The sequence below is a fragment of the Kastovskya adunca genome (genome assembly GCF_059505785.1).
In genome coordinates this window covers 57,672-102,829 of the sequence record NZ_JCACLG010000008.1, presented here as the reverse complement: position 1 = coordinate 102,829, position 45,158 = coordinate 57,672, and the positions used below count along the sequence as shown (strand labels likewise).

Annotated in this window: 49 protein-coding genes and 1 pseudogene (1 of these 50 only partly in view); 21 read left to right on the top strand and 29 right to left on the bottom strand. The window is 47.4% G+C overall.

Going from position 1 to position 45,158, the window contains the following annotated elements:
- Window positions 1–1,324 (top strand): tyrosine-protein kinase family protein (locus tag AC5JR3_RS02395; protein WP_495842680.1); only part of this gene is annotated, 1,324 nt, incomplete at its 5' end.
- A gap of 64 nt (window positions 1,325–1,388) precedes the next feature.
- Here the strand turns inward: AC5JR3_RS02395 and AC5JR3_RS02390 are convergent.
- The 12 genes from AC5JR3_RS02390 to leuB form a co-directional block, all read right to left on the bottom strand.
- Window positions 1,389–2,150, bottom strand: coding sequence for a rhomboid family intramembrane serine protease (locus tag AC5JR3_RS02390; RefSeq protein WP_495842678.1), 762 nt, complete (start codon window positions 2,148–2,150; stop codon window positions 1,389–1,391).
- A 149-nt stretch (window positions 2,151–2,299) separates the two neighbouring features.
- Window positions 2,300–3,001 (bottom strand): rhomboid family intramembrane serine protease, encoded by a 702-nt coding sequence (locus AC5JR3_RS02385; protein ID WP_495842676.1) that lies wholly within the window; start codon window positions 2,999–3,001, stop codon window positions 2,300–2,302.
- Between the two features lie 315 nt (window positions 3,002–3,316).
- A complete protein-coding gene (gene petE, locus AC5JR3_RS02380; RefSeq protein ID WP_495842674.1) occupies window positions 3,317–3,733 on the bottom strand; it encodes a plastocyanin in 417 nt (138 codons plus the stop codon).
- 146 nt (window positions 3,734–3,879) lie between these two features.
- The gene (gene psbV2, locus AC5JR3_RS02375; RefSeq protein WP_495842672.1) at window positions 3,880–4,416 is read right to left on the bottom strand and encodes a photosystem II cytochrome PsbV2; all 537 of its coding nucleotides are present in this window, start codon (window positions 4,414–4,416) and stop codon (window positions 3,880–3,882) included.
- A gap of 162 nt (window positions 4,417–4,578) precedes the next feature.
- Entirely contained in the window at window positions 4,579–5,070 is a 492-nt protein-coding gene (gene psbV / locus AC5JR3_RS02370) for a photosystem II cytochrome c-550 (RefSeq protein ID WP_495842670.1), read from the bottom strand.
- Window positions 5,071–5,121: 51 nt separating this feature from the next.
- Window positions 5,122–5,289: a hypothetical protein gene (locus AC5JR3_RS02365; RefSeq protein WP_495842668.1), complete on the bottom strand. Its 168-nt coding sequence runs from the start codon at window positions 5,287–5,289 to the stop codon at window positions 5,122–5,124.
- Window positions 5,286–5,471 (bottom strand): translation initiation factor IF-2, encoded by a 186-nt coding sequence (locus tag AC5JR3_RS02360; protein WP_495842666.1) that lies wholly within the window; start codon window positions 5,469–5,471, stop codon window positions 5,286–5,288. The genes AC5JR3_RS02365 and AC5JR3_RS02360 overlap by 4 nt, the downstream gene beginning before the upstream one ends.
- 97 nt (window positions 5,472–5,568) lie before the next feature.
- A complete protein-coding gene (accD, locus tag AC5JR3_RS02355; protein ID WP_495842664.1) occupies window positions 5,569–6,492 on the bottom strand; it encodes an acetyl-CoA carboxylase, carboxyltransferase subunit beta in 924 nt (307 codons plus the stop codon).
- A 16-nt stretch (window positions 6,493–6,508) separates the two neighbouring features.
- Window positions 6,509–6,739 (bottom strand): putative signal transducing protein, encoded by a 231-nt coding sequence (locus tag AC5JR3_RS02350; protein WP_495842662.1) that lies wholly within the window; start codon window positions 6,737–6,739, stop codon window positions 6,509–6,511.
- A 115-nt stretch (window positions 6,740–6,854) separates the two neighbouring features.
- Window positions 6,855–7,676: a prepilin peptidase gene (locus AC5JR3_RS02345; RefSeq protein ID WP_495842660.1), complete on the bottom strand. Its 822-nt coding sequence runs from the start codon at window positions 7,674–7,676 to the stop codon at window positions 6,855–6,857.
- 265 nt (window positions 7,677–7,941) lie between these two features.
- Window positions 7,942–8,205 carry a hypothetical protein gene (locus AC5JR3_RS02340; protein ID WP_495842658.1) on the bottom strand — a complete coding sequence of 88 codons (264 nt, stop codon included), beginning with the start codon at window positions 8,203–8,205 and terminating at the stop codon, window positions 7,942–7,944.
- Between the two features lie 73 nt (window positions 8,206–8,278).
- The gene (leuB, locus tag AC5JR3_RS02335; RefSeq protein WP_495842656.1) at window positions 8,279–9,367 is read right to left on the bottom strand and encodes a 3-isopropylmalate dehydrogenase; all 1,089 of its coding nucleotides are present in this window, start codon (window positions 9,365–9,367) and stop codon (window positions 8,279–8,281) included.
- Window positions 9,368–9,786: 419 nt separating this feature from the next.
- On the opposite strand from leuB, the gene AC5JR3_RS02330 reads away from it, so the two are divergent.
- Window positions 9,787–10,737 (top strand): ABC transporter ATP-binding protein, encoded by a 951-nt coding sequence (locus tag AC5JR3_RS02330; RefSeq protein WP_495842654.1) that lies wholly within the window; start codon window positions 9,787–9,789, stop codon window positions 10,735–10,737.
- A gap of 153 nt (window positions 10,738–10,890) precedes the next feature.
- A complete protein-coding gene (locus tag AC5JR3_RS02325; protein WP_495842651.1) occupies window positions 10,891–12,600 on the top strand; it encodes an ABC transporter permease in 1,710 nt (569 codons plus the stop codon).
- Window positions 12,601–12,651: 51 nt separating this feature from the next.
- Here the strand turns inward: AC5JR3_RS02325 and AC5JR3_RS02320 are convergent, their stop codons facing one another.
- The 4 genes from AC5JR3_RS02320 to AC5JR3_RS02305 all read right to left on the bottom strand — a co-directional run bounded on the left by AC5JR3_RS02320 (window position 12,652) and on the right by AC5JR3_RS02305 (window position 15,790).
- On the bottom strand, window positions 12,652–12,984 hold the full coding sequence (locus AC5JR3_RS02320; RefSeq protein ID WP_495842648.1) for a 2Fe-2S iron-sulfur cluster-binding protein: 333 nt from the start codon (window positions 12,982–12,984) through the stop codon (window positions 12,652–12,654).
- Between the two features lie 12 nt (window positions 12,985–12,996).
- On the bottom strand, window positions 12,997–13,104 hold the full coding sequence (locus tag AC5JR3_RS02315) for a calcium-binding protein (protein WP_495842646.1): 108 nt from the start codon (window positions 13,102–13,104) through the stop codon (window positions 12,997–12,999).
- A 29-nt stretch (window positions 13,105–13,133) separates the two neighbouring features.
- On the bottom strand, window positions 13,134–14,645 hold the full coding sequence (locus AC5JR3_RS02310) for a hydroxysqualene dehydroxylase (protein ID WP_495842644.1): 1,512 nt from the start codon (window positions 14,643–14,645) through the stop codon (window positions 13,134–13,136).
- Between the two features lie 161 nt (window positions 14,646–14,806).
- Entirely contained in the window at window positions 14,807–15,790 is a 984-nt protein-coding gene (locus AC5JR3_RS02305; RefSeq protein ID WP_495842642.1) for a DUF6263 family protein, read from the bottom strand.
- A 282-nt stretch (window positions 15,791–16,072) separates the two neighbouring features.
- Between AC5JR3_RS02305 and asnS the strand changes: the two genes are divergently transcribed.
- From asnS to crtW, 5 genes are all read left to right on the top strand, one after another.
- The gene (asnS, locus tag AC5JR3_RS02300) at window positions 16,073–17,464 is read left to right on the top strand and encodes an asparagine--tRNA ligase (RefSeq protein ID WP_495842640.1); all 1,392 of its coding nucleotides are present in this window, start codon (window positions 16,073–16,075) and stop codon (window positions 17,462–17,464) included.
- Window positions 17,465–17,759: 295 nt separating this feature from the next.
- The gene (locus AC5JR3_RS02295; protein WP_495842638.1) at window positions 17,760–18,191 is read left to right on the top strand and encodes a DUF1824 family protein; all 432 of its coding nucleotides are present in this window, start codon (window positions 17,760–17,762) and stop codon (window positions 18,189–18,191) included.
- Window positions 18,192–18,250: 59 nt separating this feature from the next.
- Complete coding sequence (locus AC5JR3_RS02290) at window positions 18,251–18,667, top strand: secondary thiamine-phosphate synthase enzyme YjbQ (RefSeq protein ID WP_495842636.1); 417 nt, start codon at window positions 18,251–18,253, stop codon at window positions 18,665–18,667.
- A 414-nt stretch (window positions 18,668–19,081) separates the two neighbouring features.
- Complete coding sequence (locus AC5JR3_RS02285) at window positions 19,082–19,324, top strand: high light inducible protein (protein WP_495842635.1); 243 nt, start codon at window positions 19,082–19,084, stop codon at window positions 19,322–19,324.
- A 360-nt stretch (window positions 19,325–19,684) separates the two neighbouring features.
- Complete coding sequence (crtW, locus tag AC5JR3_RS02280) at window positions 19,685–20,458, top strand: beta-carotene ketolase CrtW (protein ID WP_495842633.1); 774 nt, start codon at window positions 19,685–19,687, stop codon at window positions 20,456–20,458.
- Window positions 20,459–20,515: 57 nt separating this feature from the next.
- Here the strand turns inward: crtW and AC5JR3_RS02275 are convergent, their stop codons facing one another.
- The gene (locus tag AC5JR3_RS02275; protein WP_495842631.1) at window positions 20,516–21,100 is read right to left on the bottom strand and encodes a DUF1802 family protein; all 585 of its coding nucleotides are present in this window, start codon (window positions 21,098–21,100) and stop codon (window positions 20,516–20,518) included.
- 177 nt (window positions 21,101–21,277) lie between these two features.
- Here AC5JR3_RS02275 and AC5JR3_RS02270 point away from each other — a divergent pair, with 177 nt between their 5' ends.
- Both AC5JR3_RS02270 and rpsU read left to right on the top strand, forming a co-directional pair.
- Complete coding sequence (locus tag AC5JR3_RS02270; protein WP_495842629.1) at window positions 21,278–22,246, top strand: aldo/keto reductase; 969 nt, start codon at window positions 21,278–21,280, stop codon at window positions 22,244–22,246.
- A 257-nt stretch (window positions 22,247–22,503) separates the two neighbouring features.
- Window positions 22,504–22,680 (top strand): 30S ribosomal protein S21, encoded by a 177-nt coding sequence (gene rpsU / locus AC5JR3_RS02265; RefSeq protein WP_495842626.1) that lies wholly within the window; start codon window positions 22,504–22,506, stop codon window positions 22,678–22,680.
- Between the two features lie 237 nt (window positions 22,681–22,917).
- On the opposite strand, the pseudogene AC5JR3_RS02260 reads toward rpsU, so the two are convergent.
- Window positions 22,918–23,049, bottom strand: a pseudogene (locus tag AC5JR3_RS02260) (ATP-binding protein); the annotation flags it as partial.
- 163 nt (window positions 23,050–23,212) lie between these two features.
- Between AC5JR3_RS02260 and AC5JR3_RS02255 the strand changes: the two are divergent.
- Window positions 23,213–23,776, top strand: coding sequence for an SMI1/KNR4 family protein (locus tag AC5JR3_RS02255; protein ID WP_495842624.1), 564 nt, complete (start codon window positions 23,213–23,215; stop codon window positions 23,774–23,776).
- Between the two features lie 64 nt (window positions 23,777–23,840).
- On the opposite strand, the gene AC5JR3_RS02250 is transcribed toward AC5JR3_RS02255, so the two are convergent.
- Window positions 23,841–25,385, bottom strand: coding sequence for a PAS domain-containing sensor histidine kinase (locus AC5JR3_RS02250; RefSeq protein WP_495842622.1), 1,545 nt, complete (start codon window positions 25,383–25,385; stop codon window positions 23,841–23,843).
- Between the two features lie 377 nt (window positions 25,386–25,762).
- Between AC5JR3_RS02250 and AC5JR3_RS02245 the strand changes: the two genes are divergently transcribed.
- The 3 genes from AC5JR3_RS02245 to AC5JR3_RS02235 all read left to right on the top strand — a co-directional run bounded on the left by AC5JR3_RS02245 (window position 25,763) and on the right by AC5JR3_RS02235 (window position 30,332).
- Complete coding sequence (locus AC5JR3_RS02245) at window positions 25,763–26,485, top strand: AMIN domain-containing protein (protein WP_495842619.1); 723 nt, start codon at window positions 25,763–25,765, stop codon at window positions 26,483–26,485.
- Window positions 26,486–26,664: 179 nt separating this feature from the next.
- Entirely contained in the window at window positions 26,665–28,125 is a 1,461-nt protein-coding gene (locus AC5JR3_RS02240) for an adenylate/guanylate cyclase domain-containing protein (protein WP_495842617.1), read from the top strand.
- A gap of 512 nt (window positions 28,126–28,637) precedes the next feature.
- Entirely contained in the window at window positions 28,638–30,332 is a 1,695-nt protein-coding gene (locus AC5JR3_RS02235) for a NupC/NupG family nucleoside CNT transporter (protein WP_495842615.1), read from the top strand.
- A 74-nt stretch (window positions 30,333–30,406) separates the two neighbouring features.
- Here the strand turns inward: AC5JR3_RS02235 and AC5JR3_RS02230 are convergent, their stop codons facing one another.
- Window positions 30,407–30,916: a DinB family protein gene (locus AC5JR3_RS02230; RefSeq protein WP_495842613.1), complete on the bottom strand. Its 510-nt coding sequence runs from the start codon at window positions 30,914–30,916 to the stop codon at window positions 30,407–30,409.
- A gap of 29 nt (window positions 30,917–30,945) precedes the next feature.
- Entirely contained in the window at window positions 30,946–31,221 is a 276-nt protein-coding gene (pedR, locus tag AC5JR3_RS02225) for a photosynthetic electron transport-dependent transcriptional regulator PedR (protein WP_495842611.1), read from the bottom strand.
- Between the two features lie 305 nt (window positions 31,222–31,526).
- Here pedR and AC5JR3_RS02220 point away from each other — a divergent pair, with 305 nt between their 5' ends.
- Complete coding sequence (locus tag AC5JR3_RS02220; protein ID WP_495842609.1) at window positions 31,527–32,504, top strand: carbohydrate kinase family protein; 978 nt, start codon at window positions 31,527–31,529, stop codon at window positions 32,502–32,504.
- 2 nt (window positions 32,505–32,506) lie between these two features.
- Entirely contained in the window at window positions 32,507–33,886 is a 1,380-nt protein-coding gene (locus AC5JR3_RS02215; RefSeq protein ID WP_495842607.1) for a class I SAM-dependent methyltransferase, read from the top strand.
- 93 nt (window positions 33,887–33,979) lie between these two features.
- On the opposite strand, the gene AC5JR3_RS02210 is transcribed toward AC5JR3_RS02215, so the two are convergent.
- Window positions 33,980–35,161, bottom strand: a complete 1,182-nt coding sequence (locus tag AC5JR3_RS02210; protein ID WP_495842605.1) for a GUN4 domain-containing protein — start codon at window positions 35,159–35,161, stop codon at window positions 33,980–33,982.
- Between the two features lie 492 nt (window positions 35,162–35,653).
- On the opposite strand from AC5JR3_RS02210, the gene AC5JR3_RS02205 reads away from it, so the two are divergent.
- Complete coding sequence (locus tag AC5JR3_RS02205; RefSeq protein WP_495842603.1) at window positions 35,654–36,046, top strand: VanZ family protein; 393 nt, start codon at window positions 35,654–35,656, stop codon at window positions 36,044–36,046.
- Window positions 36,047–36,234: 188 nt separating this feature from the next.
- Window positions 36,235–36,366, top strand: coding sequence for a hypothetical protein (locus AC5JR3_RS02200; RefSeq protein WP_495842602.1), 132 nt, complete (start codon window positions 36,235–36,237; stop codon window positions 36,364–36,366).
- 115 nt (window positions 36,367–36,481) lie between these two features.
- Here AC5JR3_RS02200 and hpsU read toward each other — a convergent pair whose 3' ends face one another.
- From hpsU to AC5JR3_RS02180, 4 genes are all read right to left on the bottom strand, one after another.
- Entirely contained in the window at window positions 36,482–37,147 is a 666-nt protein-coding gene (gene hpsU, locus AC5JR3_RS02195; RefSeq protein ID WP_495842600.1) for a hormogonium polysaccharide biosynthesis acetyltransferase HpsU, read from the bottom strand.
- A 6-nt stretch (window positions 37,148–37,153) separates the two neighbouring features.
- Window positions 37,154–38,104, bottom strand: coding sequence for a glycosyltransferase family 2 protein (locus AC5JR3_RS02190; RefSeq protein ID WP_495842598.1), 951 nt, complete (start codon window positions 38,102–38,104; stop codon window positions 37,154–37,156).
- Between the two features lie 138 nt (window positions 38,105–38,242).
- Window positions 38,243–39,190, bottom strand: coding sequence for a glycosyltransferase family 2 protein (locus tag AC5JR3_RS02185; RefSeq protein WP_495842595.1), 948 nt, complete (start codon window positions 39,188–39,190; stop codon window positions 38,243–38,245).
- 71 nt (window positions 39,191–39,261) lie between these two features.
- A complete protein-coding gene (locus AC5JR3_RS02180; RefSeq protein ID WP_495842593.1) occupies window positions 39,262–39,978 on the bottom strand; it encodes a hypothetical protein in 717 nt (238 codons plus the stop codon).
- 234 nt (window positions 39,979–40,212) lie between these two features.
- Between AC5JR3_RS02180 and cobU the strand changes: the two genes are divergently transcribed.
- Window positions 40,213–40,776 carry a bifunctional adenosylcobinamide kinase/adenosylcobinamide-phosphate guanylyltransferase gene (cobU, locus tag AC5JR3_RS02175; protein WP_495842683.1) on the top strand — a complete coding sequence of 188 codons (564 nt, stop codon included), beginning with the start codon at window positions 40,213–40,215 and terminating at the stop codon, window positions 40,774–40,776.
- Window positions 40,777–40,835: 59 nt separating this feature from the next.
- The gene (locus AC5JR3_RS02170; protein WP_495842590.1) at window positions 40,836–41,255 is read left to right on the top strand and encodes a hypothetical protein; all 420 of its coding nucleotides are present in this window, start codon (window positions 40,836–40,838) and stop codon (window positions 41,253–41,255) included.
- A gap of 73 nt (window positions 41,256–41,328) precedes the next feature.
- Here AC5JR3_RS02170 and AC5JR3_RS02165 read toward each other — a convergent pair whose 3' ends face one another.
- The 3 genes from AC5JR3_RS02165 to AC5JR3_RS02155 form a co-directional block, all read right to left on the bottom strand.
- The gene (locus tag AC5JR3_RS02165; RefSeq protein ID WP_495842588.1) at window positions 41,329–41,889 is read right to left on the bottom strand and encodes a pentapeptide repeat-containing protein; all 561 of its coding nucleotides are present in this window, start codon (window positions 41,887–41,889) and stop codon (window positions 41,329–41,331) included.
- A 655-nt stretch (window positions 41,890–42,544) separates the two neighbouring features.
- Window positions 42,545–43,564 carry an SGNH/GDSL hydrolase family protein gene (locus AC5JR3_RS02160; RefSeq protein WP_495842586.1) on the bottom strand — a complete coding sequence of 340 codons (1,020 nt, stop codon included), beginning with the start codon at window positions 43,562–43,564 and terminating at the stop codon, window positions 42,545–42,547.
- A 286-nt stretch (window positions 43,565–43,850) separates the two neighbouring features.
- On the bottom strand, window positions 43,851–44,660 hold the full coding sequence (locus AC5JR3_RS02155) for a creatininase family protein (RefSeq protein ID WP_495842682.1): 810 nt from the start codon (window positions 44,658–44,660) through the stop codon (window positions 43,851–43,853).
- A gap of 54 nt (window positions 44,661–44,714) precedes the next feature.
- Here AC5JR3_RS02155 and AC5JR3_RS02150 point away from each other — a divergent pair, with 54 nt between their 5' ends.
- Window positions 44,715–45,158, top strand: partial view of a Uma2 family endonuclease gene (locus AC5JR3_RS02150; RefSeq protein WP_495842584.1) — the 5' portion only. It continues 252 nt past the right edge of the window; only the first 444 of its 696 coding nucleotides appear in the window; the start codon lies at window positions 44,715–44,717; its stop codon lies beyond the right edge, outside the window.

Genomic DNA, 45,158 nt, shown 5'->3' with positions numbered 1-45,158 from the left:
ATTAAGGCAACGAGCCGCAGAGGTGATCGGTGGTGCTGGGGTAGCCGCTCCCCTCCCCACCAGTCAAGTGCGGCGGGATAGCAACCTTGACCCAGCACGACAGCAGCTTGCCAATACACTGGTGAATTTGCAAACCCAACAGGAAACACTGCAACAGCAATTAGTTTCCACCATTAGAGATGAGCAGGAACTGCGACAGGCTTACACGCAAGTCCCCAATAAGCAGCTAGAGCAAGCCCGACGACAGCAGCAGGTACTGCTCAAACAAGAGCTGTTCAACAAAATGCAAGCGGCATTGGCAGATGCTCAAGCGGCGGAAGCTGAAACAGTAAGTAGTCTTAACATCGCTCAAGGGCCGCAAGTGCAGGTTGATGGTAGTACCGCGACGAGTGCACCAGCCACTATCGGTGTGGGGATATTTGTCGGATTGCTTGTGGCGGGCGGTTTGATTTTCGTCTTAGCGTCGTTGGATAATACCTACTACACGCCAGAAGAAGTACGGGCAGCCTTGGTGCAACGAGAAGTGCCGCTCTTGGGTGAGTTGCCCTACATTGTGCTATTTACTCCGACACACAGCAACATCCCGGTTTTGTTGAGGTCAGATTCTCCCTATCAGGAATTTTATGAGCGCTTCCGCAGCAATCTCCGGCGAGCGGAAAATAAAGCCTTGAAGGTGGTGTTGTTGACCAGTACCGTCGCTGAGGAAGGGAAGTCGTTGAGTGCGTATAATTTGGCGATCGCTTCTGCCCAAGCCGGAAAGCGGACGCTGTTAGTGGAAGCGGATTTGCGATCGGCATCCCTTGCCAAATCCCTGGGAGTTTCCCCCGATCCCGCTGCAGCGGTAGAACCGCTACGCTACTACAACTCCAAGAGCGAGTGCATCCGCTTAGTTCCTGATATCGAAAACTTATACATTGTCCCCAGTCCCGGCCCTCAGCGACAAGCCGCTGCAATTATTGAGTCTAGCGAACTCCAACAACTGCTCGAAGATGTTCGCGGTCGGTTTGACTTAGTTGTCGTCGATACTCCTGCTCTCTCCCGTTGCAACGACGCCTTGTTACTGCAACCGTTTACCGATGGCATTGTGCTGGTAACGCGACCAGGCTACACCCAAGAAACAATGCTGGCTGAGGCAGTGGACGAGCTGGTAGACGCTGAACTGCCCATGATTGGAGCCATTATCAACGGCGTTGACAAGCCCGTTGCCCTTCCCAATGTGGTAGAGGAAGAGGAAGAAGACACCTTGCTAGAGGAAGAAGACGAGGATTTCTCAGAAGACCTTCCCGAGCCGGGAAATGTCCCAACTGGAGCCTCACGCTTTTAGTTTGGTGCTGGTCAGTAGTTGAGAACTACCGACTAGCAACTGCTAAATACTTGCCCGCGATCGCTTAATAAGATTTAGACGATTCATAAGCTTCGGCAGGGGCGGGTTCCGTGGTGTAGGCGGGGGGCTTAGAGTCAGGGGAGAATAACCCCAGTAAAGGCCCTAGGATCGCTCCGAAGATAAAGCCGCCAGCGTGCGCCCAGTAGGCAACGCCGCCACTCTCCATGCCGACATTGGCGGGAGCTTCTAACATTGCCAAACCATTTAAGGCTTGTTGCAAAAACCAAAAACCGAGGAAAAAGACAGCCGGAACTTTAAAAGTGGGGAAAAAGAAACCTAATGGAACTAAAGTAACCACCTTGGCATTGGGAAACTTGAGAATATAGGCTCCCATAACGCCAGCGATCGCGCCACTCGCTCCCAAAGAAGGAATTCCCGACTGCGCTGAGAAAAACCACTGGGTCAACGCTGCCAAAGCACCGCACGCCAAGTAAAACAACAAAAACTTAATGCTGCCGAGTTCTTCTTCAATGTTGTTGCCAAAAATCCAGAGAAACCACATGTTAAAAGCCACATGGGCAAATCCAGCATGAAGAAACTGGGACGTAAACAGCGTTAGTACTTCTGGGACTGGCTGGTTGACGGCAATGCCATGAAAACTTGTAGTCAGTTCCCCAGGAACGACAGCAAATAGATGAAAAAAACCATCTAATGCTGGGGCAGGCAAGGATAACTCGTAGAAAAAAATTAAAATATTCGCAATTATCAGCGAATAAGTAACATAGGGAGTGATTTTGACAGGATTTAGATCGCGTAAAGGAACCACAGGTATTTTTTCCTATTTATTTAAAAGCTGGAAAAAACATAACGTAGTTGGCAGCTAAGAACCAGCCAACTAAGGATAGATTTCAAAGAATTATGAAGGAGGTTATTGGTTCTCTCCTGCGCTGCTGCTCCCGGTGCTCCCCATCAGTGCTAAGAACGCGGTGACGAATCCGAAAACAACCCTAGGAGCGGGCCTAAGATTGCGCCGAAAACAAAGCCCCCAGCATGAGCCCAGTAGGCAATTCCACCTGTTTCCACAGTGCTTTGAGCGTTGAGACTAACAACGCCATACAATGCCTGCATCACAAACCAAAAACCGAGGAAGAAAAAGGCGGGGATTCGAGGAAAGGTGATGAAGGGGCCGAGAAAAACCATTGTTCGGATGCGAGCCTGGGGAAATTTAAGAATATAAGCCCCCATCACGCCAGCGATCGCGCCACTGGCACCCAGGGAGGGAATGCCCGATCCCATCGAGAAAAACCACTGGGTTAGAGCCGCCAGTACGCCGCAAGCAATGTAAAAGATTAAGTACTTGATGTGACCAAGTTGCTCTTCGATGTTGTTGCCAAAAATCCAGAGAAATAGCATATTTCCCAGAATATGGGCAATGCCACCATGCAGGAACTGTGAACTCACCAACGTCAGCGCTTCCGGCACAAGGCGATCGCCAGCCTCACCTGCTAAGGCAGCGCTTAGCTCTCTGGGAACAAGGGCATAAGTCTGGAAAAACTGTTGCAGCTCAGAGGAAGACAGAGCGAGCTGATACAAAAAAATAAAGATATTTGCCCCAATCAAGGCATAGGTGACAAACGGAGTGATCCGTGTTGGAGTTTCATCGTGAATAGGAAACACAGTTAACTTTTTATCCTAAAGACTGGAAAAAACATAACTTAACTTGTCACTAATTGTCTGTTCCAAGCTACTTCAGTTAAAAACTTTATTGAGAATCTGCTGAAATAAAACCCCTCTAGCAAGCATAGAGGGGTTCATGTCCTGGCAAAAACACAATCGGTTGTTTTGGCTTAAACTGCTTTTGCTTCAAGGGCAAAGCTGTTTACAACCTTCTCATTTGCCAGAGGATTTGTCTGGAGAGGGCTAAAAGAAAAGCCATAGTTTAGGGGCGCTTTACCTGTAGTCACTCTTTAAACTTCAGTAGAAGTTAACGGTCTACTCAACAACGAGTTTACCGACCATACCAGCGCCACGGTGAGGTTGGCAGTAGTAGGAATAGGTTCCTGCGGGGGCATCTTCTGGGATGGTAACTTCAGCGGACTCTCCGGGAGAGAAGAGTAACTTGTCTTTGGACAGTTCTTTGGCTAGGGTTGCACTTTTGTTGGGGATACCAGTGGCATCAAAGACAGCGTTGTGAGGAGCCAGTTTGTTCATTTCCCAGCGCACGGTGTCACCAGGACTAACCGTGATACTTTCTGGGACAAACTTTAACTGTCCAGAGTCGGAGCCCATTTTCACTACGTGGGAATCTGCGGCGGCAGGGGTTGCTGACAAGGCAAAGCTGACAACAACCAGCAAGAGTGTGGACAAAATCACGCCCAGTTTCTTGCGAATTGCGGCTGCAATCTTCATTTTTATCTCCTGAAATTTTCGTTTAACTTACTTAACACAAATTTGGCAAAGCTTCAATTCTAGCAGAGAGAAGCTAAGAGTTTATACTTGCCGAGCGTCTTTTGACAGGTAAAAGCGTTCTGACCATATATTGACTCTAGCTAATCTTAAAACTTTTCTGTACCCCACCCTGGTGCCTCTTGGGCAGCGCGGAGGACAAAAGCCGCTAGTTTTTCGACCTGCTTCCGTGGCATCCAACTTTCTGGCACTTCACGGCACCAAAACGTTTCTGAGCTGCCATCGTAGGTCATAGGTTCCCGCAGGAAGGCGACCAAACTGTTAACATTGTCGCGCGGTGGCGTTGCTCCCGCCAAGGTATCTAAAGATAGGGATACCGATGGATCGGGTAAGGTCGCGCCTCCAACATGACAATTAAGGCAGTGTGTTTCAAACAGTTCTTTGCCGATGGTCAAATCTTCGGGAGAAAACTGTGCTGTATGCCCTTGACCATCGACATCAAGGGCGATTGGTTCTGTAACCTTTAAGTAGCGTCTGACGTAGGTATCTATTCCCGCCTGTGCCGGAGCGCTGAGGATGGAGATACCTAGCAAAGCCACTAAAACAGCAATAAGACCTCGGACTGAGAACAGTTGACGCGCCCAAGACTGGGTAACTTGAATGATATAGCGTAAGCAGGTCAGCATGTTCATCTTTAGTAAACAGGGGCAGAAGGCGATTCCCTTCTCAATAGCTTTCGGTGCGCTTATTAGCCAAAAGAGGCTGATGGAGAGCGAGTAAGAGGCTACAAAAGTTCTCCCTACCTTTGCTACCGCCTCACCCTCTCTCCCGATCACTTGCGAGGCAAATTAGTTGTAAACTTTGCCCCCACCCCACATTCTGCCGATAATCTTCGGCTGAAGAAGAATATGACCAGCGATCGCTTCTAGGTCATCTTCAGTGAGGTTTCTCATCTCAGCGAAAATATCTGCACTCTTGGTGCTGGGGTGCAGCTCCGAGATATCGATTTCTCCGTCATAGGTGGTGGGGTTGTTCATGTAATCAACCAACCCGGCGATATTGTCCCGTGGTGGTGTCGCACCAGCAAGAACGTTTGTATCTAGACCGATGTTTGGGTCAGTTTTCGTTCTACCTCCCGCATGGCACTTAGAGCAGGTGTCGTTAAAGAGGCGTTTACCCTTCTGCACTTGTTCGAGACTCAAGACAGTGGTGTCACCAGCTTCATTCGCTGGCAATGTACGAGTCTGAACATCTAGTTCAACGGCTGTCGCGTTCCCAACAGCAATTTGAAAGGCAAAAAATGCACTTGCTACAACAAGCAAGATCAATCGCTTAAGCATAGTTCTCCTTGAAAATTTTGCTCATTCGTTTCGGACGAGTCAACACAGCACTTACTCAGTCTCCGCCTGTCCTACCGTCTTGAGAAGATTGCCCAAAACAACTCTTTTTGGGTTCAAAAGCACAGCTTCGTACCCTAAAGCCAAAGCATTAACCGCAGGATATTTTCCCCAGGTATTGCTCCAGCCGAGTAAGTCAAAAGTAATCTTCTCTAACTTCACTCGCCAGAACCCTGTCTTATGGACAAAATTGTAGAAATGATTGCCTTAGCATCCTCCAAGGCAAGACGAGTTTCAGGGGACTTGTAGGCAATTCCCAGTCGATCGCACAGATTACAGACCTCTTGGGCTGTGAGGTCGTATTCTGCGGCAATTTCTGCAATGGATAAGTCTGCAAACCCCATAGTTATTAGTGATGGCGGCTAAAGATTGAGTCGCTCTACTATGAATATGATGCCACTGAGCGTCACATGTAAGTCACGTCAGTCTCTTGAGTGGGGATCAATCGCTTCCCCTAATGCTGAATGTAACAGCTTCGGGGATAGACATCATCAAAGGTGTAGCTAGTACAGGCTGGTGTAGGCGAATTAGTTGGGCGAGGGTTTTCTTTAACTGAGTCCGGGGGACAATGGCATCCACAAAACCGTGCTGCAAGAGATATTCCGAGGTTTGAAAATCGTCGGGTAATTTTTCCCGCAAGGTTTGCTCAATCACTCGCCGTCCCGCAAAGCCGATGGTGGCTTTCGGTTCTGCCAGGATGATATCTCCCAACATGGCAAAACTGGCGGTGACTCCTCCCGTTGTGGGATGAGTGAGTAGGGGAATGTAAAGTAGTTTTGCTTCGCGATGGCGATCTAGTGCTCCAGAAATTTTTGCCATCTGCATCAAACTCAACATTCCTTCTTGCATCCTTGCCCCACCGGACGCACAGACAACGATCGCTGGAATGCGTCGCTGGGTGGCTTGTTCGATCAATCGCGTGATTTTTTCACCGACTACCGAACCCATACTGCCACCCATAAAGCGGAAATCCATTACCCCTAGGGCGACGGACTCGCCATCTAGCTTCCCGATACCTGTTTGGACGGCATCGACAAGATGTGTCTTTTCCTGGGTTTCTCGCAAGCGATCGCTATATTGTTTGCGATCGCGAAACTTTAACGGATCGCTGGGGCGCAAGTTCTCGTCTAGTGGCATCCAGGTATTGGCATCGATCAATTGCTCGATACGCTCATCACTGTATACCCGCATGTGATGATTACACTCCAGGCAAACCATTTGATTTGCTTTGAGGTCTTTGGTGTAAGCCAAAACAGCACACTCTGGGCACTTTATCCACAAACCATCCGCAATCTCACGTTCTTGCCGTTGTTGATTAATCGGTTCGGATTTCCGTCGATTTGCAAACCAATCAAATAGAGACATGAAAGCTATAAATTCCTTAATTATTTTCCGATGCCCCGAATTGCTCCTCCTCCGGTGAACTTAAGAGAAGCAAAGCCGTCCACTGATCTTGCGAGAGAACTTGCAGAGCAGCCGGACTCCCTGCACCAAAATAAGACGCAATCCCAATGTCGAGAACCCGCGCTGGGATTTGATGAGCAGCAAGCAGTTGCTGCATCAACTCAGCTTCCCAACGCACGTTAGTGGTTTTTATTGTTATCCAAGACACAGGTCAATCTTATCAAGACGGTAGGATTAAGACGCAAGAAACTCAAAAATTGTGCTTATAAAAAGCGTTAAGTTTTAAATTATCATTATTGAGAGAACTTGCTACGTTTTTCGTTTTAGAGTAGAGGAAAAAACAGCCCTAGATAAGCGCTAAGAATTGCCTCTCCCCAAAAAATTGTTAATGCTGCACCAAGGGCGAGAAACGGGCCAAAAGGCATCCTTTGGCGTCGGGTTATCCAGCCGCAGGCGATCGCGCCGCCTCCCGCAAAGGCTCCCACCGCACAAGCGAGAAACCCGGCTAAAAGCAGATACTTCCAGCCCAACCACGCCCCCATCATCGCCGCTAGTTTCGCATCGCCTCCCCCCATTGCCTCCTGCTGGAAGACCACTGAACCCACATTGGCAATAAAATCAAATAACCAAATTCCTAACACTGCTCCAAAAATACCAATCATCAAACGCTCCGGCATGGCGGTAATTTGAGCAGACTCAAACCAACCATTCGCCACTTGCCACCCTAGCCCCGCCACTAATCCCGACTGCGTCAGGGAATTGGGAAGCGTCATGGTATCAAGATCGATCAGCGACAAGACTAACAGCCAACTGACAAACGCCCAATACCCTACTACTTGTACGCTAGAACTAGATGTCCAGAAAACTAGTATAAACAAAAATCCCGTCGCCGCTTCTACCAGAGGATAACGCGCAGAAATCCGGCTTTTGCAATGACGACAACGCCCCCGCAGCCACAGCCACCCTAAAACGGGGACATTCTCACGCTTTCCTAAGGAGTGCAAGCAATGAGGGCAGCGAGAAGGGGGCCAAAGAATTGATAAATTTGCAGGCAAGCGGTAGACTACCACGTTCAGGAAGCTACCAATTGCAGCACCCAAGGCAAAAACAAACAAAGCTGTTACAACAGCAATCAGAGCTTCCATGTTTGCTATCGGTCACTATTTGGTAAGGGTACGGGAGCAGGCTTCGACGTAAGACTTCGGCGTGAGCGCGGTTCCTGAGCGGCTCGAGTGAGCCTTCGCCGAACTCCTGCCGAAGGGCAGTCGAACGCTCAGCCGAACGGGAGATAAGAGGATGGGGAGCACCGGGAGCAAGGGAGAACCTCTTACCCTTCACCCTTCATACTTCACCCTTCACCCTTCACCCTTCATACTTCACCCTTCACCCTTCATACTTCATACTTCACCCTTAATAAATCTCTGCCTCAAGCTGACTGAAGGGTACAAAGCACTCATCCGGTAACAAAATCGGTTTGGTTGAAAAAATCAGTTTTCCGCGATGGGTAAATCGGTGAATGGCGACCCCCGTTGGGCGATCCATACGATTGGGGTGGACTTCATAGTAAGTGTGATAGATGTGTCGAGCTGCTCTTAATATTGAGGGGTCTAGCAAAACTGGTAGATCCATCCGCTCTGTATAGTTTTCTGTTCGTTGCTGTGATGTATATACCACCCGCTACCCCCAAAGTTTTCAGCTCGACTGTAATCTAGAGCGTGTCATTGCAGCAAGAGGGAATTATAGAGGACTAGGTTGACTGGAGTGCATCAATGAGAGCCTCTCCCATCGCCCGACAGCCCAACTGAGTCATTCCTGCTGACATGATGTCACCGGTACGCTTACCCTGGTCTAGTACTTGCAGCACAGCTTGCTCAATGCGGTCAGCAGCCGTTTTTTGATTCAAGCCATAGCGCAGCATCATCGCTGCACTTAGGACTTGTGCCAAGGGATTTGCCTTGTCTTGTCCGGCAATATCTGGTGCGGAACCGTGGACAGGTTCAAAAACTCCTGGTTTTGATTCACCGAGACTGGCAGAGGGCAACATACCAATGCTGCCTGTCAGCATAGCGGCTGCATCCGAGAGAATATCACCAAATAGATTCCCTGTGACGATCGTGTCAAATTGTTTTGGCGATCGCACCAGTTGCATGGCGGCATTATCCACATATAAGTGGGAAAGTTCCACATCGGGATAATTGGACGCCAACTGTGTCATGCGATCGCGCCACAATTGGGACACCTCTAATACATTGGACTTATCCACAGAACAGAGTTTTCCACCGCGTTTTTGGGCAGTTTCAAAGGCGACTTTGCCAATGCGGTCGATCTCCGCTTCGCTGTAAGCCATTGTGTTGACAGCTCGCTTCTCTCCCGTTTCCGTGGCAAAAATTCCTCTGGGTTCGCCGAAATAAAGACCCCCAGTGAGTTCGCGCACCACCATAATATCGACCCCTTCCACTACGTCTCGTTTTAAGGAGGAAGCGTCAATTAGTTGGGGCAAGATTATCGCTGGACGCAAGTTTGCAAACAGTTTCAATCCGGCTCTCAGTCCCAGCAGTCCGGTTTCTGGGCGTAAATTCCGGGGGAGAGAATCCCACTTGTACCCGCCAATAGCGGCAAGCAAGACGGCATCGCTATTGCGACACATTTCCAGCGTTTGGGCTGGCAGGGGTTCGCCTGTGGCGTCAATTGCCGCCCCACCAATCAGGGCTTCTTGAAACTCAAACTCGATATCTAGTTGCTGTCCAACAACCTTCAGCACCTCTACCGCTACCGCCATAATTTCAGGGCCAATGCCATCGCCAGGTAGTAGGGTGATGCGGTGATGCTGTGTCATAAGAAATTTTGTTGAGATAGTTACTAAATGAATTAGGAAATCCTTGTAGAGTAAACATCATACAAGAGCAACTGTATCGATGGGGTTCTTGATTTGTTTAGATTTTTGTTGCCTAAATCGCCCCTTCGATGCTCAAACTCAAGAACGAGTGCCCTTGGAAGCTGAGAGAAAATTGAAGAAATTGTTAGCCGAATCAAGGCGCGACGACCGCAGAAGAAAGCTTATAGGTAGTGACAGTTTGCAGTCTCTAATTTTTTGAGTATCAAAGCTTGAGAGCGATTTTGGTTTGTATTCCGACAAGAGCGCGATCGCGTCTTTGTTTCAATTTCAGTAATGTTACTGACACTTTTTGTAGAGACAGGCTAGGCTGACAGGTAATTTTTAACTGACGTTGCCGTCAGGACTCGCTCTTAGTGGTTATGGCAAAAGAACTAGCGATTGATACTCGCGCACTGACGAAACAGTACGACCGCCACATTGCCGTTCATGAGGTGGATTTACAAGTCGAGGCGGGGGAAGTTTACGGGTTGATTGGGCCTAATGGTGCTGGAAAAACCTCCCTAATTCGGATGCTAGCGGCGGCAGAGGAGCCAACGACAGGCGAAATTTATATTAATGGCGATCGCCTCCTGCGCGATCAAAGCAACCCCGCCCTCAAACAGCGCCTTGGCTACCTACCGGACGACTATCCCCTCTATGAGGACTTAACCGTCTGGGACTATCTCGACTACTTTGGGCGTCTCTATAACCTGCGTCAGGTAAAGCGTCGCCAGCGCTTGCAGGAGGTACTGGAACTGGTACAACTCACCCACAAGCGCAAGAGTCTCATTGCCACCCTTTCGCGGGGGATGAAACAACGCCTCAGCCTTGCCCGCACGATTATTCACGAGCCGATTTTATTGCTACTGGATGAACCCGTTTCCGGACTCGATCCAATCGCGCGGATGCAGTTTCGACAAATTATCAAAGTTTTGCAGGAAGCGGGAATGACGATTTTGATTTCGTCTCACGTCCTAAGCGATCTTGCCGAACTCTGCACCTCTGTCGGCATCATGGAACTGGGTTATCTTGTCGAAAGTGCCTCCTTAAGCGCACTTTACCAGCGTCTTTCTCGCCAGCAAATCTTTCTCGCTACCCTGGGTTCCTTGGAAGACTTGCAAGCCCAATTGAAAAATTATCCCCTCGTTGAAGATTGGGAAGTTATGCCTAAAACCGGGCATCTGCGCGTTCACTTTTCTGGAGGTCAAGAAGACTGTGCCCAACTGTTGCGATCGCTCATTGCGGCAGGGATTCCCCTGACCGAATTTCACTGCGCCCCTGAAGATTTGGAAACTATCTTCCTTAAGCTGGGTCATCAACAAGCATCCTGAATCATTTCACTGCTAGCCAGGTTCTTATCAACAAATTCAAAGCAGTTTAATCGTTTTAGATCTCTAATTTTCTTTAGTTAGAGAACGCAAATAACTGCTGGTAATGAAAACCTTGTCCGCTCCAAAATTTCTCTTATAAGGAGATTAATTTGTATGGCATTTGACATATTTACCCAGTTAGGAGAGTGGAACCCTCAACTAGTTCGAGAACTAAAAGGGCGTCTTAAACCCCAGAATGTTTTGATTGCCACAGTCATTTCTTTAGGCAGTCAGTTACTAATTCTACTGTTATTCGCCAGTGAGCTACCAGGGGGGTATCGTCTGGAACCATCTCCAACAGGGGATTATAGCCACTACTGCACTGGTGAATCTCGCACTTGTCTCACCGATAGTTTCGGGAACTACTTGGTTAATTGGTCGCTATGGTGGACAGAGGTATTTATTTGTCTCAGCATTGCAGGTATTTTCACCTTATTGGCAGTCGGCACCTATATGCTGATTAGCGACCTCTCGAAGGAAAAATTTAGCGGCACACTAAACTTCATTCGTCTCACTCCCCAGTCTGCTCAAAGCATTTTATTGGGTAAGGTGCTTGGCGTCCCCAGCCTTCTTTATTTAATTGGTTTTCTAGCGCTACCTTTGCATTTGTTTTCAGGATTCTCTGCTGGGATTCCACTGGTCTCAATTTTGGGCTTTTACGCTGTCTTAGCGGCTAGCTGCTTGTTTTTCTATATTCTGTCCCAAGTCTTTGGGTTACTTAGCAATTCTTCGGGTGGGATTCACGCTTTGCTGGGTAGTGCTTTAGTACTTCTATTTTTGGCGATCATCAGTATCATCACTCAAAGCGGAGGGCATTTAGTCAGTAACTACCCCCTAAACAACATCACTCTATTGGCTGGGCCCTTAGTTGTTCTGCCCTACTTAAAAGATAGAAGCACGATCTCTGGGGCGTTTGATGTTTTCATTCGAGGCTTAGACTCGTTGCAGGTGTTTGGCGTACCCGTCGGTACCAGTGGGGTGAAGGTGACTGGTTTAGTACTGCTGAATTATGGTCTATGGACTTACTGGCTATGGCAAGGGCTTAAACGTCGTTTCCATACTCCCAGTGCTACATTACTCAGCAAGCAACAAAGTTACTGTCTAACCGCTACCTTTAATCTGGTACTGCTGGCATTTGCTTGGGAATCCAACAACCACGAGGAGTACTTCAGAATCGGAAATTTGTTCGGTCATTTGTCGATTTTGGTTATCTGCAACCTGCTGCTGTTTTTGTTTTTTATCGCGGCGCTGAGTCCCCATCGACAAGCGATGCAAGATTGGGCAAGGTATCGGCATCGACAGGAATTTTCCCGCAAGCGCAGCCTGATGCAAGATTTGATTAGGGGAGAAAAAAGTCCAGCAATAGTCGCAATTGGGATAAATATAGCGATCGCCTCTGCCATCTTACTTCCCTGGATACAGCTAAGGTTCAATGGTGAGGACAAAATAGCCGCCGTTTTGGGAGTACTACTCACGATGAGTCTGATTTTGGTCTATGCCAGCATCGCTCAACTTACGTTATTCATAAAGCACCCGAAACGAGCGGGATTTGCAGCGACAGCCGTCGTTGCGGCGATTGTCTTACCGCCCTTAGCTTTTGGTTATTTCTCACTGTTTCCAGGAAATACCCCTAGTGTTTGGTTATTCTCTGCGATTCCTTGGATTGCTATTGAAAACACCACCGGGACAGCCGTTATCCTAACCCTCGTCGGTCAATCGCTGATTTGGGCACTGCTCAACCTTCAGTTAACACGACAGTTACGACAGGCAGGTCAGTCTACCACCAAAGCCTTGATGAGTTCTGCCAAAGCATCAGTTTCATAAACCTTGTAGGGGCGGGTTTAGCAAATACCTCTTGTCCAAAACCCGCCCTCCTCAGTTAGCATCCTTCTTAAAGTAAAGAGAAGAATTGTACAAAACCTGCTCTTGATGAGTCTCCAGAGTGCAATCAGACAAGGGATAAGCGACACAGGTGATTGTATAACCAGCCGCAATTTCTGAGGGTTGCAGAAATTTTTGCTCGCTTTGATCCACTTCACCACTCACCAGTTTTGCGACACAGGACGAACAGGTACCTTCACGGCATCCTGCGGGTAAACGAATCCCCGCCTCTTCCGCCATGTCGAGGATGTATTGATCGTCGGGTACCGAAATGGTGCGGTCGAGATTCATTGCCGGATTGAGCAACCGAACTTGATAAACTGCCATAGGATTGTCCCTTCACAATTCATATCCTCTATTAACCCAATAGTGCCAATCGGCAACCGCCTCTTGGGTTTCGCTATCGGCTTCAACTCCCTCAATTTCCGACAGCCGCACAGAAAACACATTTTCTAGATTACCCTAAAGATTTAGTTCTAAGGTAACCAAAATTTAGGTAAAAACGATTCACTTATACCGCGTACTGTTTGATTAACCGTCCGGGCAATTTGGATATGCGGTTCGTCAGGTTCGACGGGAATAATGTTAGCTTTATTTCCAATTCCAAAACTTTTAATTACTAAATTTGCGGCTTCCAAACCCGTCACATAAGCCTTTTCCTGCGACCAAGAACCGTGGCGGGTAATAACCCAATCGCCACTCATAAATAGATTATGGATATTCGTTTTTGCTGACAAAAGATACTGATAGCTACCCGGAGCAAAGTGCGTCACACCTTGAGAGACTCGGATAATACTGCTGTCAATAACTTTTGCATCCCGAAATTCTGGCACGCAAACCGCTAAATCCCGTTGTACCTTCTCTACAATTTCCTCATCACTCATCGACAGCAACTGGTTGGCGTGGTAAAAGTCGGCTTCAATGACGGTACCAGGTTCATCTTTGTATTCATCTTGTAGGGCGTTGAGGTCAAAAAATGTCCAACCTGTTGTAGAGTCAAAACCAAAGCAAGCATTAGAAGGCAAAGGTACATTGATTTTGCGATCGCACCATAGCTTGGTTGCTAAGACATCAATTGCCCCTAAATTTTGCAAGTCCCGGAATTGCTGATACTTCTTCAGGGTAGAACTACCGGAGACAATCTTTTTCATGCCGCTGACGCTGACGGCAAAAATGACAGCATCGGCTTCAAAGACTTCATCGCCGCAGACAACACCTTTGGTTTTCCCTATCTCGTCAAGGAGAACATCATTAACCCGCTGATTGATGAGTACCTTACCGCCAGCTTTTTCAATCTGCTGCACCCAAGGTTTAAAGATCGTCTCTCCCACGGTTCCCCGGCACCAGACAACATCAAAGTTGGGTTGGTGAGCCAAAATGAAGTAATACAGCATTCCCAGAGCGGCGGCGGCGGAACATTGCTCTCCGGGGGCAAATAATCCCACCAACAGCATCGGTTCAAAGGAATCTTTATAAAGTCGGGCAGAGACACCAAACTGCTTGAACAGTTCCCGTGCTGTTACTTTGTCGTAACGTCGCCATGCTTCATCGGAATTATCAAAATCAGCAATAGCGTAGAGGAGAGGAAGGGCAGAAAGTCTGTCGATTAGTGGTAAGCGTTTGAAGCGAGTGTAGAGAAAGGTTCCCAGTGGTGTAGGGAGTTGGGGTTCGTCTTGAAATATGGGGGATTCAACTTCTAATCCGGCGGGAGAATACTGAGCAGAGCGGGTGAAGGGAGTGAAGGGCTGCAGTCCCAGTTCTCGAACGAGGGAAAAGATATTGCTGTAGGGATACCAGAAGCCATGAATCCCACCTTCTACGGAACGTCCTTCGGTGGTTTTCCACCCGGCGACTAAGCCACCGGGATAGGGGCCAGCTTCTAGGAGGGTAACGTCATAGCCCTGTTGTGCGAGGTGGTAGGTTGCGCCTAATCCCGCCCATCCTGCACCAACAACAACTACCCGTTTTTGTTGTGCTGTTTCTGTCATCTGAGTACCTCGTGACGTGCTTGTTTAAGACGGTTTAGCGGTTAAATAAAACCAATTCAGTTGTAAGGTAGGCATTGCCTAGAAGGAAGTTTTTGTAAGGATTTCCAGTTTGATCGCGGGCGTTGCCCACCCTACGTTTAAGAGGTAGCGCTATCCTGCTACTAGGGTTGAGATTCGAGATTTATCTGCATTGTGAGATTGGTTTCTATCGGTGTTGTTTTGCCTTGGCTCATCTCAACATCCATCGCCGTGTTGGAGCGGATAGAGATTGACGATCGCATCGGCATTGCTTCGTCTAGCTGCATCACCACCTGTCCCTGTCCTTGAGAATCCAAGGATTTCAAATTCAACTTGGCTGTGGTTGGTAGTCCTGGGATGCTTAAGTTCTGAGATGCTGCTTCTTGTTCAATGTTGGCGTTGAGGGTGGCAACATTATCTTGCAGGCTCACCAACTCATAAACCGTGTTCTGATTCAAGTTCATGCCACTGAAAGTTGGGGAAGAAGACACGCGCCACTTAGCACCGATGCCAACCGCTTCTTCAGGAACAGGTGAAGACAGTTGCTCCAGCGAGCTGAAGACTTGCTCCAGTAGTTGTTTGCTCCTGGGGTCAAGGTCTTCCGGTAAGTCAACATTAGTGGATTTGACTTGTCCTCGATTATCAATGACATAAGAACCCTTGATCCCAACCATCTTTTGGAGTGTTGAACGCACAGCGTTAACGACTTCTGGCGAAGCGCTGGAATCGGCAACAACATCACCGTCTGTGTAAGAGAAATCAAAGTGAATATCGCCGTTGGGATCGACTTGAGTGACAACGGTTTCCATCGTCATCCTGCTAGCCGGGATTTTGAACGAGGGTATGGGTTGTCCCGCGATCGCGGTAACCATATCTAGATTGGTTGTAATCGTCAGCGTTTGCTTGGCGTTGACTACGGGGCTAAAACGTAGCTCCTGCCTGGGTTCAGCCCCCGCATCTAGAAGTTGTAGTTGCGATCGCGTGGCGGGAGCAGCTTGCGTAGACTCGACAACAGGCGACGGATTATTGACCGCAGGGGTATCAGCATTGGCTGGAGAGAATGCCAGCTTCAGCCCACTTCCAGCAGCAAGCAAGCAAAGAGAACTAATCAGTAATTTTTTCTTCATGGCGTGACTCTAGAAGGAGGGAGCAAAAGACGAAGTACGGCGCTTCCATTCTAACTTTTGTGGTTTTGGCGACTGGAGAGGGTGAAGCGAGCGATCGCCAATTGGGCGCTTTATCCTTGGTTAAGAAGATTAGCGAACTTGTCCTTGTAGCCTACTGAACGGGCAATGAACCGACAGCCGAATGGGTACCTCCATTTCTGTACAGGAGAACGATTACACTGAAGAAGGTTAATGCCAATTGATTTAAGAGCGCATTTGCATTATTTAGTGGCTGTCTGAAACATGGTGACTCGACGGATTGCAGAAATATTGAGAGATGGTCAACCTGAGGAGTCGTTGACCATTCAAGGTTGGGTACGCACGAAGCGGGAGTTGAAAGGCTTTGCCTTTATGGAAGTCAACGATGGCTCCTCTATGGGTAATCTGCAAGTGGTACTCAACTCTGAGGTGCCAGGGTATGAAGATATCCTCAAGCAGATCAATACCGGGGCGTCTGTGGAAGCGTCGGGTGTCCTAGTCGCGTCTCAGGGAAAAGGACAGCGGATTGAGCTACAAGCGTCTGCGGTCAAGGTTTACGGCGCATCTGACCCAGAAACCTATCCCCTGCAAAAGAAACGTCACTCCTTTGAGTTTTTGCGGACAATCGGGCATTTACGACCGCGTACCAATACCCTCGGCGCTGTATTCCGCGTGCGGAATGCTTGCTCCTACGCGATTCATCAGTTCTTCCAAGAGCGGGGTTTCTTGTGGATTCACACCCCTGTGATTACCGCTAGCGACTGCGAGGGAGCGGGGGAAATGTTTGCCGTCACTAGCTTTAACTTAAAGGACGTTCCTCGCCTAGATACGCAAGATATTGATTACGCTCAAGACTTTTTTGGACGCCCTGCTTACCTAACGGTGAGCGGACAGTTGGAAGCTGAAGTGATGGCAATGGCGTTTAGTAACGTCTACACTTTTGGCCCTACTTTCCGGGCGGAAAACTCCAACACCTCGCGCCACTTGGCAGAGTTTTGGATGGTGGAACCGGAAATGGCGTTTTGTGACTTGAAGGGCAATATGGACTTGGCGGAGGAGTTCTTAAAGTACGTCTTTAAGACAGTCCTAGAACGTTGTCCGGAAGATATGGAATTCTTCAACCAGCGCATTAATGACACGGTGTTGGCAACGGCGGAGAATATTATTAACAGCGAGTTTGAGCGGATTACCTATACAGACGCGATCGCCCTTTTAGAAAAAGCTAACAAAAAGTTTGAGTTTCCCTGTAACTGGGGCGTAGATTTGCAGTCGGAACACGAACGCTACTTAGCAGAAGAACTGTTTAAAAAACCCGTCATCGTCACCGACTACCCAGTGGGAATCAAGGCGTTTTACATGCGCCTCAGCGACGATGAAAAGACGGTGCGGGCAATGGATGTCCTCGCTCCCAATATTGGGGAAATCATCGGGGGTTCTCAACGGGAAGAACGTTTGGATGTTTTGGAACGGCGGATTAAAACTCAAGGGCTAAACCCAGAGGATTACTGGTGGTATCTGGATTTGCGCCGCTACGGTACGGTTGAACATGCGGGATTCGGCTTGGGGTTTGAACGCTTGGTGCAATTCATGACGGGGATGACAAATATCCGTGATGTCATTCCCTTCCCTCGGACACCGTTGAGTGCTGAGTTTTAAAAAGGCTATCTGAGTCATTCCTCATTTCCTAACCCCTTCTCCCAGGATTGGGTGCTGACTTACTGCCCAGATCCCCGACTTCTTGAAGAAGTCGGGGATCTAGCTCGTGCCTAGGGATAAAGGCGGGAAATATTCCTCAAAGGATTTTAATTCTGCAAGGCTTTTTGGCGATTGTTACGATTACTGCTCTAGTTCTGGCAGGCGCTAGTTTTTGGTTCACCCTACCCTTAGCCGTTTCCTCTTGTGCAGAAACTCACTACAATCAATCATCCCCACATTCGTTACAGCACCCTCAATGTCTACTGAACACTCATCAACTCTCACCCTCGAATCTGCCCACAAAATCCTAACGGCGTTTAGTTGTATAGACAATAAAACCATCGCATCAGAATCGGAAAAAGCTCAACTGCGTCAGGCGCTACTCCTGTTTACTGATTTATCGGATGCTCAAAATTTCGGAATTTGCGCGGATAATGCGGCTGAGGGGTTGTCCGCGCTCAAAAGTTATTTAAATGCTCTGGGTTACAAGGCTGATCTTGACCAAGCTGATATTCCCGCTGAAGCAGAACCGATGTATATCAAGTTCAACACGCAACGCATGTCCCATTATCTAAGTCCCTATCCGGGAGAGTATCGCGGCGTCTTGGTGTCTTGTCAGTCATCGGAAGAGGATGCAGTAAACGGCACCTACGGTCATTTTCCGCTCGATTTGTTTGAAGATGCCTAAAATAGGAGGTTAGATGGGGATGCGATCGCCCCACTAAAAAACTCAACTCAACATCAATCATGGTTCATCAGGAGCAAATCCACCTTTCTACAGACAGTCATGGGACAATGCATGACCTGACGGATAAGGTTAATGCGATCGTCAAAAGCTCCGGAATCAAGACGGGAATGGCGCATGTCTTCAACATTGGTAGTACCGCCGCCATTGGCACGATTGAGTTTGAACCCGGACTGCAACGCGATTTGCCGGAACTCCTCAACAAGCTGATTCCCCCCAGTCGGGAATACGGACACGAGCAAATGTGGCACGATGGCAACGGACATTCCCATCTGCAAGCTACTTGGCTTGGCCCTTCCCTCACCGTACCCGTGCAAAATGGCAAGTTAGAGTTAGGAACCTGGCAACAAATTTTCCACTTGGAATGTGATATCAAACCCCGCCGCCGTACTGTTGTCGTGACAGTTTACGGGGAGTAAAATCGCCCGATTTTTTTAACGCAGAGGAACAAGAGAGGTGTAGGGTGGGCACTGCTCGCAATCGTTGCTATTAATTTCTACAAAAGGTCGTTTTTAGGCAGCGATCGCTTAACGTTTAATTGGCTCCTGCTACTTAATTTAAATCGCAGTAAAAACAACTTCGCACTCTACTAAAGTGAACTTACGCCTCTCTAGAGGCATATTTTTTGTTTATTCTATTTGTAATCTTTGAAAAAATTAATCCTCTCTCTATTAGAATATTTCTCAATTTTTCTGACCTTTGTGACATTATGTCACTAGATTTTAAAACTACATCACTCTTTAGAGATGCTTGAGGTTTGCCACTAAAGACAGATAGCAGCACTTAGCCTGGTAGCTACGATGAAATTATCAGAACGTTAAGGAATGTAAACTATGAAAACTCCAACACCCGAAAGAGAAAAGATTGTTGATACAGCTACCGATCTACCTGCTGTTGCCAAAGCTTACAATGGCTTAGACCGCAACACTTTCAAGTTTGGCTGGAATCCTCAAGCCGAACTATGGAACGGACGCCTAGCGATGATTGGTTTCCTGGCTTACTTGCTTTGGGACTGGGCTGGTTACAGCGTCCTTCGTGACCTGCTTCACCTTCTACCTCAGTACGTCGTTCGCTAAGGACAGGTTGATTAGTTAACAGACTGACAGTTTAAGGGCTTCCAATAGACTGTCAGTCTGTTAACCCCTAAAGACTAAAATTTTTAATTATTGCTTGTAATGAAGTAATTTAAGCTTAATATCTAGGTAAATCAGCCAAATAACAAGCGTTACTCGTTATTTCAACCCTGAATTAGGAGAGCGATCGCCTCAATCTGCTCTTAAAGCTTTACAATACATAATATAACTTCATTTTGCTTAAGACAATACTCTTATTGTCTCATAAAACGTTGCCAGCCTTCATTGCCAGGAGGCTGATAGTTATTGTCCAAATTGTGTGGCTTATAAAGCTGCTCTCAAACCCCTACATGGAGTAAATGTGTGATTCAGTCCGAACAACCATCACTGCAACAAAACAAACTCACGTCAACCGTGAAAGGTGAAGGAATAGTTAATGGTGTTTTTATTGCTTGTGCAATTATTGGAATCTGGGCAAGTAGCTTAGTTTTCCTGTTAACGATTGATATTTCTAATATTCCGACGTTATGGCTGCTACCCGCCGTACTTGTACAAACGTTTCTTTATACAGGATTATTTATTACTGCCCATGATGCCATGCATGGCGTAGTTTGCCCTGAAAATAAAAAACTCAATCATTTTATCGGAGCATTCGCGCTAGTTATTTATGGGTTGCTTCCTTATCAAAATATTTTGAAAAAGCATTGGATACATCACAATCACCCAGCTAGCGAACTTGATCCTGATTTTCATGACAGCAAGCATAAAAACTTTTTTGCTTGGTATTTCTATTTTATGAAGCAATATTGGAGCTGGCTCAGGATTGGGGCGTTGGTGGCTATCTTCAATATTATTGTTTATACCCTGGATATTCCAGAACGGAATTTAACTTGGTTTTGGGTAGTCCCCTCCCTCTTAAGTTCTGTGCAGTTGTTTTATTTTGGTACTTACCTACCCCACCGGGAACCCAAAGGTGGATACAACAATTCTTATCGAGCAAAAACTAATGCTCTGCCTGTTTTTTGGTCATTCGTTACCTGTTACCACTTTGGCTACCATAAGGAACATCATGCCTTTCCTGCGGCTCCCTGGTGGAAGCTTCCAGAAGTTTACAAGTTGAACTCAGACTCTATTTGAGATAGCCAAAAATCCCACAGCGTTGCCGCTTGGGGGGTATACAGGCAAAGGCAGGTTTTAACCCGGCTCCTCGATCAATTTACGGATTTCGCTTACCCTCTGGTTGTAGTCACTTTCGTGCAAAACAGGCGTTATTCCTTCCAAGGAAATTGGATCAACCAGATCGATCCAGGAACGGCAACCGCCGTAGTCTTGGCGATAGGGAATAACTTCTGCTTGTGGTAGTAGGTAAGCTCGCAGCAATAAGACAAATAGGGGTTGATTTGGCTTCCAATGGAGGCGATCGCTGACAAATTTCTCGTTCCAGATATGATGCGGTAATAGCCTCTGCACCACTGATTGATCGCTGACTGGCAAAATATCAGTAATCTCCGCCCAACTGCTAATCGGCACGGTTTCAGGATGCCAACCAGGGGAAACAGGTGGCGCTGTCAGTGCATACTCCACCTTCAACAAATCAGACTTTTGATGCTCGTAGGTAGGATAGAGCAAAACTTGGTTGTGGGCGACTTGAAAACGATTGCCGACTTCCCGAATGCCACCTTTGCGGATCAGCATAATCGTTTTGCCCCGTTCTAATGCCTCAATAGCAAGCGCCCATTCTTTGAGTGCGTGAGTCGTTGTGACAGTAGTTGCTGGCATGGCTGTTAACCCTCGCGTCTTTATTTAAGACTACCGATTTTATTGTTGAGTGGGGGAGGGTTTTCCCAAAGTTAGGGAACTCCTGTTCTCGAAGGATTCAAACCACAGAGGTACAACAGGACTCAAAAAAACTCGCTAAGGTGAGAGGCAAACAGAAAAATACAGATCTTAATAAATATGGAAACGCGACGCTTAGGCACGTCTGATGTCCAAATCTCACCTATCCTCCTGGGTACTTGGCAAGCCGGGAAGAAACAGTGGGTTGGTATTGAAGATGCCGAAACTAAAAAAGCGATCCGGGCAGCCGTAGATGCAGGTATCACCACAATTGACACTGCCGAAGTTTATGGAGACGGTCACTCTGAGCAAATGATCGCTGCCGCCCTCTCAGATATACCCCGCGATCGCTTAGTTTATGCCAGTAAGGTCTTTGCCAACCACCTCAAATACGACCAGGTGATTGAGGCTTGCGATCGCTCCTTAAAAAATCTCCAGACAGATTACCTCGACCTCTATCAAATCCACTGGCCATCTGGAGCTTTCAATAGTGAGACTGTGCCGATTGAAGAAACGATGAGTGCCTTGAACAAATTGAAAGAGCAAGGCAAAATTCGGGCAATCGGTGTATCTAACTTCTCCCGCGCCCAGTTGGAAGAAGCCACACAGTACGGACGCATTGACAGCTTACAACCCCCTTACTCGCTGTTCTGGCGCTATGTCGAGGATGAGGCGATGCCCTACTGCGCGGAGAACCAAATCTCGATTCTCGCTTACTCTTCCTTAGCGCAAGGACTATTGACAGGTAAGTTTGGTCCTGACCACGAGTTTAAAGAAGGCGATAACCGGAAAAAGAATAAGCTCTTCCAGGGGGAAAACTACCAACACGCCCAAGAAGCCCTGGATAAACTGCGCCCAATTGCGGAACGTTACCAATGCTCCCTTGCTCAACTCGCCCTTGCTTGGTTGATTGCCCAACCCCAAGCTAACGCGATCGCTGGCGCACGAAATGCCGAGCAAGCGACCGCTAATGCGAAAGCGGCTGAAGTTTCCCTGTCGGCAGAAGACCTCCAGGAAATTGATAGCATCGCCCGACACGTTACCGACAACCTCGATGAAAATCCCCTAATGTGGAACTGGGCTTCCTAGCCAAAGCGTTGTGCTATTTTGGGCAGCGCCCTCAGGATTCAACCGTAAACCAGTGGCGATCAGAACTTGCCTCAAGCTTCAGTCTGTTGGCGATCGCGCCTTTTGTTCTTGAAACTACTCAGTTGTAACAAAACTTTCCTTTAAAAGATGGCGATCGTGCATTAAGGGGATATCTTTTGCCATAATTATTTGCCAGAATATGTACAAAGTCAGTCATTAACTGGCGATTAGTAATTGAGGTTGATTAGTTAAGAAGGATGACTCAAGTAACTGTTGGTCAAAATGAAGCTATTGAGTCGGTCTTGCGCCGATTTAAGCGTCAAGTCTCCAAGGCAGGAATTTTGACAGATGTCAAGAGGCTGCGTCATTTCGAGACTCCCCAGGAAAAACGCAAACGTAAAGAAGTTGCACGTCGCAAGAAGCAATGGCGTTAAGCAGAAAATTCCCTTTTACTAATTGTTGACGTAGTAAGTTGCTGGTGAAGTAAGTTTCTGGCTTAAAAAACTCTCGCCAGGATAGCCATTAGCCAGCATCGCTATAACCCTATCGTCAGTTTAAAAAGCGAAAAGAAATAGAAAGCTTATCTACCTATTTCTTTTCGCTTAAAACTGGCGATATTATTTTGCCTAGCTATTAAGAAACATTACTTAATAGGATGGTACAAGGCATGTTTAACACGACTGATGGAGAGGAATTTCAATAACAAACTCAGTTCCTTGCCGGGGTGCAGAAATACAACGGAGAGTGCCGCCATGCTTTTCAACAATGATTTGGTGACTGATGGAAAGTCCTAGCCCCGTCCCGTTACAAAAGAGTCGCGCAGGAATACCTCATTTCCTTTGTATCTGTGCTAAATCCTGTTTTTTGAAGCTAAAAATTGAGATAAGTATGTACGAATGGATACCTGAAGCAATAGAGCAGTCAAGAAGTGTATTCCAAGAGTTCTCCCTTAACTGGGGATTTAGTATGGGTGAAGCTGCTACACAAGAAGAAGTAGATCAATGCGAACAAGAACTAAGTGTATCGCTTCCACCAAGCTATCGGAAGTTTCTACTTAAGTACAATGGCGCTCATCTCTTTTGCTCTCATACCGGAAACCGTTCAACTCCTAACTCTTGGTGGGCAGATTCTGGGATTATCATATTTGGAACAAAATCTCTTTTAGAGTATAGGCAGTTAGTCTACAAACTTCTACTTCTTGATACAGAAGAGTATCCGACTTATCCTTCTTCGCTGCCCATCGCCTATTTGGGACGAATCGGTACAGGGGATTTCTGTGCTTTGGATATGGACGAGTTAATTGCTGGTGAAAATCCGGTACTCGACTGCGATCATGAATACCCCCCCTCAGAATGGAAAAATGCAATGATCGCCGTTTCATTGGAAGACTGGTTGCAGAAAATGTTCGCTCGCGTAGTTGAACATAAGAGTCCACCGGAGTACTGGTTTGAAGATACTCTAGAAGATAATTCCCTTGTTAATTTAATGTTCACTCGCGTAGTTGAACATAAGAGTCCACCGGAGTACTAGTTTGAAGATACTCTAGAAGATAATTCCCTTGCTAATTTGTAGTACGAAGAGAGTTTACGAGCCATCAACCCCATGATACCCCTGACTTGGTCGCAGAAGCTCGGAGAGGAATTTCAATAACAAACTTAGTTCCTTGCTGGGGTGCAGAAATACAACGTAGAGTGCCGCCATGCTTTTCAACAATGATTTGGTGACTGATAGAAAGTCCTAGCCCTGTCCCTTTACCTATGGGTTTAGTTGTAAAAAATGGCTCAAATATTTTTCTGACTACTTCATCTGACATTCCCGGCCCATTATCAATAATGCTAATAACTACCCAGTCATTCCTGATCGTGTCTGTCCGAATGCGAATCGTAGGGATTGGGCCTTGGGAATTAGGAATTTGCGACAGGGAAGAGAGTTGACTGCTGTTCTCTGCTCCCTTGTCTTCTTTCTCAATCTCCTGTTCTAGTGCATCAATAGCATTAGACAAAAGATTCATAAACACCTGATTTAATAAGCTGGCATAGCACTCTACCAAGGGCAGATCGCCATATTCTTTTAAAACAGCAATAGTAGGATAGGTACCTCTAGCTTTCAAACGGTTGTGGAGGATAAGGAGAGTACTATCTATACCTTGGTGAATATCTACTGGTTTGGTCTGCGCTTCGTCAATCCGGGAAAAGTTCCGCAGCGATTGAACGATTTGATGGACGCGATCAGCGCCAATTTGCATGGAAGATAGAGTCTGAGGAAAATCTTTGATGATAAAGTCTAAATCAATGGCTTCTGCTGCGGCTTGAATTTCTGGTACAGGCTGAGGATAATGCTTGGCGTAAAGTTGGAATAATTCTAAGAGGTCTTCCGCGTACTGTCTGGCATGAAGAAGATTGCCACACATGAAATTAACAGGGTTGTTAATTTCGTGAGCAATGCCTGCAACAAGCTGTCCTAAGCTGGACATTTTTTCAGTTTGCAAGAGCTGTGACTGCGTTTGTTGCAGCTTTTGCAATGCTAGTTGCAGTTCTTCGGCTTGTTTTTTAAACTGCATTTGTGATTTCCGCAACGAGGCTTCCGATTGTTTGCGTTTGGTGACATCAGTAACAAAGCCTTCGTAGTAGAGAAGATTGCCTAAACTGTCGCGTACAGCGCGGGCACTTTCCGATATCCAGATAATGCTGCCATCTTGGCGATAGACTTGCGATTCAAACTCAGATACAGAGTCTTGCGATCGCAACTGCTCAATAAACTGCTGACGCCGCTCTGGTTCTACATAAAGCTGGCATTCAATATCAGTCAGCTTTTCCAGCAGTGCCTTGGGCGACTCATAGCCGTAAATTCTTGCCAAGGTAGGATTAGCACTGAGGTAGCATCCTTCCGGTGTCGTTTGAAAGATACCCTCCACCGCGTTTTCAAAAATACTGCGGTACTTTTCTTGTGCTTGTAGTAATGCCTCTTCTAATCGTTGATTTTCCATGCAGACTGCTTCGCTAACAGCAATTCTTTCAGCCAATTCTTGATTAGCTCTGGTTAACTGCTTTGTCCGCAAAACGAGACTTTTTTCTAATTTTTTGCAATACTTGACCCAGTTTGCAGAACCGGGGGGCAAACTTTCGTTACTTACAAACATGGTGTTCTGGCTAGATTAGCTTGCCGACTAAGAATATTATTTTGTTTTTGGAGTCATCACTTAGGTGATGTAAGTTGCTCTATGCAGATGATATTAACTCTTTTAAATCTAGAAGATTTGGTTAATTTCTGTGTGATCCTCGACCGATATTTTTCGGATCGAGATCACTGCACACTTAAGTTGCTGAAAAGTTAATGCTTACCCACAACTATTTGCAGACTTTTTTTCTACAAAAATGCTTTCCATAGAAGACGCTATAACCGATAAAAAGCTTTTTTATTGCCATCTCTCCCTGATTTTTTTAAAGGAGGATGATTTAGAACCCAAACTTTCGAGTAAGGTTAACTAAACCTGAGCAGAGCAATGAGGGAGAGGCATTGGCGCAAGGATTTTTCACCCCAAGCTTACAGTCAACCATCTTTAAGCAGTCCGTTCAGCGGTTAAAAACCGTTAGCGTAGTGGGATTATTGGTGATGGTTGGTGTGGTATTACAAGTAGCGATCGCCTCTGCTGCTGCCCTCTTAACACGCTGGCAATTTGATGAAAGTGCCAATCAACTGGAAATTACGACCCAGGAAAGTACAACCCCCCGCTACTTCCTACTGACAGAGCCGCCACGCATCGTTATCGATTTACCCAACACCCAACTCGGTAGCGTACCAACCCAACAAACCTACTCTGGAACAGTGCGTCAAATTCGAGTGGCGCAGTTTGAAGAAAATGTGGCGCGAATCGTCATGGAACTCTCGCCTGCTGTCGCCTTATCACCAGAACAGGTACAACTACAACGAGTAGAAGGGAACACCGTTGAAAATCGCTGGATACTGCGTCCGCTCATTGCCGGAAAACCAACCCCTATTCTAGGGATTCCCACGCCTGCGCCTGCGACTACAGTTTCTGGTCAGTCTAGTGCTATGGTAACGGTGCCACCACTGATTCGTCCGGGTGCAGCCCCCACACCAGCCAATTTTCCGCCGCCTAGTCAACCACCAAACCTTAGTATACCGACGCTACAATCCTCTCCCCCTGGAACACCCCCCTCACAACCCAACTCAGCTACAGTCCCTGTAATTGAGTTTGGTCAACCCTTACCGAAATAAGTCCTGAGTCCTGAGTCGGGAAGTAGGGGAGAAGTATGAAGGGTGAAGGGTGAAGTATGAAGGGTGAAGGGTGGGTGTAGTTATCCGCTGCTCCCCTGCTCCCCTGCTCCCCTGCTTCCCCGCTCCCCATCACTCCTGAAACTTGAGACAATAGGCTGATTAACTGTCGCCTTGAATTGATGAAGGTTGCATTATTTCGCTCAATTCGCACTCGGATTATGACTGCCACGACGCTTTTGATTATCGTGATTATTGGGATTACGGTATGGCTTTGGGTGAAGAGCGAGCAAGACCTTTACCGCTACTCCAAGCGTAAGGAAGTACAACTACTGGCGGCGGCTCTTGCTAGTGCTTGGACAAACGAATTAGTAGATCAAAACTGGGGACAAATTCGCCAGGGATTGAACTTACTTCTTAGACGCAATCAAGACTTTGTTTACATCCTGGTATCTGACGCACGGCTATCAAATCAAATTGTCGCTGCCCTGCCGAGCGATTTTCAGGAACAGTATTATCCCGATGTAGTGCGGGTAGATATCACTGACAAAGCACTAAATGCATCCGGGAAAACCTTTGTTCTCGAAACTTATCTGCTACGAGATGTTGAGTTCCCTCAAGGGCAATTACGAGGGCGTCGGGGAGAACGCATGATGGAAGTTGCCACTGACATTCGTAATGCTGCGGGAGAAAAAATTGGGACATTCCGCATTGGCATCTCCCTACGAGAGGTCAACCTAGCAATGGCAAATGCTTTGAAAAAAGCTTTAATAGTCGGGGCAATTGGACTAGCTGTTGGACTAGTGGGAGCTTATCTCCTGGCGCGTCAACTTAGTAACCCTTTGCAACGTCTACAAATTAGTGCTGCCAAGATTGCCGCCGGAGATTTACAACATCGTGCTGATATTCAGCGAACCGATGAAATTGGCGCATTGGCGGCGGCTTTTAATGAGATGTCTGCGGCGTTGCAGGCATCCTTCGGGAGACTTCAAAAAACGATAGAGTCTTTTGAACGTTTTGTTCCCGATAAGTTTCTGGCTGTTATTGCCTCAGACGGAATTGAAAACATCCAGGTGGGTGTCACGGCAATACGCCGAATTACGATTTTATTTGCTGACATTCGCGGTTATACCTCAATGTCAGAACAGTTAACGCCTCTAGAAACCTTTACATTGTTAAACGACTATCTTGCCTGCATGGGACAGGTGATTAATGACAATGGAGGATTTATTGACAAGTACATCGGTGATGCGATCATGGCGTTGTTTGATGATGAAGGAACAGGCTGTGCGCTGTACGCCGCCTTAGCCATGCAGCAGATGTTGCAAGAATTCAATGCCAACCGGAAGCACAAAGCCTTACCTCTAATCGAAATTGGGATTGGTATTCATCGCGGTGAGGTCGTGATGGGGACGATTGGCTTTACCTCGCGGATTGAGTCTACCGTGATTGGGGATGCGGTGAATGTTGCCGCCCGAGTTGAGGGACTGACTCGGCAGTACGATTGTGCAATTTTGGTGACTGAATCGGTTGTTTCCTCGCTACATCACCCGGAAGCGTTTAAGCTGCGCTTAGTAGGCGACTCGGTGAAGGTTAAAGGTAAGGATGAGGCGGTGGCAATTCACGAAGTGTTGCTTCCCTGAGGAGTGGGGGGATGAGGTGATGGGGATTTTAATAAACCACGGAGGCACAGAGGGCGCAGAGGTAAGAGAAGGAGAGGGTGATAAGGGGATGAGGAGCAGGGGATGAGGAGCAGGGGAGCAGGGGTGCAGAGGAGCAGGGGTGCAGGGGGGCAGAGGAGATGAGGCGATGAGGAAAACTGATAACCTCCTTCATACTTCACCCGTTCGGCTGAGCTCACGTCGAAGCCTTCACACTTCATACTTCATACTTCACCCTTCATACTTCACTGACTCCCTTCACCATCAGTTAATGAGTTTCTAACCTTCAAGGGTTGCGGAAAGTTCAAAAAATTGTTACTGCCCTCTGGCATAAAGCTCGCGAGTAAGTTTAGATTGATTAGTCAAGGCTATAGCTGTTTTTTACTCATTAATCTTTTTGTAATCAGTTATACAACGCTTATTGGTCCTGAAGTAACGGCAACATTACAACAACCCAACTCACGATTGCCATCTCAATACAGGTATCCCAATCCATGTCTTACCTCAATTTAGTTTCTCTAGCTGGTATTTTTGGCTTATGTGCGATCGCGTGGTTGTTTTCTGAGAACCGTCGCTTCAAGTACATTCCCTGGCGCGTGATTATCTGGGGGATTGGTTTACAACTCCTGCTGGGTGCTTTAATCTTTCTGTTTCCCCCCACCCGTGCGGCGTTGAATGCGTTTAACAACTTGCTTGATGGGGTCTTCTTCGCTGCTGATACCGGAGCACGATTTGTCTTTGGCCCAAATATTGTGCCAAGACCAGGGGTAGTACCAACAGTAGATCTCGGTTATATTTTTGCCTTCCGCGCCTTACCGACGGTGGTGTTTTTCTCCGGGTTGATGGCGTTGCTCTACAACATTGGGGTCATTCAACCTGTTGTTAATTTCTTTGCCCGGATATTTTATGCAACGATGCGCCTGAGTGGGGCTGAGGCGTTGAGTGGTGCGGCGAATATTTTTGTGGGGATTGAAGCGGCGATCGTGGTCAAGCCCTTTTTGGCGAAGATGACCCGTAGCGAACTCTGTGCGATTCTTTCCTGCTGTTTTGGTACCGCCGCCTCTTCCACTTTGGCGATTTATGTTAGTTTCCTCAGACCTGTGTTTCCGAATATTTTGGGGCACTTAGTCTCGGCGTCGATTATTGCCATTCCTGCTTGCTTTGTGCTGTCGAAGATTTTGGTGCCAGAAACAGGCGTTCCCCTTACAGCTGGAGGCATTCCCACAGAGGAAGCGAATAAAGCCAAAAATTTTGATGATGAGGGAGAGTTCATGGGCGTTAAGCCTGAGGAGGATGTTCCCCAGGAAACAGTCGGTGGCGAACCGATTGAGCGGGTTAGCCCGATGGATGCGGCGATTGTCGGCGCGTTGGATGGGGTGAAAATGGCGGTAGCGATCGCGGCGGTACTAATCTTAATTCTCGGCTTAGTCTCGCTAGTCAATCAGATATTTGGCGCACTTGCGGCTTTGACTGAGTCCAACATTTTCTTGTTGCAAATCGTCGGACAGTTTTTCAGCATCGTCAATTTGCAGAACATTCTCGGATTTTTGTTCTACCCACTGACAATCCTCACTGGCGTTCCCTTTGACGAATCCTGGCAAGCGTCGGTGATTTTTGGTCGCCGCTTGCTAGAAACCGCCATTCCTCCCTATCAAGAATTAGGTCGGGCAGCCGCCGCCGGAGAATTGAGCGAGCGCACGTTGATCATCATTAGCTACGCCCTCTCGGGTTTTGCCCATATTGCTTCTGTGGGCATTTTTGTCGGTGGTACGATTGCCCTAATTCCGTCCCGACGTAAAGATATTTCTGAGTTAGGCTGGAAAGCTCTCTTTGTCGGCACCCTAGCAACAACAATGATTGCTTGCGTGGCAGGAGTATTTTATACAGGCGCACCGGGAATCTTGGGAGAGATATCATCGCCGCAAGTAGCTCCGGTGACGACTCCCGCGACGCCTTCTCCTAGCCCTCTCGCCCCTACTGCTTCACCTGTTCCCCAAGGAGCAATTGCACCTGCATCTCCCAGTCCTTCTCCCACAGGCACAACGGTTACACCTAGCCCAGCAACGACGCCGTCCCCTGCTCCTCAAGCCTCACCTTCTCCCACAGTCACAACGGTTACACCTAGCCCAGCAACAACGCCGTCTCCTGCTTCTCAAGCCTCACCTTCTCCCAGCCCCTCACCGCAGTAGCAACGACTATTAGCATTAAAAGATTCAACAGGAAATTTATTGAAATTGTGCCATAGCTGACTGAGGCAATGTGCTCAAGGGCGATCGCGCAACATCACCACTAGATCGAGGACTGGCGTTTTCATATCCGCTTCCCCTAGCATTTGATGCACCTGTCCTCGGTGATGGGTTTGATGGTTGAATAAATGGACTAAACATTGCCACAGGGGTTGATTGTACTGCTGCCCTGTTGAGTTGCTGTAGGATAGCTCAAGCGCGAGCGCTTCCGATGTCAAATCAGTGACGTAAGCAAGAATCCGGGTATCCTCACTTTGGCGGGCTGACTTTAATAACTCGAAAGTCGGGTACAGTTCATCCCTCAGGGAAGTGACTTCGTAGGCTTCCCCAGTAAAGCGACTCATCCAAACACGGTCAGCTAGTAAAATGTGGTTCAGCGTGCCATGAATAGAACCAAAAAATGCGCGGCGGTCTTGATAATAACTATCAGAGTCTAGCTGTTGGCAGACCGTATAAATTCGTTCATTTGCCCATTGATTGTAACGGGCGAAATTTATATAAAGTTCCTTCACGTCCATAGGGATCATGGCTTTACTGCCACTGCCGATGAGTATTACTAGGACAGTACTTCATCACTCGGTAGGGGCAAGGTACAGCAGTTGACATCGTTCAAACAAACTTTACCCCACTGTAGTGCCCAGCGTACTAGTGCCACCCGGTTATCCGTTGATGTCTTCGTCAGGATGTTGCTGATGTGATTGTCAACTGTGCGCTTGCTAATCTCCAGCTTCTGGGCAATTTCCTGATTGGTCAAGCCAGCGGCTACTAATTCAATAATTTGCACTTCTCGGTCAGAAAGAGATGCAGGGGTATAGGAGTCACCACCAGCCATGAGTATTTTTTCCTTAGTAGATCTACTTAGCGTCTCCTTCAATTTTAGAGGATCGATCGGCGGCTGAGCCGCTTAGAGACTAGGATTGAAGCAAGTTTTTATGAAGGGTGAAGTATGAAGGGTGAAGTATGAAATAGACGATTGGAGTAATGGCTAATCGTCGTCAATTTTTCTCTCCCCTGCACCCCTGCTCCCCATCGCTGCTTTCGGAATTAGTGAGAAACTTTTGCCACGAAGGTCTAGTTGTACTGCTCCGGGAGGTAACGCCTCTGGTAGTCTGAAAAAAGTTGAGAGGTATGCAACCTGTGACGAATCCTCGTGTTCTCTGCCTTGGTGAAATTTTATTTGACCTTTTAGCCGACCAATTGGGGCGATCGCTCGAAGAAGTTGAATCCTGGACAGCTTATCCAGGCGGCGCACCTGCCAATGTTGCCTGTTCCCTAGTCAAGTTGGGTACGCCTTCAGGTTTTATTGGCTGCGTCGGTCAAGATCAGCCAGGAGATACTCTAGTTAAGCTTTTACAAGATATTGGTGTTGACGACAGTGGCATTCAGCGTCATCCCAGCGCACCAACTAGGGAGATTTATGTTGTGCGATCGCAAACAGGCGATCGCGAGTTTGCGGGCTTTGGTGGCTTGGATACTACAAAATTTGCCGACACCTTCCTTCAGGCATCTAAGTTACCAGAGTCATTGTTTAAAGAGGCGGAGTTTTTAGTCTTAGGAACGCTGGAGCTAGCCTACCCCGAAACGCGGGAAGCGGTTATGAAAGCGCTACAACTGGCAGAGCAGTACGATGTCAAGATTGTTGTTGATATCAACTGGCGTCCGATGTTTTGGCAGAACCCAGACGAAGCCCAGCCGCAAATTCATCAACTGTTAAAACGCACCGATTTCCTCAAAATCTCTAAAGAAGAAGCCGAAATGTTTTTTGATACGGCTGATGCAGGGGCGATTACCCATCGCTTGGATACGGTGGAAGGCGTTTTAGTAACCGATGGCGATAAGCAGAGTTCTTACTGTTTAGGAGACAATGAAGGTAAAGTTTCTGCTTTTTCGATGGATGTGAAAGATAGCACAGGAGCTGGAGATGCCTTTGTCGCGGGTTTCATCCATCAGCTTTGTCAGCGCCGCCTGCAAGATTTGAATGACCCCCAAATTGCTAGGGAAGTTGTGGAATACGCCAGTGCGGTGGGAGCATTAACGACGCTGAAGCCAGGAGCGATCGCGGCTCAACCCACCGCCTCAGAAGTCGAGGCATTTCTCAAGGAGAAAAGACAATAGCCGTGACCCCAAAAAGCGATCGCCCTAATCCTATCCTGTGTCAGTTGATTGCAGAGCGTATTGCCGCCGCACCGCAGCAACGCATCACTTTTGCTGAGTATATGGACTTAGTGTTATATCACCCACAGCAGGGATACTACGCTACAGCAGCTAGTAAGATTGGGGCGCAAGGCGACTTTTTTACCTCACCCCACCTAGGAGCGGACTTTGGTAGGTTGCTTGCCGAGCAATTTGTCCAAATGTGGGAGATTTTGGAACACCCCACCCCTTTTACTTTGGTAGAAATGGGCGCAGGTCAAGGCTTAATTGCTGCCGATATCCTCAACCACCTAAAAACCGATCATCCTGAAGTCTTTAACGCTGTTGAGTACATCATCGTCGAGAAAGCCGCCGGGATGATTGCCCAGCAGCAGCAAGTGTTGGAAAGGTTGGGGAGCAGGGGAGCAGAGGAGCCGGGGAGCCGGGGAGCCGGGGAGCCGGGGAGCCGGGGAGCCGGGGAGCAGGGGAGCAGGGGAGCAGAGGAGCAGGGGAGCAGGGGAGCAGAGGAGCAACAAATTCAGGACTTAGGACTCTCTTCGCCAATCACCAATCACCAATTCCCCAAACTGCGCTGGTGCAGTTTAGAAGAGATTCCCGACGCCTCCATTGTGGGTTGCTGCTTTTCTAATGAACTGGTGGACGCTTTGCCCGTGCATCAGTTTGTACTGGAAAATGGACAACTGCGGGAAGTCTATATCACGGCTACGGAAACGGGACAGTTTGTGGAAGTGACGGCGGAACCCTCAACCTCCAAACTGGCGGAATATTTTGAGTTAGTAGGAATCGATATTACGTCTGCTGACTATCCAGAAGGCTTTAGGAGCGAGGTAAACTTGGCAGCTTTGGACTGGCTGAGTACCGTCGCCCAGCGGCTAGATCGGGGCTATCTCCTGACAATTGATTATGGTTACACAGCAGTGCGTTACTACACGCCTCAACGGTATCAGGGGACGTTGCAGTGCTATTACCGCCATCAGTATCACAATGACCCCTACTGGAATATCGGACATCAGGATTTAACGGCTCATGTAGACTTTACAGCTCTGGAGCGTCAGGGCGATCGCTGTGGCTTGCAGACGGTAGGGTTTACTAAACAAGGGATGTTTTTGATGGCGTTGGGGTTGGGCGATCGCATTGCGGCTCTTTCTTCCCCCGAAAGCGATCGCGCTCAACAAGTTGCCACCGCACAAGATCTCATGGCTATTATGGGGCGTCGCGAAGCCCTTCATCAGCTCATTGACCCTTCAGGATTAGGAGGCTTTGGAGTACTGATTCAAAGCAAAGGGTTGACTTTGGGGCAACAAGCACAAGCCCTCAAAGGTTTGAGTATGCCGCCGATGTAATTGGGACGTTCACCCTGACGACATTAATCTGTCACCGATAACAAATAATTAGTCACTCTACACCAGAGAAACCTCAGCACTTTTAGTTGCTAATTACTTGAACTTGCTAAAGAAAGCGGGCAGGTAATCATAGTAGCGATCGCTAACCAAATACATAGCATCAATTGTGCAACTACCGCAGCCTAGAGAGCGCGCATTGAGCATGTCAGTCAATCGATCCGATGAAACACCAACTGAGGGCAAATGTCCTGCTGGTGCAGCCGCCGTGTAGTTGAGTTCTGTATCTAACTGCCATAAACTCCCGCTTAACTCCATACCAACCGGATTGCTTTCTGGTAGAGGCTGAGTTCTATGCCATCCCACGGCTTGAGCAAAGCGGTCTACCCGGGCTTTGGAGTTTTTGGCATCTTTGGCAACTTGCTGCCAAATCCGTTGTTGAGCGCTGAAGCCAAACCGTCCATTACTGGCAGTTGACCAGAGGGTGTCAAGGGTTCGCAGGTCTTCTAAAGGAATGTCATTGAAGACTGATTTGCTACTGAAGAGCAAATCTCCTTGAGGTCTGGCTAAACGTTGGAGAATTGCACGAGTCTCGACATCTGCGGCTTGCCAGTTTTGTGCAGTCAGCAGATTCTCAAGATGGCTGTAGTTGATGCGCCATTTAGAGGGGGAGCTAGAACTGGGAAGTACATCAAACGTAAAGTTAGAAACAAGCTCCTGGAACGTTTGCCGAATTGGGGCTTCGGCATCTTGATAACCCACACTCAAGCGGAACACGTAACGGCTATCCGGGCTGGTGAATAGTACATTGTCGTATTCGTAGAGTCCTGTGGAGGTATAGGCGATCGCTTTTTGTCCAGCAACTGTGAGCGGCTGCTCTTCATTGCTGCTGAGTTCTCCTTTCCAGTGGGTGAGAGGCAGTTGTGGGGAGTTGTTGTAGACGGTGATGCTGATGATGGGAGGAGTTTCAGGCAAAGAGATACGGGTGAGGAAATCAGATTGTTTCCACACTTCCAATACTTCTAAAGGAGTCGTCGGTTGCGTTGAGGGCGTCGTTTCGGATGGCGTGATGATATAGCCACTCGGAGAAACAATCCGATAGCCAAAGCGATCGCTCAGGTAAAAAACATCGCGGGGTGACGCAGGAGGAGTAGAACTTGCCGTTGGACTTACAGCAACAGCTTTACTCCCTCGCGGTTGCTCCGGTAAGGAAAGCAGTGGAGTGGCACTACAAGCAGCTAGAAATGTCAAAAGTCCAAGGGTGATGATGCGCTTCATTACGGCTAACTTGATGAATCCTAATCGTGATTAGATATTGTGTCGTTTTCAGAAATCTCACAGTAGAGATGTTTTCTGTGAGACGATGTTAGCCCAGTTGCCAAGTTTACCCGTGGGGTCGTTCCAGAATTTGAAACTGTCCTCCTCAAAAGGAACTTTGGCTTAAGAGGAATGGTACTGAGCTTAAGTGGCAAATAGTTGTTCTTGAGAAAAACCCAGCTTGGGGGGCTTCCCCCCAATCCCCCCACTCTTGGGATGAGTGCCTCCCCCAGACCCCCTGCACAAGGTTTGATCGCTTGTGATGAATTTTTTTAAATCAGTGCCATTCGGCTTAAGAGTCCTGTTAGGAATGAGGGGGAGAGAAATCAACTGCTTTTACCCCAGCAGAGAAATACGCAAGTCAAATGCCCACTAGCCGCTCAACTCACGTATTAGTGCGGAATTTCTCGCCTGCTCTCTGTAGTGGATGAAGCACCAACTTGTCAGCGCGCGATGAACCATAAACAAAGAATTTCACTAAAGCTAAAGCGAAACTGGACAATTTTGTTCGGTTTCTATTTCCTATTTTTATTAACTGTAATCATTTCTGCATATCAAGGTATTTTGCCAGTAGAACTAGAACATATTCCGTTTTATGACACAGTTGGACACTTTGTTTTATTAGGCATCGCCTCTTACCTGGGTCACAAAGCTCTTAATGGGCAAATGTTCAAAATTCGGTTTTTTCCTGTTGCTCTACCGCTAGCACCAGTTCTCATTACTATGTTCATAGCAATAGAGGAAAGTTTCCAACTCCTCTCACCAGTTCGCACCGCGAGTCTAGTAGATATGACGGCTAATCTAATCGGGATTTGGGGCTTTTACTGGTTAGCTACGCGAAAATAGTCTCTTTGATTGCTGGGTAGATGAGAACCTAGGCAGAAAACTTTTTCAAAGCTTCATCAAAAAATCTCCGAGGAAGGTAAATAACTTTAAAAAGATTTTGTTATCACATAAATAGGCAAGGAAATTATTTACACCATTGCCGATTAAACAACATTTTTGACGAATTCATAGTTAATGAGGTGATTACTATGGCACGCCGTTACAATCAAAACCAAGCGCCTTTAGTAAAAATTGTCTACTCGAAGATAAAAGTCAACGGCAAAGTGGAGTTAGTACCGCTGGAATTATACGCTGATGGCTCTCTTCAAAAAGTGAAGTAACAGAGAGATTTTTGGCTTTCGTTAAGTTTAAATAAGGTTTTCTTTCTGTAGAGACGCGACGAATCGCGTCTTTTTTATTGCTGTTGGTTACGGCGGAGGATGTAAGCGGCTCAACCTAATTCGTCATTTTTCGCAGATAGTGGGGACGGCAGGGGGTGCCCCAGCAGACTTGCGCTGGGGGGATGGTGCTGAAGACGCTACTACGGGCCCCAATAATGGCATTAGAACCAATTCGGACGCCAGGGGCGACAAAGCAATCAGTGGCAATCCAGACGCCGTTACCAAGGGTAATGGGGGCAACGACTAAGCTAAAAACTGGATCTTGGATGTTATGACTGCCTGTGCAAAGATAGCTTTTTTGGGAAACGACGCAGTGGTTGCCGAGAGAGATTTGTTCCAGGCTGTAGAAAACAGTGTCGTCACCAATCCAGCAGTAGTCGCCAATTTGGACTTTCCAGGGATAGGTGAAACGGGAAGTCGGTCGAATGATGACGCCGATGCCAATTTTTGCGCCAAATAGCCGCAGCAGCGCACAACGAAGGCTATTCAAAGGATGCGGGCTTAGGGGGAAGGCAATAGCCTGTACCAACCACCACAGTAGGACAAACCAGCCAGGGCGTCCTCGGTCGTACCCGCTCTGGTTGTAGCGGCGTAAATCCACATAGGCGGCGGCATCCCAGTCGAGTTGGCTGGGTTCTACAGTCTCTGTAGGCAGGGGTTGGGGAAGGGGGAGATTAGAGGAATCTCCCTCAGACGAAGGATTGGGAGTAGCGGAAGCCATTGTTCTCTAATTGGTTTTAGAGGCAATGGACTGGGAAGGGGGAGGCGGTGTCACGGGTGGTGTTTTAGCAACGTTGAGCTGACCGCTAAATTGCTGCAATTCGTAGAGTTTGACGCCAATTTGATACTCGTACTGACTGAGTAAGCGCCCATAGGTGTAGCCAGCTTTTCCATCCAAAAATCCTAGCCGCAGGAAGTAGAAAATAATGAACCGCAGGGTTGGTTTGAAGGGTAGCCACACCCAGACTTTTCTCAGAAAACGCTTGCGTTGCACCGCATCTCCAAACGGGTTTGCACCAATTGTGCCAGCTTCGTCTTTGCCTGTGAGCATGTTGAGATAGACGCGGGCTTCCCAGTTGGAGTAACGATTGTGCCGTTCTAGCCAGTGATAAATGTCTTTGAAGTCCATGTGCTCCATGTCATTTTTTAGGTAAGCAACGCGACCGTTTAGGATGACATGTTCGTGGACTTCGTTGTCGCCTGTGTTGCGGATTTCTTCAGTGCTGAGGTTTTCGTAGCGACCTTGTTTGTGCTTGAACAAGCGGAGGTTCCAGTCGGGATATTTGCCACCGAAACGAATCCACTTGCCGAGAAAGTAGACTCGACGGTTGAGGTAGTAGCCATTGTAGTCAGGGTTTTGGATGGCGATCGCAATTTCGTCCCAAAGTTCTGAGGTAATGCGCTCATCGCAGTCAACAATCAATACCCATTCGTTGCGGAACGGCAGATTTTCCAACGACCAATTTTTCTTTTTCGGCCAACGACCGTTGAACTGAAATTGTACGACTTTTGCACCATGACTTTCGGCAATTTCAACGGAGCGATCGCTACTATCAGAATCGACAATAAATACTTCATCAGCTCTCTCCACGCTTGCCAGACAAGCTGGCAGATTGGCTTCCTCGTTTTTGGCTGGAATCAAAACCGAAACCGGGATTTTGGAGTTAGTGGAAGTCATAATCTGTGAATCCGCAAGGTTCATTTGTAGGGTTTAGGACTTGTCGCATTAATCATTCCTCTTGAGTTATTAGTCTTTAGCCGGAAAGACCAGCTACTCTAAAACTCTACAGAGACGGATCAAGAGCGAAACAATCGGTTAAGAGTTCTTGGGCTTGGGCGAAACCGCCTTTTGCTTGTCGCCGGAGAGCATTCCTTGAATGGCAGCACTCAAATAACCAATTTGACCATAGGCATACACTAAGTTATCAAAGCGCTCGGCAGGGCTGCCAAAGTATTTCAGAGATTTGTACAACCCCCGGACGATGCGTTCGCTCCCTCGCAGGAGTTGAGGAGGGCCTGAGCGTCCTGTAACTTGTTCACGGTAACATTCGCTAATGCCTTGCCACCAGCCCCGATTTAGGAACCAAGTGCGCTCTAGGCGTTCTACAGCAACGTTGTGGGCAACGAGTGCCTCTGGGAGATAGGCAACTTGCCAGCCCTGCTTGAGGGCAAGTTCGGTCATATGCACTTCTTCGTTGGAGAGAAGATTTTTGCCAACCCGACCCAAATTGACATCAAATCCGCCAATTTGTTCGAGGAAGTTCCGCCGGATGGAGTAATTTAAGCCCCTAGGCGTTAAACCGGGCTGTTTGATATAAACCATCTCTTCACCCAGATCATAGGCTCCTAGATTGCCTGCGAGTCCCGCAGATAGCCAGGACGGAGCCGTAATTCCCTCCGGCCAAAGCAGTGTGACTTTGCCTCCGGCGATCGCTAATTTTTCGTTTTTCTCATACGCCTCAACAAGTACTCGCAGCCACCCCAAGCTGGCAACGGCATCATCATCTAAATACGCCAGAATTTCTCCTTGTGACTCTTTGGCTCCCCGGTTCCGCGCTACAGATAAACCCGTGATGGGTTCGTAAACATACTTGAGACGAGGGTGAGACAGGCGTTCTTTAACGATTTCTGATGTGCGATCGCTGGAGGCATTATCAACCACGATCACTTCATAACTATCAAAGTCTTGCTGCAATAAGCTATCAATCGCAGCGCCTAAATACTGTTCCCGATTGTGGGTACAGATAATTGCAGAAATCTTCATTGGAGGGGTTGGCGATTGGGGACTGGGGATTGGCAGACCGGGGATGATGTTCACTGTTTTTACACAATGAACTATTCCTGCAAATGACTATGTAAAACGATCAAAGTTTCAGCAAGTTGGCTGAGGCGAGTTTCTAGGTACTGCTTGCGACTGAGGAGTTGGCGGAGTTTATGATAACGAGCGATCGCCATACTGACATCAGGCACTTGTTCGGCGGGGCAAGGCTGTGACCACAATTTACCATCGGCATCTAGTCCACAGAGGCGGTAGCCTGTGCGGGGCGCTTGATAAGTGACGTTAGTATCGGACTGATTCAGGACTTCTTCGTAGTCCATCAGTCGGTCAGTTTCTGCGTGACGGACTGTTTCACCACCCATTTCGGATTCACGGGCATGAGAATCTAGCCAGCCGTCTACAATTGGCCCTTCCAGATAAATGTCTTGAACTTGGCGCAAAATTTGCTGTAATTCCTTCTGCCAGCCGCCGACAACACCTTCAATTTCTTTTAGCAGGTTCATTGCTAAAGCGGGATTGGCGGCGTGGCGATGGTCGCTGAAGCTAGGAGACTTAAACTTTGGCAGGCTTGGAGTTTTGCCACCGTGATATTTGTGGGCAGGGAAAGGCTGCACCGCCATTGAGAAGGATGGCTCTGGAGAATTGGTGCGGGAGCGTTTTGATGACTGACTACTGCGACTTTTAACGGCAGTGGCTGTCTGTTGCTTGGCTCCCGCCTTGGCTTGTGCCAAGCGATTTAGTGTTGTCTCTATCCGTTGTAATTCTGGTTTCATAGTTTTCTCTTGTCGCTGCGATTGCCAATCCCTAACCGACTTACTTAATCCTGGTAAGATTTTCTGGCATTGTCTTGTGCCAATCTAGGTTGTTTTACTTGTCAGTACAAGTATTTATTTTTGTCGTCATTTTAACTGTATCTCTTGGCAGAAACGGTAGTTTTTCAGGAATTGGGTGCGGGGAAAACGACCCAGACAAGAGCGATCGCACTTCAGGAGAAGAGAAAATTTGTCATGGCAGGGGAGGTAATCTTGGCAAGACGGATCATTTTAGTAGCGGGCCCGGCTCGGTCTGGTAAAAGTGAGTGGGCAGAATACTTGGCGACAGAGACGGGGAACTCTGTGATCTACGTCGCCACCGCTCACGTTGACCCCAATGATACAGAGTGGCAAGCCCGCATTGAGCAACACCAACGCCGTCGCCCGGAAAGTTGGGAAACGCTATCGGTGCCAAACGACCTCGCTGCCACGATCGCGGCATCATCCCAGGATGGCTGTCTGTTGATTGATTCTTTGGGGACTTGGGTCGCTAATTTTCTTGATCGCGATGACGAGGAGTGGGAGAAAATCTCCCAGGACTTGCTGCAGGCAATTAAACAGGCAGTTAGTGATGTGATTTTGGTGGCTGAGGAGACAGGATGGGGAGTGGTTCCGGCTTATTCCTTGGGGAGAAAGTTTCGCGACCGCTTAGGGACATTAGTCCGCTTACTAGGAGCGATCGCCAACCCCGTTTACTTGGTTACCTGTGGTCATATTCTCAACCTTAGTGTTTTGGGTTCGCCACTCCCAAACGCCTGATTATCGGTACCATAATAGAAGTAAATAGGCAAAAACACCCCGTCCCTAAGCACTCATCTATGGCATCCGAACAACAGGTCAAACGCTATCTTGCTTATTGGTTTCAACTCGGTAAGAAGGTTGTACTCCGCAACGGACAAGAAACCCTAACACCAGAAAAGGTCATAGCAGGCGATCGCTACAGCCAGGAGTTTGAAGAGATTTGGCAGAAAATTCTCTCCCCCAAGAGCGGTGAATGTCACCTAGAAGGCACTGAGCAAACCATTGATCAACTGTTAACCCCAGTGTGGGATCTATCATCCTGCTCTCGCTGTGAGATGCCTGTGCCTGTAAAAATGGCTGGGATGCCATCAGAACTATGTCCCTGTAACGACATATCTGGTTGGCCCAACACCGAACTTCCAGCACCGCGAGAGCCTATCAGCACTCCGGATAAGTTGACTGCCATTCGCGATCGCTTACAAAGAATTAGTAACTAGGGCAAACAAAATTAACACTAGGGTAGGAACGAACGACCCTTCGCTCCTACCCTAATTCCCCTATCGTTTGCGGCTAATTACCAGTAGTGCAACTACCATTCCAGGTTACCCACTTGTGGGAGACGCCACTTGATGTTGTTTCCTGAGTGATTGTGTCTAGGTTCAAACCCGTTTCACTTAAATCAGCCCCAACTAAATCAGCACCCGTTAAAGAAGCACCCTCTAAGCAAGCACCACTCAAATTAGCACCACTCAAATCAGCACCGCTCAGTTCAGCATCGGTTAAGTTAGCGCCATCAAGATTGGCTTGATGCAAGTTTGCACAACGCAGATCGGCACCTGTTAGGTCAACTCCCGCCAAATTGGCTCCCGTCAAATCGCTGCCAATCAAGTTAATTTCTGTTAAATTAGCTCCGGTTAAATCAGCTCCACTCAAGTCAGCATTAGTCAGGTTGGCTTGGTGGAAACAGGTACCGCTTAAATCTGCTCCTTTCAAATCAGCCCGACTAAAATCAGAACGGTTAAAATCAGCCCGACTTAAATCAACTCCAGGGAGGGAAACTCCGGGAAATTTTGCTTCTTGAAAGTTTAATTTTCTTGTTGCGTATAGATTTAGAAGTTCTTGCGTGTTCATCTTTAAAATCTCCTAAAACTTCAATTTCAAAAGCCGTGAAGTGGGATTTCGTATTCAGATAAAATCCCAAAAATGTGCAGGCAACTTCTTTGAGTTGCCCAAATTATTCAGATGTACAATTCTCGTCTCACACCAAACCAAAGGAATACCAATTCCCTTTGAGCTTGCATTACAGGTGCAATCTCTGAGTGTAAATGCATTTAAAATCTAGGTCAGAAGGTTTAGGACAATTTACAACTGACCAGCAGACTACATTTTGTTATTTTTCGCCTACTTACACAAAATCTTATAGCAACTCTCGCCTAGTGGTTCCTAGGTTTAACAGAAGTTCATTGACTTAATTATCAGCCTTTGGTAAACAGGCTCTCTCTAGTGCGTCGGGCGGCGCAAAGGGGTGTTGGTTTTTGGTCGGATGCGGAGTATTACGAGCCGATGTCAGATGAAGCAGCACACCATCTAGTTCTCGGTTTTGACGCAGTTACCACAAAACAGATCAGCAAGTTTTTGCCAGAATTGAAACGGCTTTTTAGATTAGACCTAAAATTAGCTCTGTGCAAAAACTTACCTGATTGGCGATGCTCTAGCAGTTCTTCAATCGTCGTAATTAGAAGCAGACATTCCGCACCACCAGGATTTAACTAAGTATGACTACATCTCAAGCTGAACGGCTTTTGTTCCGGCTAGCCGTTTGGAGTTGACGTTTACGTTTGGCAGTAGTACCCAAAGCACCAACAACTACCAATCCTAAAACAGCAGCAGGTTCAGGAACGCTCTTTTGCGGTTCAGCTTGCAGCCTTTCCAAGGCGGAGTTGGCAATAATTTGATGGGTAGCCGTGGTGGGGTGTATGTTATCCCAGAACAAATACTGTTGGGGATTTTGACACAGTGTAAAAAGGCAAGAATCCGTTACATTGGTGAGACCAAATTCCGAGGGATTGGCGACCGCATTACTGAATAGAGAATTCACATCCAGAGAAAATATATTCGCCTCAGAAGCAAATTTTGAGGCGAGTCCATTTAGTCGAGAATTATGCTTCTGGGTTAACTTATTGAGGCGTTGAGCCTGGGGAGTGTTAGCCGTCAGTGGCAGCTCGCCTAAATTTGGCAGGTTAACCAGCATGATATTTTCAGCACCGGAATTAATCAGAGAATCCAAGGCAAAGGATAAATTGGCGATTGACTGATTAGGTGTTTGAAACGGCGTGAACGTCTGGCTTTCTGTGGGCAAATAATCGTTAGCCCCTGCAAACAGGATGTAGAGCGGATTCTTATCCGGCTGAGTAATGAAGGGAGCAAGCTGGCTATACAAGCCAATCTGCTGCGTTAATCCTGGCAACTGAGGGAGAATTGTATTGTCTGACCCTGTTGTCGCCCCCCCAAAGGCAAAGTTTGTACTTCCAGATACAGCTCCCGCAGGGATAGGGTCGAGATCGGGAGCAGGAATGATTCCTAAAGCTTCGGCGAGGTAATCCACCCAAACAGGGCCATTAGAAAAGCGCCCATTAAAGTAAAAGGGGCTTGGGGGAACCAATCCTCCAGTGGAATTACTCACATTTCCTGTATCAGAAACGCTGTCACCAAAGACAAAAAGCTGATTAAACGTGGCGGCGTTCGCCTTGAGCGGTAGCAGGAATGAAAAGAGAAACAGACCCGTGGTAACAATTTGTTTTTTCATTTTTTGAGAGTTTTGGTTTTTTGCGAGGATTTTACTCACATTAAGGAAAGTTGGGCGAGTCAGCTTGCACTTGAAAGGCATCTTTTGTTCTGACTCAAATAATTGCGTCAGTAGACATACCCAAACTTACCTTTGTAACTATGCTTTTCATCTATATTTTTCAGTATTTTTGAAAGCTCTAGTTGAGATTCTATGAAGATGGTGTAAAGAGTTGATGAAGTCATGCAATGTCTCTACATAGCTTGGCGATTGAGAAATACTTGCTAAAAATGGTGCAAGATCTCAGCTAATCTTTCCAGGCTTTAGGCTGACGGAATTTGTACACATCTTCGATGAGCTTTGTCCAACTACTAGAGATGGATTCTAGGAGGCGATCGCCTTTTTCTTTCGTGGCTACTGTGGGATCTCCCAGTACTCCACTTTGAGACAAATCTCGCGTCACCCAAGAAAAGGGCAACTTCCCTTCCATACTCAGCAGGCTATCTTCCGGCATCTCTGGAGGATACTCGGCTACCGCCTGCTCCATCTGCACCTGATCCGGCAAAATCGAGAGCAGCACGCTGGTTTCTGCATCCCCTGCATGGATGCCAAACTCAACTTCCTTCACTGACAGCAATTCCTTAGCAATGTGGGGGGCTCGCCAGGTAAAGAAGGGGAAAACTAGAAAGTCGTCATATTTAGCGTGCAAATCCCGTGCGGCAATATCCATAATTTGGGGTTGTCCACCGTGGGCATTCATCAACACCAATTTGCGAAAGCCAGCACGGTAGATGCTTTCTGCCATCTCCATCAACACGGCTAATAAGGTTTGGGCAGAAAGGGTAATCGTGCCGGGAAAATGGTCATGTTCGTTAGATTTGCCGTAATGCAGTGTAGGCAAGGCATAGGCAGGGATATTAGTATCCAGTTTTGCTAAGGCTTTGCCAGTAATAGCAGTAGCGATCGCGGCATCAACAATAATCGGTAAATGAGGGCCATGTTGTTCAATTGCCCCCACGGGCTGAATAATCACTACATTTTCCTTATCCGGCATCGCTTGAATTTCCGTCCAAGTGAGATAAGAAAAAAAGCGTTCTGGGGGAATAAAACTATGCATCATTAGTTTTGAAATTGGTAGAGTGAGGTTAAAACATTACAAATAGGAATAGCAATGATAAGCAAATTCAAAAGTTCCCATAAATCCGATATTATCTATCCTGACAGCAATGGACAGTTAGTGGCAGACAATACTAAGCAGTTTCAATGGATTGTCCTTATCAAAGAAAACTTAGAATTATTGTTTGCTAACAATCCTGAAGTGTTTGTGGCTGGCGATCTGCTCTGGTACCCCATTGAAGGCAACAATACCATTCAAACAGCGCCTGATGTGATGGTGGCATTTGGCAGATCTAAAGGAGACCGGGGTTCCTATCGGCAATGGCAGGAAAATAACATCAATCCTCAAGTCGTATTTGAGATTCTTTCCCCTAGCAACACACTTAAGGAGATAATGCAAAAGTTTCTTTTCTATGACCGTTATGGGGTGGAGGAGTATTATCTATATGACCCAGATAAAAATGATTTTACAGGCTCCTTACGTGCTGAATCAGGTTTA

What these genes read in the sequence shown, in the direction of transcription:
- AC5JR3_RS02180 (WP_495842593.1), bottom strand. Translation starts at nt 39,978, where the DNA reads ATGAAACCAGAATTACAACGGATAGAGACAACACTAAATCGCTTGGCA.
- AC5JR3_RS02330 (WP_495842654.1), top strand. Translation starts at nt 9,787, where the DNA reads ATGGCAAAAGAACTAGCGATTGATACTCGCGCACTGACGAAACAGTAC.
- AC5JR3_RS02165 (WP_495842588.1), bottom strand. Translation starts at nt 41,889, where the DNA reads ATGAACACGCAAGAACTTCTAAATCTATACGCAACAAGAAAATTAAAC.
- AC5JR3_RS02360 (WP_495842666.1), bottom strand. Translation starts at nt 5,471, where the DNA reads ATGGGGTTTGCAGACTTATCCATTGCAGAAATTGCCGCAGAATACGAC.
- AC5JR3_RS02305 (WP_495842642.1), bottom strand. Translation starts at nt 15,790, where the DNA reads ATGAAGAAAAAATTACTGATTAGTTCTCTTTGCTTGCTTGCTGCTGGA.
- AC5JR3_RS02235 (WP_495842615.1), top strand. Translation starts at nt 28,638, where the DNA reads ATGTCTTACCTCAATTTAGTTTCTCTAGCTGGTATTTTTGGCTTATGT.
- petE (WP_495842674.1), bottom strand. Translation starts at nt 3,733, where the DNA reads ATGAAGATTGCAGCCGCAATTCGCAAGAAACTGGGCGTGATTTTGTCC.
- leuB (WP_495842656.1), bottom strand. Translation starts at nt 9,367, where the DNA reads ATGACACAGCATCACCGCATCACCCTACTACCTGGCGATGGCATTGGC.
- AC5JR3_RS02270 (WP_495842629.1), top strand. Translation starts at nt 21,278, where the DNA reads ATGGAAACGCGACGCTTAGGCACGTCTGATGTCCAAATCTCACCTATC.
- AC5JR3_RS02230 (WP_495842613.1), bottom strand. Translation starts at nt 30,916, where the DNA reads ATGATCCCTATGGACGTGAAGGAACTTTATATAAATTTCGCCCGTTAC.
- psbV2 (WP_495842672.1), bottom strand. Translation starts at nt 4,416, where the DNA reads ATGCTGACCTGCTTACGCTATATCATTCAAGTTACCCAGTCTTGGGCG.
- accD (WP_495842664.1), bottom strand. Translation starts at nt 6,492, where the DNA reads ATGTCTCTATTTGATTGGTTTGCAAATCGACGGAAATCCGAACCGATT.
- AC5JR3_RS02285 (WP_495842635.1), top strand. Translation starts at nt 19,082, where the DNA reads ATGAAAACTCCAACACCCGAAAGAGAAAAGATTGTTGATACAGCTACC.
- AC5JR3_RS02155 (WP_495842682.1), bottom strand. Translation starts at nt 44,660, where the DNA reads ATGCATAGTTTTATTCCCCCAGAACGCTTTTTTTCTTATCTCACTTGG.
- AC5JR3_RS02255 (WP_495842624.1), top strand. Translation starts at nt 23,213, where the DNA reads ATGGGTGAAGCTGCTACACAAGAAGAAGTAGATCAATGCGAACAAGAA.
- psbV (WP_495842670.1), bottom strand. Translation starts at nt 5,070, where the DNA reads ATGCTTAAGCGATTGATCTTGCTTGTTGTAGCAAGTGCATTTTTTGCC.
- AC5JR3_RS02210 (WP_495842605.1), bottom strand. Translation starts at nt 35,161, where the DNA reads ATGAAGCGCATCATCACCCTTGGACTTTTGACATTTCTAGCTGCTTGT.
- AC5JR3_RS02310 (WP_495842644.1), bottom strand. Translation starts at nt 14,645, where the DNA reads ATGACAGAAACAGCACAACAAAAACGGGTAGTTGTTGTTGGTGCAGGA.
- AC5JR3_RS02160 (WP_495842586.1), bottom strand. Translation starts at nt 43,564, where the DNA reads ATGAAAAAACAAATTGTTACCACGGGTCTGTTTCTCTTTTCATTCCTG.
- AC5JR3_RS02275 (WP_495842631.1), bottom strand. Translation starts at nt 21,100, where the DNA reads ATGCCAGCAACTACTGTCACAACGACTCACGCACTCAAAGAATGGGCG.
- AC5JR3_RS02290 (WP_495842636.1), top strand. Translation starts at nt 18,251, where the DNA reads ATGGTTCATCAGGAGCAAATCCACCTTTCTACAGACAGTCATGGGACA.
- AC5JR3_RS02205 (WP_495842603.1), top strand. Translation starts at nt 35,654, where the DNA reads ATGAACCATAAACAAAGAATTTCACTAAAGCTAAAGCGAAACTGGACA.
- AC5JR3_RS02190 (WP_495842598.1), bottom strand. Translation starts at nt 38,104, where the DNA reads ATGACTTCCACTAACTCCAAAATCCCGGTTTCGGTTTTGATTCCAGCC.
- AC5JR3_RS02325 (WP_495842651.1), top strand. Translation starts at nt 10,891, where the DNA reads ATGGCATTTGACATATTTACCCAGTTAGGAGAGTGGAACCCTCAACTA.
- AC5JR3_RS02185 (WP_495842595.1), bottom strand. Translation starts at nt 39,190, where the DNA reads ATGAAGATTTCTGCAATTATCTGTACCCACAATCGGGAACAGTATTTA.
- AC5JR3_RS02320 (WP_495842648.1), bottom strand. Translation starts at nt 12,984, where the DNA reads ATGGCAGTTTATCAAGTTCGGTTGCTCAATCCGGCAATGAATCTCGAC.
- AC5JR3_RS02170 (WP_495842590.1), top strand. Translation starts at nt 40,836, where the DNA reads ATGGCATCCGAACAACAGGTCAAACGCTATCTTGCTTATTGGTTTCAA.
- pedR (WP_495842611.1), bottom strand. Translation starts at nt 31,221, where the DNA reads ATGGCTGGTGGTGACTCCTATACCCCTGCATCTCTTTCTGACCGAGAA.
- rpsU (WP_495842626.1), top strand. Translation starts at nt 22,504, where the DNA reads ATGACTCAAGTAACTGTTGGTCAAAATGAAGCTATTGAGTCGGTCTTG.
- cobU (WP_495842683.1), top strand. Translation starts at nt 40,213, where the DNA reads ATGGCAGGGGAGGTAATCTTGGCAAGACGGATCATTTTAGTAGCGGGC.
- AC5JR3_RS02200 (WP_495842602.1), top strand. Translation starts at nt 36,235, where the DNA reads ATGGCACGCCGTTACAATCAAAACCAAGCGCCTTTAGTAAAAATTGTC.
- hpsU (WP_495842600.1), bottom strand. Translation starts at nt 37,147, where the DNA reads ATGGCTTCCGCTACTCCCAATCCTTCGTCTGAGGGAGATTCCTCTAAT.
- AC5JR3_RS02240 (WP_495842617.1), top strand. Translation starts at nt 26,665, where the DNA reads ATGAAGGTTGCATTATTTCGCTCAATTCGCACTCGGATTATGACTGCC.
- AC5JR3_RS02345 (WP_495842660.1), bottom strand. Translation starts at nt 7,676, where the DNA reads ATGGAAGCTCTGATTGCTGTTGTAACAGCTTTGTTTGTTTTTGCCTTG.
- AC5JR3_RS02250 (WP_495842622.1), bottom strand. Translation starts at nt 25,385, where the DNA reads ATGTTTGTAAGTAACGAAAGTTTGCCCCCCGGTTCTGCAAACTGGGTC.
- asnS (WP_495842640.1), top strand. Translation starts at nt 16,073, where the DNA reads ATGGTGACTCGACGGATTGCAGAAATATTGAGAGATGGTCAACCTGAG.
- AC5JR3_RS02295 (WP_495842638.1), top strand. Translation starts at nt 17,760, where the DNA reads ATGTCTACTGAACACTCATCAACTCTCACCCTCGAATCTGCCCACAAA.